44 protein-coding genes (1 of these 44 running past the window's edge) are annotated in these 57,671 nt (G+C 50.8%); 18 read left to right on the top strand and 26 right to left on the bottom strand.

The window, feature by feature from the left end; translation table 11 throughout:
* Positions 1 to 1,677: the 3' portion of a DNA helicase RecQ gene (gene recQ / locus ABGI61_RS09050; protein WP_347600110.1), read on the top strand. It extends 138 nt beyond the left edge of the window; the window shows 1,677 of its 1,815 coding nt (coding positions 139–1,815); the start codon falls outside the window, past its left edge; it ends in the stop codon at positions 1,675 to 1,677.
* On the opposite strand, the gene ABGI61_RS09045 is transcribed toward recQ, so the two are convergent.
* On the bottom strand, positions 1,660 to 1,965 hold the full coding sequence (locus ABGI61_RS09045; protein WP_347600107.1) for a c-type cytochrome: 306 nt from the start codon (positions 1,963 to 1,965) through the stop codon (positions 1,660 to 1,662). The genes recQ and ABGI61_RS09045 overlap by 18 nt on opposite strands.
* A gap of 188 nt (positions 1,966 to 2,153) precedes the next feature.
* Here ABGI61_RS09045 and ABGI61_RS09040 point away from each other — a divergent pair, with 188 nt between their 5' ends.
* Both ABGI61_RS09040 and ABGI61_RS09035 read left to right on the top strand, forming a co-directional pair.
* Positions 2,154 to 5,015: an EAL domain-containing protein gene (locus ABGI61_RS09040; RefSeq protein ID WP_347600104.1), complete on the top strand. Its 2,862-nt coding sequence runs from the start codon at positions 2,154 to 2,156 to the stop codon at positions 5,013 to 5,015.
* Positions 5,016 to 5,135: 120 nt separating this feature from the next.
* On the top strand, positions 5,136 to 5,741 hold the full coding sequence (locus ABGI61_RS09035; protein WP_347600102.1) for a YkgJ family cysteine cluster protein: 606 nt from the start codon (positions 5,136 to 5,138) through the stop codon (positions 5,739 to 5,741).
* A 44-nt stretch (positions 5,742 to 5,785) separates the two neighbouring features.
* Here the strand turns inward: ABGI61_RS09035 and ABGI61_RS09030 are convergent, their stop codons facing one another.
* Genes ABGI61_RS09030 through ABGI61_RS09020 form a run of 3 tightly spaced genes read right to left on the bottom strand, consistent with a single transcriptional unit; the run spans position 5,786 to position 10,038 of the window.
* Positions 5,786 to 6,805 (bottom strand): zinc-binding alcohol dehydrogenase family protein, encoded by a 1,020-nt coding sequence (locus ABGI61_RS09030; protein ID WP_347600099.1) that lies wholly within the window; start codon positions 6,803 to 6,805, stop codon positions 5,786 to 5,788.
* Positions 6,806 to 6,833: 28 nt separating this feature from the next.
* Positions 6,834 to 8,195: a sigma-54-dependent transcriptional regulator gene (locus ABGI61_RS09025; RefSeq protein WP_347600096.1), complete on the bottom strand. Its 1,362-nt coding sequence runs from the start codon at positions 8,193 to 8,195 to the stop codon at positions 6,834 to 6,836.
* Positions 8,188 to 10,038: a sensor histidine kinase gene (locus ABGI61_RS09020; protein ID WP_347600093.1), complete on the bottom strand. Its 1,851-nt coding sequence runs from the start codon at positions 10,036 to 10,038 to the stop codon at positions 8,188 to 8,190. The genes ABGI61_RS09025 and ABGI61_RS09020 overlap by 8 nt, the downstream gene beginning before the upstream one ends.
* Before the next feature lie 275 nt (positions 10,039 to 10,313).
* Between ABGI61_RS09020 and ABGI61_RS09015 the strand changes: the two genes are divergently transcribed.
* Complete coding sequence (locus tag ABGI61_RS09015) at positions 10,314 to 11,720, top strand: cytochrome ubiquinol oxidase subunit I (RefSeq protein ID WP_347600090.1); 1,407 nt, start codon at positions 10,314 to 10,316, stop codon at positions 11,718 to 11,720.
* Positions 11,720 to 12,763 carry a cytochrome d ubiquinol oxidase subunit II gene (cydB, locus tag ABGI61_RS09010; RefSeq protein ID WP_347600087.1) on the top strand — a complete coding sequence of 348 codons (1,044 nt, stop codon included), beginning with the start codon at positions 11,720 to 11,722 and terminating at the stop codon, positions 12,761 to 12,763. The genes ABGI61_RS09015 and cydB overlap by 1 nt, the downstream gene beginning before the upstream one ends.
* 110 nt (positions 12,764 to 12,873) lie before the next feature.
* On the opposite strand, the gene ABGI61_RS09005 is transcribed toward cydB, so the two are convergent.
* Positions 12,874 to 14,985 carry a putative bifunctional diguanylate cyclase/phosphodiesterase gene (locus tag ABGI61_RS09005; RefSeq protein WP_347600084.1) on the bottom strand — a complete coding sequence of 704 codons (2,112 nt, stop codon included), beginning with the start codon at positions 14,983 to 14,985 and terminating at the stop codon, positions 12,874 to 12,876.
* Positions 14,986 to 15,143: 158 nt separating this feature from the next.
* Between ABGI61_RS09005 and ABGI61_RS09000 the strand changes: the two genes are divergently transcribed.
* The 6 genes from ABGI61_RS09000 (at position 15,144) to ABGI61_RS08975 (ending at position 23,759) form a co-directional block, all read left to right on the top strand.
* A complete protein-coding gene (locus ABGI61_RS09000; RefSeq protein ID WP_347600081.1) occupies positions 15,144 to 15,725 on the top strand; it encodes an Hpt domain-containing protein in 582 nt (193 codons plus the stop codon).
* On the top strand, positions 15,726 to 19,529 hold the full coding sequence (locus tag ABGI61_RS08995; protein WP_347600078.1) for a PAS domain-containing hybrid sensor histidine kinase/response regulator: 3,804 nt from the start codon (positions 15,726 to 15,728) through the stop codon (positions 19,527 to 19,529).
* 4 nt (positions 19,530 to 19,533) lie between these two features.
* Complete coding sequence (locus tag ABGI61_RS08990; protein ID WP_347600075.1) at positions 19,534 to 20,496, top strand: diguanylate cyclase; 963 nt, start codon at positions 19,534 to 19,536, stop codon at positions 20,494 to 20,496.
* A gap of 170 nt (positions 20,497 to 20,666) precedes the next feature.
* Positions 20,667 to 20,909, top strand: coding sequence for a hypothetical protein (locus ABGI61_RS08985; RefSeq protein ID WP_347600072.1), 243 nt, complete (start codon positions 20,667 to 20,669; stop codon positions 20,907 to 20,909).
* Positions 20,910 to 20,997: 88 nt separating this feature from the next.
* Positions 20,998 to 21,558, top strand: a complete 561-nt coding sequence (locus ABGI61_RS08980; RefSeq protein WP_347600069.1) for a CBS domain-containing protein — start codon at positions 20,998 to 21,000, stop codon at positions 21,556 to 21,558.
* A 122-nt stretch (positions 21,559 to 21,680) separates the two neighbouring features.
* Positions 21,681 to 23,759 (top strand): S9 family peptidase, encoded by a 2,079-nt coding sequence (locus tag ABGI61_RS08975; protein WP_347600066.1) that lies wholly within the window; start codon positions 21,681 to 21,683, stop codon positions 23,757 to 23,759.
* Here the strand turns inward: ABGI61_RS08975 and ABGI61_RS08970 are convergent.
* Genes ABGI61_RS08970 through ABGI61_RS08960 form a run of 3 tightly spaced genes read right to left on the bottom strand, consistent with a single transcriptional unit; the run spans position 23,746 to position 26,244 of the window.
* Entirely contained in the window at positions 23,746 to 24,717 is a 972-nt protein-coding gene (locus ABGI61_RS08970) for a DUF4862 family protein (RefSeq protein ID WP_347600064.1), read from the bottom strand. The two genes, ABGI61_RS08975 and ABGI61_RS08970, sit on opposite strands and share 14 nt — an antisense overlap.
* Positions 24,718 to 24,744: 27 nt before the next feature.
* Positions 24,745 to 25,053 carry a hypothetical protein gene (locus ABGI61_RS08965; RefSeq protein ID WP_347600062.1) on the bottom strand — a complete coding sequence of 103 codons (309 nt, stop codon included), beginning with the start codon at positions 25,051 to 25,053 and terminating at the stop codon, positions 24,745 to 24,747.
* Between the two features lie 9 nt (positions 25,054 to 25,062).
* Positions 25,063 to 26,244 carry a BaiN/RdsA family NAD(P)/FAD-dependent oxidoreductase gene (locus ABGI61_RS08960; RefSeq protein WP_347600060.1) on the bottom strand — a complete coding sequence of 394 codons (1,182 nt, stop codon included), beginning with the start codon at positions 26,242 to 26,244 and terminating at the stop codon, positions 25,063 to 25,065.
* Between the two features lie 382 nt (positions 26,245 to 26,626).
* Here ABGI61_RS08960 and ABGI61_RS08955 point away from each other — a divergent pair, with 382 nt between their 5' ends.
* Positions 26,627 to 28,720 carry a S8 family peptidase gene (locus ABGI61_RS08955; RefSeq protein WP_347600059.1) on the top strand — a complete coding sequence of 698 codons (2,094 nt, stop codon included), beginning with the start codon at positions 26,627 to 26,629 and terminating at the stop codon, positions 28,718 to 28,720.
* Positions 28,721 to 28,780: 60 nt separating this feature from the next.
* Here ABGI61_RS08955 and ABGI61_RS08950 read toward each other — a convergent pair whose 3' ends face one another.
* Together ABGI61_RS08950 and waaA are read right to left on the bottom strand one after the other, a co-directional pair.
* Entirely contained in the window at positions 28,781 to 30,895 is a 2,115-nt protein-coding gene (locus tag ABGI61_RS08950) for a tetratricopeptide repeat protein (RefSeq protein ID WP_347600057.1), read from the bottom strand.
* Positions 30,896 to 31,045: 150 nt separating this feature from the next.
* Positions 31,046 to 33,052, bottom strand: coding sequence for a lipid IV(A) 3-deoxy-D-manno-octulosonic acid transferase (waaA, locus tag ABGI61_RS08945; protein WP_347600055.1), 2,007 nt, complete (start codon positions 33,050 to 33,052; stop codon positions 31,046 to 31,048).
* Positions 33,053 to 33,216: 164 nt separating this feature from the next.
* On the opposite strand from waaA, the gene ABGI61_RS08940 reads away from it, so the two are divergent.
* Positions 33,217 to 34,128 carry a glycosyltransferase family A protein gene (locus ABGI61_RS08940; RefSeq protein ID WP_347600053.1) on the top strand — a complete coding sequence of 304 codons (912 nt, stop codon included), beginning with the start codon at positions 33,217 to 33,219 and terminating at the stop codon, positions 34,126 to 34,128.
* 26 nt (positions 34,129 to 34,154) lie between these two features.
* Here ABGI61_RS08940 and ABGI61_RS08935 read toward each other — a convergent pair whose 3' ends face one another.
* From ABGI61_RS08935 to prlC, 6 genes are all read right to left on the bottom strand, one after another.
* Positions 34,155 to 35,045, bottom strand: coding sequence for a hypothetical protein (locus ABGI61_RS08935; protein WP_347600051.1), 891 nt, complete (start codon positions 35,043 to 35,045; stop codon positions 34,155 to 34,157).
* Between the two features lie 54 nt (positions 35,046 to 35,099).
* On the bottom strand, positions 35,100 to 35,573 hold the full coding sequence (locus ABGI61_RS08930; RefSeq protein ID WP_347600049.1) for a peroxiredoxin: 474 nt from the start codon (positions 35,571 to 35,573) through the stop codon (positions 35,100 to 35,102).
* Positions 35,574 to 35,631: 58 nt separating this feature from the next.
* Complete coding sequence (locus ABGI61_RS08925; RefSeq protein ID WP_347600047.1) at positions 35,632 to 36,378, bottom strand: class I SAM-dependent methyltransferase; 747 nt, start codon at positions 36,376 to 36,378, stop codon at positions 35,632 to 35,634.
* Positions 36,378 to 37,079, bottom strand: coding sequence for a DNA-3-methyladenine glycosylase I (locus ABGI61_RS08920; RefSeq protein ID WP_347600045.1), 702 nt, complete (start codon positions 37,077 to 37,079; stop codon positions 36,378 to 36,380). The genes ABGI61_RS08925 and ABGI61_RS08920 overlap by 1 nt, the downstream gene beginning before the upstream one ends.
* 94 nt (positions 37,080 to 37,173) lie before the next feature.
* Positions 37,174 to 37,671 (bottom strand): hypothetical protein, encoded by a 498-nt coding sequence (locus tag ABGI61_RS08915; protein ID WP_347600043.1) that lies wholly within the window; start codon positions 37,669 to 37,671, stop codon positions 37,174 to 37,176.
* Between the two features lie 59 nt (positions 37,672 to 37,730).
* On the bottom strand, positions 37,731 to 39,779 hold the full coding sequence (gene prlC, locus ABGI61_RS08910; protein WP_347600041.1) for an oligopeptidase A: 2,049 nt from the start codon (positions 39,777 to 39,779) through the stop codon (positions 37,731 to 37,733).
* A gap of 143 nt (positions 39,780 to 39,922) precedes the next feature.
* Between prlC and ABGI61_RS08905 the strand changes: the two genes are divergently transcribed.
* The 3 genes from ABGI61_RS08905 (at position 39,923) to ABGI61_RS08895 (ending at position 43,940) form a co-directional block, all read left to right on the top strand.
* Positions 39,923 to 40,498 carry a hypothetical protein gene (locus ABGI61_RS08905; RefSeq protein ID WP_347600039.1) on the top strand — a complete coding sequence of 192 codons (576 nt, stop codon included), beginning with the start codon at positions 39,923 to 39,925 and terminating at the stop codon, positions 40,496 to 40,498.
* A gap of 134 nt (positions 40,499 to 40,632) precedes the next feature.
* A complete protein-coding gene (gorA, locus tag ABGI61_RS08900) occupies positions 40,633 to 41,988 on the top strand; it encodes a glutathione-disulfide reductase (RefSeq protein WP_347600037.1) in 1,356 nt (451 codons plus the stop codon).
* Positions 41,988 to 43,940, top strand: coding sequence for an alkaline phosphatase D family protein (locus ABGI61_RS08895; protein WP_347600035.1), 1,953 nt, complete (start codon positions 41,988 to 41,990; stop codon positions 43,938 to 43,940). Before gorA ends, ABGI61_RS08895 begins: the two co-directional genes overlap by 1 nt.
* A 5-nt stretch (positions 43,941 to 43,945) precedes the next feature.
* On the opposite strand, the gene ABGI61_RS08890 is transcribed toward ABGI61_RS08895, so the two are convergent.
* The 3 genes from ABGI61_RS08890 to ABGI61_RS08880 all read right to left on the bottom strand — a co-directional run bounded on the left by ABGI61_RS08890 (position 43,946) and on the right by ABGI61_RS08880 (position 46,000).
* Positions 43,946 to 44,938 carry an SMP-30/gluconolactonase/LRE family protein gene (locus ABGI61_RS08890; protein WP_347600033.1) on the bottom strand — a complete coding sequence of 331 codons (993 nt, stop codon included), beginning with the start codon at positions 44,936 to 44,938 and terminating at the stop codon, positions 43,946 to 43,948.
* 77 nt (positions 44,939 to 45,015) lie between these two features.
* Positions 45,016 to 45,801: a type I methionyl aminopeptidase gene (map, locus tag ABGI61_RS08885; protein ID WP_347600031.1), complete on the bottom strand. Its 786-nt coding sequence runs from the start codon at positions 45,799 to 45,801 to the stop codon at positions 45,016 to 45,018.
* Positions 45,782 to 46,000, bottom strand: a complete 219-nt coding sequence (locus tag ABGI61_RS08880) for a ParD-like family protein (protein ID WP_347600029.1) — start codon at positions 45,998 to 46,000, stop codon at positions 45,782 to 45,784. The genes map and ABGI61_RS08880 overlap by 20 nt, the downstream gene beginning before the upstream one ends.
* Before the next feature lie 179 nt (positions 46,001 to 46,179).
* On the opposite strand from ABGI61_RS08880, the gene ABGI61_RS08875 reads away from it, so the two are divergent.
* Entirely contained in the window at positions 46,180 to 46,773 is a 594-nt protein-coding gene (locus ABGI61_RS08875; RefSeq protein WP_347600027.1) for a hypothetical protein, read from the top strand.
* A 6-nt stretch (positions 46,774 to 46,779) separates the two neighbouring features.
* Here the strand turns inward: ABGI61_RS08875 and ABGI61_RS08870 are convergent, their stop codons facing one another.
* From ABGI61_RS08870 to hutH, 3 genes are all read right to left on the bottom strand, one after another.
* Positions 46,780 to 48,075: an aminotransferase class V-fold PLP-dependent enzyme gene (locus ABGI61_RS08870; RefSeq protein ID WP_347600025.1), complete on the bottom strand. Its 1,296-nt coding sequence runs from the start codon at positions 48,073 to 48,075 to the stop codon at positions 46,780 to 46,782.
* A 166-nt stretch (positions 48,076 to 48,241) separates the two neighbouring features.
* Complete coding sequence (hutU, locus tag ABGI61_RS08865; protein ID WP_347600023.1) at positions 48,242 to 50,245, bottom strand: urocanate hydratase; 2,004 nt, start codon at positions 50,243 to 50,245, stop codon at positions 48,242 to 48,244.
* Positions 50,246 to 50,255: 10 nt separating this feature from the next.
* Complete coding sequence (gene hutH, locus ABGI61_RS08860; protein ID WP_347600021.1) at positions 50,256 to 51,761, bottom strand: histidine ammonia-lyase; 1,506 nt, start codon at positions 51,759 to 51,761, stop codon at positions 50,256 to 50,258.
* 117 nt (positions 51,762 to 51,878) lie between these two features.
* Between hutH and ABGI61_RS08855 the strand changes: the two genes are divergently transcribed.
* Positions 51,879 to 52,778 (top strand): LysR family transcriptional regulator, encoded by a 900-nt coding sequence (locus tag ABGI61_RS08855; RefSeq protein ID WP_347600019.1) that lies wholly within the window; start codon positions 51,879 to 51,881, stop codon positions 52,776 to 52,778.
* A gap of 90 nt (positions 52,779 to 52,868) precedes the next feature.
* Here ABGI61_RS08855 and ABGI61_RS08850 read toward each other — a convergent pair whose 3' ends face one another.
* The 4 genes from ABGI61_RS08850 to ABGI61_RS08835 all read right to left on the bottom strand — a co-directional run bounded on the left by ABGI61_RS08850 (position 52,869) and on the right by ABGI61_RS08835 (position 57,292).
* The gene (locus ABGI61_RS08850; protein ID WP_347600017.1) at positions 52,869 to 53,108 is read right to left on the bottom strand and encodes a hypothetical protein; all 240 of its coding nucleotides are present in this window, start codon (positions 53,106 to 53,108) and stop codon (positions 52,869 to 52,871) included.
* Positions 53,109 to 53,367: 259 nt separating this feature from the next.
* Positions 53,368 to 54,545, bottom strand: a protein-coding gene (locus ABGI61_RS08845; protein ID WP_347600015.1) for an IS3 family transposase whose coding sequence is annotated in 2 segments (ribosomal slippage) — positions 53,368 to 54,278 and positions 54,278 to 54,545 — 1,179 coding nt in all. Because the reading frame shifts where the segments join, the coding sequence is not laid out codon by codon here.
* Positions 54,546 to 54,926: 381 nt separating this feature from the next.
* Positions 54,927 to 56,546, bottom strand: a complete 1,620-nt coding sequence (locus ABGI61_RS08840) for a serine hydrolase (protein ID WP_347600013.1) — start codon at positions 56,544 to 56,546, stop codon at positions 54,927 to 54,929.
* A 386-nt stretch (positions 56,547 to 56,932) separates the two neighbouring features.
* Positions 56,933 to 57,292, bottom strand: a complete 360-nt coding sequence (locus ABGI61_RS08835; protein WP_347600011.1) for a MerR family transcriptional regulator — start codon at positions 57,290 to 57,292, stop codon at positions 56,933 to 56,935.
* Positions 57,293 to 57,671: the final 379 nt, after the last annotated feature.

The following is a 57,671-nucleotide window of genomic DNA, read 5'->3' as shown; positions in this document are numbered from 1 at the left end:
TTATGTTATCAGTTGCCGGCACTGTTGCTGCCGCAGGTAACTATAGTGGTATCGCCCTTGATGTCACTGATGAAAGATCAGGTCGATGCGCTTAAAGCCAATGGTATCGCAGCCGAGTTTGTCAACAGCAGCCTAAGCCGTGAGCAGGTGCTGCAGGTGTTTGCCCGCCTGCGCCAGGGCAGTTTAAAACTGCTCTATGTCGCGCCAGAGCGACTGCTACAACCACAGTTTTTAGACCGGCTGCAGGATGTTGGCGTCAGTTTATTTGCCATAGACGAAGCGCATTGTATTTCACAGTGGGGCCATGATTTTCGCCCGGATTATATGGCGCTGGCGCTGTTAAAGCAGCGTTTTGCCGGTGTGCCGGTAATGGCGCTTACCGCCACCGCCGATGGTGCAACACGCCAGGATATTCTGCAGCAACTTAATTTACAACAACCCTATGTGCACTTAGGCAGCTTTGACCGGCCTAATATCCGCTACACAGTGCAGGAAAAATTTCGCCCCACCGAACAGCTGATAAGCTACCTGCAGCAACAGGACGGTGCCAGTGGCATCGTATATTGCAGCTCGCGGCGCAAAGTAGATGAGCTGACCGAGCAGCTAAAACAGCGCGGCTTTAACGCGGCGGCTTACCATGCCGGCCTTAGCAGCGACGAGCGTAACCAGGTGCAGGACGCCTTTAAACGCGATGACTACCAGCTCATTGTTGCCACCGTGGCCTTTGGCATGGGAGTGAATAAGTCCAATATCCGTTTTGTGGTGCACTTTGAGCTCCCCCGCACCATCGAGGCATATTATCAGGAAACCGGACGCGCCGGTCGTGATGGTGTTGCTGCCGAGGCCGTGCTGCTGTTTGATCCGGCCGATATAGGCCGCATGAAGCGCTGGCTCGACAGTGAAGAAAACCAGCAACGCGCCGAAGTGACCTGGCAACGATTTTTGGCCATGGCGGCGTTTGCCGAAGCACAAACCTGCCGGCGTCAGGTACTGCTGAATTATTTTGGCGAGGCGCGCCAAACCCGCTGCGGCAACTGTGATATTTGCCTGCAGCCGCCACAGCAGTTTAATGCTACCGAACTTGCGCAAAAGGCACTGTCTTGCGTGTACCGCGTCGGCCAGAGCTTTGGCATGCATCATGTTATTGAAGTGCTGCGTGGCGGTCATAGCCAGAAAATCATCGAGCTTGGCCATGATAAGCTGTCGACCTGGGGCCTGGGCAAAGATTTAAGCCACGACTACTGGTTAAGCATTTTGCGCCAGCTGATACATTTTGGCCTGCTACAGCAGGATATTACCGCCCACTCGGTATTAAAGCTGCAGCCAGCGGCGAGACCGGTACTGCGCGGTGAAACAGAGCTGATGCTGGCGGTGCCGCGCTTACAAAGCGTGAAACGCGAGCCTGAGCGACGCGCCGTGCAAAAGTACGATAGGTTGTTATTTGCTCGCTTAAAAGCGCTGCGCAAACGTATTGCCGAGCGCGATGATGTGCCGCCTTTTGTCGTATTTAGTGATGCCAGCCTGATTGATATGTGTCAGCAATTGCCCACTGACAAAACTAGCTTTCTGGCGGTGTCAGGTGTGGGCCAAACCAAGCTGGCGCGCTATGGCGCCGACTTTTTAGATGAGATAGCCGATTATCTGGCGGAAGAAGCCCCCTCAGCCGCCGGCAGGTAGACTGGCAAAATAAGCGGCAATATTGGCAATATCCGCATCGCTCAAACCTGAGGCCATCGGTGACATGATGGGGTTTTTGCGCTCGCCGTCACGATAAGCCTTAATCGACGCTTCCAGGTAGCGTACTTTTTGCCCAGCCAGATTGGGGTAATCAGGGATCACTGAAATACCATTCGCACCATGGCAGGCGGCGCATACCGCAGCTTTAGCTTTGCCGGCATCAATATCGGCAGCGGCTGCACCGGCAGCGCCGAACAACATCACTGTGATCAATAGCATGTGTTTCATCAGGGCACCTTTTTATTGTTTTATTACGTTAAAACTAAAGTACACCATGCGCGGCAGAGAAAAAAGCCCCGCAATGCTTGGCGTAGTGTCGGCCAGCCGGGTTTTTCTGCTGACATGTTTAGCTGCGGTATGTTACTGTTTAGCGCCCAATTTATTAACATGGCTACGCGCAACAAGGAGTGTCTGGAGTGAAGTTTGCCGTTTATCTGCTGTTGTTATGCTGCTGGTTATACAGCCTGACACTACAGGCATTTCATGCACAAACCAATAGTATCAGCCAGCCTCAACCTGCGCGTCAGCAATTACAGCAACTTTACTACCTGGCCACACCTTCCACGCTGACCTTAGACGAACTGTTGGCCGATCCGGCTTACCATCATAGTTTTAGCTTACTCAGCAAACAGCAAAAAGTGCTGTTTCAGGGGGATCAGGCGGTATGGTTATTTGCCCGCCTGAGCAATAGCAGCAACCGCACGCTGCAAAGCATTCTGGAGTATGACTTTCCACTAGCCGATAAAATTGAGATTTATCAGGTAGACCGGCAAAACCAGGATGTTCGGCTACTTAGCCGCAGTGGCAATGCCTATCCGTACAGCGAACGGGCGCTGCCCTATCGCAGCTTCGCTGTAGCGTTAAACCTGAAACCGGCCAGCGAAACCGACATTTTTATTAAGGTGCAGGACGCTGCCGTTGTGCCCTCTGAAGTACTGCTATGGCAACACGAACACTTTATGGCGGCCAAGCAGCAACAAGCGCTGCTCGACGGTGTGTTACAGGGCATTCTCATCTTACTGGCGCTGTATAACCTGATGCTGTTTGCCCGGCAGCAGCAGGCGCATTACCTTTATTATTGTGGCTTTTTCGCCAGCTTTGCCCTGGTAGTGGCCATTTTAAACGGCATGGCGTTTGCGCTGCTGTGGCCAGATTACCCTGAGATTAACCAATCCATTTTGTATATTGCCGTTGGCGCCTGCTTATTGTGCCTAAACTTATTTATGCGTTTTGGCCTGACAAACCTCTCTGGCAGCTGGTGGTACCGCTGCAGCCAGATCAGCAGCTTTAGTGCCTTGTTGCTGCTGTTTAGCCCACTATTTGCCAGCGGCCAGTTCAGGTTGCAGCTATTGTTTATTGCCATCAGCTGGGTGCTGGGCAGTAATCTTTTGCTGGCACTGCGGGTCAGTATGGCTGGCGCAGCGCAGGCGAAAAGTTTTATCTGGGCTTGTGTGCTGACACTGATAAGCGCACTGCTACTGACGTTAAACCAGGCCGGTTATCTGCACGGCGGCATCAACTGGGCTTATATTTTATTTTCGCTGGTGCTGTTAAGCCTGGCATTAACCAGCTTTACGTTATACAAGTTTCAACCGGTACTCGACACTAGCCGTCCGGCAGCAGCAGAGCAGCAGTACAAAGAAATCTTCCACAATGCGGTTGAAGGCATGTTTACCACTACCCTCGACGGCCGTTTGATCAATGCCAACCAGGCGCTGCTGAACATCCTCGGTTATGCCAGCCTGGAACAGCTGAAACAGGCTATCGCCGGTACCGGTATGGCCCGCTTTTATGCCGATCCTGCCGAGCGCCAGTATATGCTCAAGCAGTTGGAGCAAGGCAGTAGCAAAAGCTTTGAAATACGGGGTTTGCGCGGTGATAACAGCCCGTTCTGGGCGCTCATGTCAGTGCGTCTGGCTGCGTCGGACAACCAAAGGCCCGCCTTTGTACACGGCTCTGTGATTGATATCACCGAACAGAAGCTTGCCCATGAGCAGCTGGCTTATCTGGCCAATCATGATGCACTCACGGCGCTGTATAACCGCTACTATTTTGATAAACAACTGCAGGTACTGTGCGAGCAAAGTGGTGAAGACAAAGGCTGCGTGCTCTATATTGATGTTGACCAGTTTAAGCTGGTTAACAACAGCTGCAGTCACAGTGCCGGTAACGCTTTACTGAAGCAACTGGCCGAACTGCTTAAACGCACTGCCCATCATAACGGCCCGCTGGCCAGGCTGGACAGCGACGAGTTTGGTATTCTGCTGGCAGGCAAAAACGCCAATGAGGCGTTTTCACTGGCCTACCGCCTGCTCGATGCGATGCGCGAGTTCCGTTTTATCTGGCAGGACAGTGTGCATACTATTAGTATCAGCATTGGTATTGCCGAAATCCGCCGCGACGACAGCAGCGCTGATAGCGTACTGAAAAAAGCTGATGCCGCCTGCGCCATTGCCAAAGAAAAAGGCCGCAACCGCATTCAGTTGTTTGATGAACATGATGAAGATACCCAGCGCCATCAGGCTGAACTGCACTGGGTAGGTCAGCTACGCCAGGCAGTACAGGACGATAAATTTGTGCTGTTTCAACAGCCGATTAAAGCACTTAACGGTGGCGATGGTGGTGATTGCTATGAGTTACTGCTGCGATTGCAGGCCGACAACAGTCAGCTTGTTACACCGGCCAGTTTTTTAAGCTCTGCCGAGCGCTATGGTCTGATGCCACAAATAGACCGCTGGGTAATTAAGCAGTATTTTCGCTGGCTGCAGCAGTATCCACAGCATTTGCAGCAACTGACATTGTGTAGCATTAACCTGTCTGGTAACTCATTACTTGACCCTACGTTTAAAGACGATGTTCAGCAGCTGTTTGTGCAGTATCAGGTGCCTTTTACACGCATTTGCTTTGAAATTACAGAAAGTGTCGCCATTGTGAATTTACAAAACACCCTGGCCTTTATTGAGCATTTTCGCGCTCAGGGCTGCAAAATAGCCTTAGACGACTTTGGCAGCGGCTTTTCATCTTATGGTTACCTAAAACACTTCCCGGCTGACTTTGTCAAAATTGACGGCCACTTTGTGCGTGATTTGCTGGACGACCCTTACGATAAAGCCATTGTGAAATCGATCCACGAGGTCGCACGGGCAATGAACATGCTAACGATTGCTGAATATGTCGAAACCACAGAGATTGAACAGGCACTCAGGTTGATTGGCATTGACTATGTGCAAGGCTACGCCATTAGCCGGCCGCAGCCACTAAACAGCTTACTGGGCTAAAATATATTTAGCCTGCCCTATTGCTGAGATCTTAAGCAACTTTGTACAATGCCGGGGCGACATTTCGTCGCTCCTTAACAGGCAACCCTAAATTTTTTAGTTATTTCGTTCGGAGTCTTTATGCAACGGCTGCGTGAATTATCGCGTCGTGTTGAGGCTGTGTATGGCGAAATAGCGGAAACATTCTCAGCATATCAGCAACAGCGTGGCCTTGGCTGCCGCACTGGCTGTGGTGAATGCTGCTTGCAACCGACGATAGAAGCGACGGTGCTGGAGATGTTACCGCTGGCATTACACTTGTTCGATCAAGGTAAAGCAGAACAAACACTGACACAACTCGAAGAGTTAACAGAGCCTGCGGGCTGTTTTTTTTACCAGAAGCTGTCGTTTGACGGCAAACAGGGCCAGTGCAGTGTGTATCAGCAGCGGCCAAGCATTTGCCGTTTATTTGGCGCGGCCGGCTATCGCGACAAACAGGGTAAAACCGCTTTATCTTTATGTAAGGTGATTAAAGCCGATAAACCGGCCGCTTATCAGGATAGCCTGATTGCGCTGGAATCTGATCCACCGCCGATGATGCTCAAAGCCAAAGAGCTGGTGAACGAGCTGGATTATGAACTGGGTAAACAGCATTTACCCATTAACGAGGCCTTGCGCCAGGCGCTGGAAAAAGTGCTGTTTAAAGCCTGGTATAGCGGCTTTAATGACGATCAGCAAATTGCCTGAAAAACGCCGGGGTATCAGCCCCGGCTTTTTGCTTAAATTACTGCTTACCAGCCTTCCAGTACCAGCTTGCCAATAGCCTTGCCGCTTTCCAGCAATTGATGCGCCTGGCGTAAATTCGCCGCGTTTATCTTACCCGGTGTTTGTTTTAGCGTGGTTTTCACCTGCCCTTGCTGAATTAACCGGCTTAAGTCGGTTAACAGCTGGTGCTGAGCTATCATATCCGGTGTGTTGAACATGGCGCGGGTAAACATAAACTCCCAGTGCAGCGAAATACTTTTTTGTTTCAGCGGCATAATGTCTATGCCACCGGCCGGATCATCAATCAGTGCCAGTTTGCCCTGTGGGGCCAGCAACTGCACCAACTCGGCATAATGCTGCTCGGTGTGGGTTAAGCTGGCAACATGGCTGACACAGCTGAGATCCAAGGCTTTTAACTGGGGTAACAACGGCTGACTGTGATCCAGCACATAGTGTGCGCCCAACTCAGTTACCCATTGCTTGGATTCTGGCCGTGATGCAGTGCCGATAATGGTTGCCGTCGTTAACTGCCGGGCCAACTGCACCAGTATTGAGCCTACCCCACCAGCGGCACCGGTAATCAACAGTACCGGGTGTGGATGCTTTAAGCTGGCTTGCTGTATTTCCAGCCGGTCGAACAGCAGCTCCCAGGCGGTAATCGCCGTTAATGGCAACGCCGCCGCCTGCGCAAAACTGAGGTTTGTCGGCATCAGTGCGGCCAGGCGCTCATCCACCAACTGATATTCGCTGTTACTGCCGGGGCGTGTTAATGAACCGGCGTAATACACCTTATCACCCGGTTTAAATAGGCTGACTTCATCACCCACCGCCACCACTTCGCCGGCGGCATCCCAGCCCAGCACCTTGTACTGGCCGGGCTCAGCACTCATACGCTTACGTATCTTTGTATCTACCGGGTTTACCGACACAGCGGCTACATTCACCAAAATATCGCGTCCCGTTGCCTGCGGCACCGGCAGTTCAATGTCTATTAAGGCGTTCGCATCGGTAGCGGGTAACGATTGCTGATAACCTACTGCTTTCATCTGTACTCTCCGTTTATTTGTCCCTACCTTAGACGCTTAGCCGGTAGCGGTCAATTTTCTTCAGCAAGCCTTGCCGCGACAGGCCTAGTAGCCGTGCTGCCTGGCTTTTATTGCCCTCAGTTTGTGCCAGCGCCTGTTTAATCAGGCGTATTTCCAGCCGCTGTACGGCTTCATCCAGTAGCAGGCTATCGCTGACTGACGTTGCGTCCAGCGGCTGTTCATCGGTGTGTGCATGCAACAGGCTGATATCTGCCATACTGATCACGCCATCCTGCGCCACGGCCGCCACGCTTTCCAGCGTATTTTTTAGCTCACGGATATTACCCGGCCAGTCTCGCTGTAAAAACCAGCTCAGTGCCGTGCTGTCCAGTTGCAGGCGCTGGCCCTGCTGTTTACTGTGTAATTCAAGAAAATGTTGCAGCAGCAACGGAATATCCTGGCGTCGCTCACTTAGTGCGACGGTCTCCAGCGTAATGCCTTTGATACGGTAGTATAAGTCTTCACGGAACTGACCTTGCTTTACCAATTGCGGCAAATTGGCATTGGTAGCCGAAATAAGCCGCACATCAATTTTTTGCTGCTCGCGCCCGCCAACGGCAAAGAAGGTGCCTTCCTGTAACACCCGCAGCAGCTTTACCTGCATCGGCAGCGGCATTTCGCCTATTTCATCCAGAAACAAGGTGCCACCATCAGCCAGTTTTAACAGCCCCGGCCGGTCTTTATCGGCACCGGTAAAGGCGCCTTTGACATAACCAAACAGCTCGCTCTCCAGCAAGTCGGCCGGTATGGCACCGCAATGTACCGAGATAAACGGCTTGTCTGCCCGGCGGCTAAGCTGATGCAGCGCTTTGGACACCACTTCTTTACCGGTACCGGACGGCCCGGTGACCAATACCCGTACATCAGTCGGCGCAATACGCTGAATTAGCGTTCGCATTGCTTCCATCGGCGCTGAAGCACCAATCAGTCGGGTTAAGCCATCACGGCTGGACGCTTTTAACTGCTTAAGCTCAGTGTCCAGTTGATGCTTATTTAACGCCCGTTTGATCACCACCGCCAGCAAATCCGGATCAACCGGCTTGGCAATAAAATCCCAAGCCCCCTGCGCAATGGCATCCAGCGCCAGTTGCCGCTCGGCATGGCCGGTTAAAATAATCACCGGCCGGCTGGTAAAGTCTGCCAGCGCAGCCAGCGTATGCTGGGGGTCAAATTGTGGTGGAAGCGATAAATCCAACAAAATTAAATCGGCATCAAAGCTGCTTAACTGCGTCAGGGCGGCCGTTAAATCGGCTGCGGTCTGCACCTGATAGCCACTGTTTTGTAACCAGCTTTGCGCTAACTGGCGAAAGGCGGGTTCATCATCGACCAACAAAATACGGCCATTAGTCATGTTTGGCTTCCTGTGGTGAGTTAAATTCCAATTCAAAGCTAACCGGCCAGCCCAGATCTGTGCGGTGCCTTACCTCACCGCCATGCGCCTGCATAATACGGCGCACTATGGCCAGTCCCAGGCCGCTGCCGCCGGCACGCTTACTGACAAAGGGCTGAAACAGGCTGGCTTGCTGCGCTTTGTCAATCGCCGGACCATTGTTGTGCACGCACAACCATACCTTGTTATGCTGGCGACGGCTTTGCAGGCAAATTTCAGCGCCCACCTGATTACGGCAAAATGCCAGGGCGTTATCCAGCAAATTAATCAGCACCTGCTGCAGACGATAACTGTCGGCATAAATGCTGAGATCATCAGGCAGCGCAACACGGCAGGCCACGCCATGCCAGTCTTGTTGGCTTATTACACTGTCAACCAGCGGCTTAACGGCCACAGCAGTGCAATGTAGCTGTAACTGCCCGGAGTAACTCAGTAGATCAGCAATCAACCGGTCGGCGCGCTTTAGCTGCTGCTGAATATAGCCGCGCACCTCAACTGAGGTTGAAGCTGCTGCCATAGCGATGATATTCAATGGGTTACGCAGTTCATGCGCCATAGCCGCCGATAACGCCCCCAGCTCAACCAGATGCTGCTGATCCAGCCGTTTACGCTCGGCGTCGGCCAGCTGCAAAGATTGCTCTAAGCTGTTACAGCTGGCCAGCACTAATTGCGCGAAGATTTCACCCTGCAGGCGGTAACCGGGCGTCACATCATCCCAGCCCTGCAGCTCGTAGTGCCAGCCGTTATTATCCCGCTGACAGCAGATATTTAGTGCAGTGCTGCTGCGCCCGGCATGTGGCAGCGTTACGGTTACCTGCTGCCTTAACTGCTCGGACAGCAGCTGACTGGCCAGGCGGCTAAGTTGCTGCCAGTCAGTACATTGTTGCAGGCGTGAGCGCCACTGCGCCAGTAAGCTTTCGTTCAGCGTAAGCCCCGGATAAATGAGCCGGCGTGCCAGGGCAGCCAACGGCCGGTAGCCGGCCGCTGACAACAGCAATACCAATGCTGAATACAGCCATAATTGACTGGCCGGCACTGCTGCCAAGGCCTGCATACCCAGTTGCCCCAGTAAGGCGCTGATCAATGCCATCAGCGCCAACACCAGTAGCAACATTGCCAACCACAGCAGCGCTTTGTTGGCAAAGGCGTTAATCTCTAACACCTGATAGCGCACCACGCCGTAGACCAGCAACAGTAAGTAACTGGGCAGCAGTAACATAGGATAGGGGTACCAGTTAAGGCCCAGAGATGGAAACACAAAGCTGGTCGCCAGTAACAAGCCCCAGCCACCGGCCAGAAACATCGCCACGATAGAGCGGCGCTTATTACCACTATGCTGTCGCCAGCCCTGCCACAGCACTGCGTGCGCGGCGATACCCAGCAGCACCGTGTACAGCAGGTTAAACCAGCCAACGCCGTTAAAAATAAAGAAGCCGTCAAAGCCAGCGGTTTGCTTAACCGCTCCGCCGGGGGCCAGCCAGCTGATCAATATCACCAGTAACGTCAGGCTGTATAACAGCGGCAACAGCCAGCGCGGTTGGCGCCGGGCAGTAAATTGCAGCGCAAAATGCAGAAAAAACATCGGCATTAACGGGTTGGCCAACACCAATGCTACACCCAGTTTTGGCAGCTGGTGCAAAATAGCAATATGGCCGCTACACCATAGCGCCATCATAGCCGCAAAGCTCGCCAGCGCTGGCATGGCCGCCTGACGCTGACCTTGCCAAAGCAACCAGCCGCCGAGCAATACGGCGCAGGCACTGGTCAGCCACATGCTGATTTCAAACGCTAAACTGAGCGACACTGTAAACCTCGTTTACAACACTAGTGGCCAAAGATCGTAAACCTGGTTTACATTTTAAGCAAGCCAAAATTAAAAAACCATATAAATCAAACACTAAAACAAAAATAAAAAGTGGTAAGCATTTTGCTGTGTTATGCCAGGCAAGCTGCCTGACAATCGGGGTGATCAGATGAATAGCAGTATTTTAATCAGCGATATCATAGGCTTAAGCTTAATGGTCGCAGTGGCACTAGCCCCTGCAGCCTGGCGTTATTTGCAGCAGCGCAGGGGGTAATATGGAACTGGATGCTGCGCTACTGTCACGGTTACAGTTTGCTTTTACGGTAAGCTTTCACATTATTTTTCCGTCAATCACCATAGGTCTGGCTACGCTGATTGCCATTTGGGAAGGGCTCTGGCTAAAAACCGCTAACCCAGTGTACCTGCAGCTGGCAAAATTCTGGATCAAACCCTTTGCTATTACCTTTGGTATGGGTGTGGTGTCGGGTATCGTATTGTCGTACGAATTCGGTACTAACTTTTCAGAGTTCTCCCGTATTACCGGCGCAGTGTTGGGGCCTCTGATGGCCTACGAAGTGCTGACAGCGTTTTTTCTTGAAGCCGGTTTTTTGGGCATTATGCTGTTTGGCTGGCAACGGGTTGGGCCCAAGCTGCATTTCTTTGCTACCCTGGTCGTCGCTATCGGCACCTGGATTTCCGCATTTTGGATTATCGCTGCTAACTCCTGGATGCATACGCCAGCCGGACATATTATTGTCGACGGCGTGTTTCAGGTAGACAGCTGGTGGCAGGTGATTTTTAACCCCTCTATGCCCTATCGTTTTAGCCATATGTTACTGGCTGCTTTTATTACCGCTACCTTTGTTGTAATGGCAACCAGCGCCTGGCAGCTTAAACACAGTGAACATAAAGCCATGGCCCGCAAAGGGCTATCCATGACCTTGTGGCTGGCGTTAATCCTCACCCCCTTACAGGCCTTTGTTGGCGATTTACACGGGCTGAATGTAAAAGAGCATCAGCCGGTGAAACTGGCTGCGATGGAAGGGATCTGGCCAGAGCGCGAGGCTGGTGCGCCGCTGCTGTTATTTGCTATTCCTGACCGAAAAGCAGAAAAAAATCACTTTGAAATTGGTATCCCTAAACTGGCCAGCCTGATCTTAACCCATGACCCCAATGGCGAGCTGATAGGCCTTAAAGCCGTGCCCGCCGAAGATCGCCCCAACGTGGCAGTGGTGTTCTACTCGTTTCGCATCATGGTGGGTATTGGCCTGATGATGATCCTGGTTGCTGTAGTAGGCACTTACTTGCGTTGGCGCGGCCGGCTGTACCAAAGCAACGGGTTCTTAACGGTCTGCAGTTATCTGGCACCCAGCGGCATTATTGCGGTATTGGCCGGTTGGTACGTGGTAGAAGTAGGCCGCCAGCCCTGGCTGGTGCAGGGCTTGGTACGCACTATGGATGTGGTCTCGCCACTGCCGGCCGAGCGGGTGCTGTTCTCGCTAACGCTGTTTGTGCTGACCTACAGCGTGCTATTTGGCGTTTACCTGTACTTTATGCGCAAGCTTATTCACAAAGGCCCGCCGTCTGTAGCACAACTACAGCAACAGTTAATTGGCGTTAAAGCGGCCGGTTATGCCGTGGCACTGGCTAAACAGCTTAAACCCACACAGGAGCAACACTGATGGAACTGCAATTAAGCTTACCGCTGTTTTACTTTCTTCTGCTGGGCTTTGCCATTTTAATGTATGTATTGCTCGATGGCTTTGATCTGGGCATTGGCATTTTATACCCCTGGTTTGACAGTGATGCCGAGCACGACCACTTAATGCGCTCTATCTCGCATGTATGGGATGGCAACGAAACCTGGCTGGTGTTCGGCGGCGTCATTTTGTTTGGCGCCTTTCCGCTGGCCTATGCCAGTTTGGCGTCACTGTTGTATCTGCCGATTATGCTGATGCTTATCGGGCTGATTTTTCGTGGTGTGGCCTTTGAGTACCGGTTTAAATCACAGCGCTCAAAGATCTGGTGGAACCGCGCGTTTGCCATCGGCTCCAGCGTTGCCGCCTTTTGCCAGGGCCTGATGTTGGGCGCCGTGGTGCAAGGCATAGAATATAGCAGCCAGAATCTGGCCGGCTTGCCCTGGCTTAGCCCCTTTAGTGTGTTTACTGGCCTGGCAGTGATGGCAGGGTACGCCCTGCTGGGCTGTACTTACCTGACGATGAAAAGCCGTGGCGATATTCAGCAGAAGGCGGCCCGTTTTGGCCAGCGCCTGCTGCTGTTTGTCATGCTGGCAATGCTGCTGGTGAGCCTGTGGACCTTATACAGCCAGCCGGCAGTACGCGACCGCTGGTTTGGTGGCGGGCCTAGCCTGCTGTTAATGTTACTACCTTTGGTCACTGTACTGGCTGCCCGACTGCAATTTCGAGACCTTGGCCGGGTACAGCGGCAGTTTGTAACCTCGACCGACATTAACCCTCGCCACGAAAGCCGGCCATTCTGGTTGGCCGCTGCGCTGTTTTTACTGGCTTTTGCCGGTTTGGTGGTAGGCTTATTTCCGTATTTACTGCCGCCCCACCTTAGTTTTAGCCAGGCAGCAGCACCGGACAGCAGCCTGCGGTTTATGTTGCCGGGGATTGTCATCTTTTTACCGCTGATCCTGGCCTATACGCTGTGGGGTTACCATATTTTTCGCGGTAAGGTAGAAGACTTTGAGGAGGGCTATTAATGAAACATATTACAGCCGAGCTACCACGAACTGTCTGGTTTGTATTATATTACCTGGTCGGTATTGCCGCTGTATCCTTCATTGCGTTGTTGCTGAAAAGTGGTATGGCATTACTTTAACGTGGCATGATGTTGGCGTACATACTCAATAAACGCGTCTTTGGGCAGCGGTTTGCTGTAATAGTATCCCTGCCCGAGCGGACAACCAAGCGCCAATAATTGCCTTACATGCTCTGCGGTTTCAACGCCTTCAGCAACAAGCTGATAGTTCATCGAACGTCCCAACGACACAATGGTTTTAACAATTTCATAATCGCTTTTATCCGTCAGCATTTCTTTGACAAACGACATATCGATTTTTAAGGTATCAACTTTAAAGCGTTTCAGATAAGCCAAGCTGGAATAGCCCGTGCCAAAATCATCGATGGCAACTGTTAAGCCTAGCTGGCGGCAACTGTCCAACACACTCGCTGTTCGCTGCGGGTCCTGTATCAATGCCGTTTCTGTAACCTCAAGCTCAAGCAAGTGTGGCGGAAGTTGGTGCTCTGCCACTAACTGCTCAATCAAACCGAGCAAACTGGCATCGGTAAATTGTGAAGCCGCAATATTAACGGAGACGGGTAAACAATACCCCGCATTTTGCAGCGTGCGAGCATGATGACAAGACTGTATCAGCACCTGCTTACCCAGGGGGATGACAAGGCCGGTTTCCTCTGCCAGGGTAATAAAGTCGCCTGGCATTAGCAGGCTGCCATCCTCCAGCCTAATCCGCACCAATGCTTCGGCACCGACGACAACACCATCGAGCAGTCTGACTTTTGGTTGATAATGCACCTCAACCCTATTCTCCGTTAGCGCAGCGCGCAGCTTTTGCTCGTACTGATGTCGCTGTACCATGCGCCGCCCTAGCTCATCAGAGAAAAAACAAAAGCCATTTCGGCCTTCCTGTTTAGCTTTAAACAGCGCAACATCAGCATGGCGCATCAACTCCTCTTCGTTTGCCGCATCTGTGGGGTATACACTGATGCCCATACTGACCGTCAGCGTGTATTTATCATCATCAATCCGAAACGGCTTGCGAGCGAGTCGCAAAATGCTCTGGGTCAGATTGCTAATTTGCTCAACATGACTAACATCCGGCAGTACCAGCACAAATTCATCACCACCTATACGTGCCAACGTATCCTCAGGCTGCAATACATCTTGCAAACGTTTAGACAACTGCAACAACAATTGATCACCAATCTGATGGCCAAGCGAGTCATTCAAGTATTTAAACTGGTCGATATCGATTAAAACAATACCCACTTGTCGACCTACAACCGTAGCCAACCGGCAGGCCTGATGAATACGGTCATACAATAATATCCGGTTTGGCAAACCGGTAAGCTGATCATGGTTTGCCAGAAAGCTCATCTTTAATGCCAATGCTCTGGCCTGGCTAACATCATGAAATACGATAATGGCACCTAAGAGATTGCCAGTGTGATCGAAGATGGGGGCGGCAGAGTCTTCCACTGCCATGCCCTCTGGGCTTCCCGCAGGAATAAGTTGGCAGTTTAACGCCATCGCGACGATGCGCTTTTCTGTCAACGCTATAAATATCGGGTTTGTTACCGATTGCTGTGAGTCGGCATCAACCAAATTCATCACGTCAGTAATCGGTTTGCCAAGCGCCTCTTTTTCACGCCAGCCCGTCATTCTCTCGGCAATCGGATTCATTAGGGTAATAAGCCCTGCTGTATCTGTGGCAATAACAGCATCACCAATGGCGTTTAGTGTGATTTGTAAGCGCTGCTTTTCATCGTGTAACTGGTACGACTTGCGTTGCAGCGCTTTTGCTTGTTGCTGCAACGTTAAATGGTTTTGTACCCGCAAACGGCAAATTGCCCGGTTAAATGGTCGACCAATAAAATCAATTGCCCCCTGCGCCAGCGAATTAAACTCAAACTCGGCTTCAGTGTGGGCTGAGATAAAAATGACGGACATTTCGCTTGTCAGGGGGTGATTTTTCAGCTGTTGGCAAACGGCAAAGCCCGTAATATCAGGCATTTCAATATCAAGCAAGACTAAATCAGGCTGTAACTCCAGCGCGCGTTCAAAAGCTTCTTTTGCGACAGTCACAAAAAAGATTTCGGCTAAATCCTCTAGTATTTCTGTGAGCAATCTAATGTTACTTATCTGGTCATCGACAATCAGGATCCTTGGCGTAGTGAGTGACATAATGCTCCCTTGCGTTGTATCCAAAAAAAGTACCGAGATTGGTTATAGCGCAAAAATTATTAAAAATCCGCACAAAAAATAATATTTGTCTGTTTGAATTATGATAAAAACGTAAAACGCACCTTCACTCTCAGACCAACACAACGGTGACACTCACCATGCAAGTGCTGAACAAAAATACCTTTAACACCGTGCTCAATTTATCCGTCAAGCATCAGCCGGCAATGTTAAAGATGCTTCGTAATTTACTAAGTGCTGCACAAACAACGAGCGAGCAACTGCGCTTTTGTGCCCGGCAACACCAACAAGAACTGCTGGTACAAGCTCTGCATAAACTGCGCGGCGCTTATGCCACTATAGGGGCGGAACAGCTTGCCCACCAGTGTCGACAGCTGGAGCAGGCGCTGGAAAATGGTGCAGGAATCGATATCACAGGTGTTGATGCCATTATTGTGTTACTTCACCAGACCTGCGACGAGATCCAGGCGGCACTACCGCAAGTTGAAAACACGCTGTCTGGTCCGGGTGAAGATATTGATCTTAAACAACTTTACACTATGCTAAAACAGCACAATATGCGGGCCTGTACTGTGATAACCGAAGCGCAGCATACCTTGCAACATCAATTGCCAGCTCAGGTCGCTCAAGCACTGACCCAGCATATTGCCGACCTAAATTTTGATGTGGCCGCAACTCTGCTAGAGCCCTATCTTCTGACCACTGACAAATCGGATTGCTAGATGACTATACGACTCACCGCCCCCGAATTAACGCTACGTCGCTGGTTGATGTCGTTGTGGTTGCCACTGATGTTGCTGCTGCTTGGCTATGGCATCGCCACTGTTTATGTCTCATCACAAGAACAAGCACACCAGCAACGCATTCAGCAAGCGTTGGCAGATCGATTGAATCAGATAGCCGAAGGGGTGCGGGAAAAAGTCACGCTATACCAATATGGCTTGCGCGGTACGCGGGGCGCGGTGATGTCGCTGTCGCCACAGCAGTTTGACTACGATGACATGCAAACGTATACCAGCGTGCGCGACTACAAACTCGAATTTCCCGGCGCACGTGGTTTTGGTCTAATTATCCGAGTTGAGCCTGACCAAAAGGCAGACTTTTTAAACCGTATGGCGCGAGAGCGGCCTGATTATGCGTTTCAGATAAAGCAGCTTTCCCCCCACGAAGACACCCTGTTTGTGATTACGTATATTGAGCCAGAGCAGGATAACCGCCAGGCGGTCGGATTAGACATAGGCTCAGAGCAGATGAGACGAAAAGCCGCACTAGATGCCGCCCTTAATAACGATGTCAGACTCACTGCCCCGATTACCCTGGTTCAGGCCGATAAACAAACCCAACAAGGTTTTCTCATCCTGATGCCGGTGTACAGCACGCCAGGCGTGCCGAAAACCGCAGAACAGCGACTGCAGGCACTGTATGGCTGGAGCTATGCACCTTTGTTAATAAATGAGGTATTAAGCACAGTCTCAGGATTGCAAAACGATGTGTTATTGAGTATTGCCGATGTAACCGACGAGTCAACGCTTGAGTTTTTCCGCCGTGGTGAGACCGAACGTTTCGAAGCGGAGCAGCAACAGCAGCAGAATCTCAGCCTGTTTGGACGTAACTGGCAGCTTACCCTGGTGCCCACGCCGCAATTTATTGCAGCGCTGAATTTATCCAGCACCAGAACGTCGTTTTTACAGGTGATGGGCTTAACGGCATTACTGGCGTTAGCGGTTTATCTGCTGCAAGTGCTTATCATGCGTCGCACTCTGCTCGCGCAGCACAAACAAGAGTTGGCTCATATTGCCGAGCAAACCCTACTAAAAGCGAATGCCGATCTGGAGCAACAAATCGCCGAGCGCACTGCGGAAATCTCACAAGTGAGTGCGTTGCAACGTAGTATTCTCAGTAGCGCAGGTTATGCAATTATTGCGACTGACGAAAACGGCATTATTACGGCGTTTAACCCCGCCGCAGAGCAGTTGTTGGGATACCGCGCCAAAGACGTACTGTTTAGCAAAACCCCCGAAGCCTTTCATCTAAAGGAAGAAGTAGAGCGCTACGCCAGAAAACTTAGCTCTGACCTTGGCTACCCGGTTAAGGTCGGCTTTGATGCCTTTGTTGCTAAAGCAAAGCTTGGCGTACAAGATAATAACCGCTGGACCTATGTAACAAAAACAGGAAAGCATGTTCAGGTGAAGCTGAATGTCAGCGCGCTGACCAATGAGCAAGGCGTATTGGTGGGCTTCCTTGGTATTGCCTTTGATTTAACCGAACAACTCAAATACGAAGCGGAATTGGCACAAGCTAGGGAGCAGGCAGAATCTGCCAACAAAGCAAAATCGAATTTCCTGGCGAACATGAGCCACGAAATACGCACACCAATGAACGGCATACTGGGCTTATTGCAATTAGTCGCTAACACGCCACTGGATAAACGTCAGGCTGATTACATCGACAAAACGCGCCGAGCCGCCAGCTCGCTGTTAACCTTGCTTAATGACATTCTGGATTTTTCCAAAGTCGAGGCAGGTAAACTTGAACTTGACCCTCACCCCTTTAACCTGCCGTTGTTGTTACAGGATATTAGCCTTATTTTGTCGACAGGGTCAGAGCACAAAGAACTTGAAGTGTTATACGACGTGGCGGCAGATGTGCCAGTTAACCTGATTGGCGATGGCTTTCGGATAAAGCAAGTGTTACTTAACCTGGCCGGCAACGCCATTAAGTTTACTGAGAAAGGTGAAGTGGTTATTAGTATTCGGGTAACGCAACTGTCTGAGGAACAGGTACGCTTGCATTGCAGTATTAAGGACACGGGCATTGGCATGACAACAGAGCAGCAAAAAGCAATTTTTGCCGGTTTTCATCAGGCTGAGTCTTCAATAAGCCGCCGATTTGGCGGGACAGGTCTGGGGCTGGCCATCAGCAAGCGCTTGGTCAATCTGATGGGCGGGGACATTAGTGTGCAAAGCGAACTCGGCCGAGGCAGCACATTTAGTTTTGAGCTGTTACTTCAGCTGCCTGACGCTGACAACAGTAATGCTGCCGAGAATCATGCTGTTGATATCACGGCACTGAAAGTATTAATTGTGGATGATAATGACAGTGCACGCATCATCTTGCGCGATATCGCTGACAGCCTGGGATGGCAAGCGCAGACAGCCGCCAATGCCGAGCAGGCGTCATTGTTGCTGCAGCAAGTTGAGCATAGTGACAGGGGCTATGATGTGGTATTTGTCGACTGGCGGATGCCTGGTATGGATGGTTTGGAACTGGCCCGCCATATCAGAGAGACTAAACTCAGCAAGGCCCCTATGATTGTGATGATTAGCGCTTTTGGCAAAGAAGTGCTCAGTAAGCATGTGGAAGACTACGAGCATTATCTGGACGGCTTTTTAGCCAAACCAGTCACCCAGAACATGATGCTAAACGCCGTCAAGGCGATTCTTATCAGCGAAAACGCATCTCAACCTCAGCATACACACTGTACCAATGATAAGCCGCTGGCAGGTTTGTCCTTGTTACTGGTTGAAGACAACCTGACAAATCAGCTGGTTGCCAGCGAGTTGCTGCAACAGCAGGGGGCTAAGGTGTACATTGCTGGAAGTGGTAACGAAGCATTGGCAAGCCTTGAACACCAGACCGCCGAGTTTGATCTGGTTTTAATGGATTTACAGATGCCGGACATGGATGGTTTTGAGACCACGCGACTTATCAGGCAACAGCCACAATTTCAGCACCTGCCTATCGTAGCGATGACGGCCAACGCGCTGCCCTCCGATAAGGCTGCCTGCTTGGATGTAGGTATGCAAGACCATATTGCTAAACCCTTTTCGTTAAACGAGGTGGTGGAAAAAATACGGCGCTATTGTCATGTCAGCCGAACAGCCAGCGAAATACCGCAAGTTGATGCGTCTAACGGGTTTGATATTACCGTACTGAATTATTGCCGGCAGCACCAAATAGCATTGCAAGACGCATGCAATCGGCTTGGAGGCTCTAACGCGCTGTATTTTAGAGTGTTAAGCCAGTTCAGCAAAGACCTGGCACACAGTCAGCAACAATTAGCCGGCCAAAGATTAAGTTGTTATGACGCCAGATTGATATTTCACAGTCTCAAGAGCGCGGCAGGTACAGTTGGCTTTAACCGTTTAGCCGGCTTGGCCGCACAGATGGAAAGCCAGCTGAGCTTGCAAAATAGCGATAATTACGAAGTTGATGCGAATATCCTCCAGGCGATGCAACGTGCCGAGGACGAAGCCCGCAGTTTGATTACGCTGTTACAGCCTGAGCTCACATCGTCTGAGCAGACAACCCGTATCGCCAGCGCCAACAATGCCGCACAAATAACAACGCTTAGACAGTATTTAAGTAACGGCAACATGGCGGCGCTGGCTTGTTACCAACAGCTTGCCGGTGCCTTAAAAGCGAAGTCGCCAGAACTAAATGCTAAATTAGACATTGCAATTAAAATGTTGGCATTTGATGAAGCTACGGCAATACTAGATGAGTTATTAGTTAAGAATGAGTAGTGTAATGTCAGATAGTGCTGTAACCGATATAGGTCAATTTCCCAAACAAGCGACTATCCTGGTCGTAGATGATCAACCGATTAATATCCAGGTGGCTTATCAAGTGCTGGGAGATGATTATCAGGTGTTAATGGCAACATCAGGCCAGCAGGCAATAAAAATATGCCAGAATAATAAGCCAGATCTGATCCTGATGGATGTGGTGATGCCAGAACAAGATGGCTTAAACACCTGCCGTCAGCTGAAAGCAGACCGCACATTGGCTGACATTCCGGTTCTTTTTGTGACCGGACTGCAACATCAAACTGATGAAGATGCGTGCTGGAATGCCGGAGCAGTAGACTTTATTCAAAAACCGTTTAATGCCAACACCTTGCGAAACCGGGTAAAAGTGCATTTGACGCTTAAGCACCAAGCCGACTTACTGCGTAACATGGCTTATGTTGATGGCCTAACCGGCATTTACAATCGACGCTACTTTGATAACCTGCTACAAAACCAACTGGCACAACATAAACGTAAGCAAAGCCCGTTAGCAGTACTTTTAATCGATATTGATCATTTCAAACAATTTAACGACACCTTCGGCCACTTAGCCGGCGATGATACGTTACGCAAAGTTGCATTGGCCATACAGGAAAGCTGTGTCCGCCCTGGTGATTCAGTTGCACGCTATGGTGGCGAAGAATTTGTTGTACTGTTATCAGATACCGATAGCCAAGGTGCCATAGTCGTTGCAGAAAAACTGTTGAAAAACATCGCTAAACTGGCAATAACACACCCGGCAAGCTTAACAGGCTTCGTCAGTGTAAGTGTTGGTATCGCGGTTGCTGAGCCTAACGATGCTTACTCTGGTAATCTGCTCGATTTGGCTGATCAGCAACTTTATGCCGCTAAACAGTATGGGCGCAACCAATATCGCATTGCGCCGTTAAACAGTAACTCTGCCATCGACAGTGCAACATAAACAAACCGGCATTCGTCGCATTTAAGACAACATACCGCTTGCACAATTGCTCAGAGAGCACCATAGTATTGTCATGAATCGTTAGCATCGTGTCTGTTGTCATGCGTTGGCTAAGTAGTTTCGCCCTACTACTGTTTTTAAACCTGTGGTGCACGCCACAGGCTTTTGCTGTGCACGACAGTCGCCTATCGCCATTAGCCGACACGCAGTTTTATGCTGTTACCTCAGTTGCCTCCTGCCATCAGTTTAATATTGAAACCGAAAGTAACGACGAGCCACAGGATAGCCTAAAACCCGGCGCCACCCACGTTACGCCTTCGTTAGCCGGCCACATTCTGGCTACGACCCATTGCAGCCTGGCTGCAACACCCTACCGTTATAGCCAGCCACGCGCGCCCCCTGCTACTGCTTAACCCTTTTTATCGATTTAAAGCGACTTTGTTTCTTTTATTGACATTAAACCGGTAAGGCCTCTGCATACCGGTGGTTAAGGATTAGCATATGAAAACGTTAGCATTATATTCTGTAGAAAATATTGACCATTTAGTTCAGCCGGCCGATTTTACCGGCACAACCTTACAGTCTCCGGCGCTTAGCGTAGTAACCGACTTTAAGCACAGCGAACCGAACATGATAGACGCCACTACCAGTGCAAAGGTGGCATTACAAATGATGCAGCAGGAGCACAGCAAACTAAAACTGGTGATAGACCGCGCAGGCGAGCTGGTTGGGTTATTACCCATTGAGCAACTGTCAGAGCAGGCCATGATGCGCCATATCGCCTTTGGCGCCAGCCGTGATGATATCCGCGTTGCCGATTTGATGCGTCCGCGCGAGCGTGTTAAAGCGCTGGCTTATCAGCAATTACAGCACTGCAGTATTTCAGATGTGGTGAACACCCTACAATCGAGTGGGGAGCAGCACTGTGTGGTAATTGACCGGGAAAACCATCAAATCCGCGGCGTGATCAGTGCACAGGATATTGCCCGCCGCTTAAAAATGTCGTTACCCATCCCGCAAGCGCCGACCTTTTTACATATTTTCGACAGTTTAGCCGGCTGATAGCTGCTACTGTTGGGTGTCATAACGCTCAAAACCGTCAGTTTGCCGCTGATAGCTTTGAGCCCGCCGCAGCTTCGGGGTAGTTTAGCCTTATTACAACGCAAAACTACCCTGAGGCGACTATGTTGAAGTTATCCCATGTTTCACTGGCTACTGCCTTGCTGCTAGGTTTTAGCAGCAATGTGCTTGCCAGCACTGAGCCGGCAAATTTTGCCAGCAGCCGTTATTTTGAGGCAGAAGATATTTTTGCACTGGAATACGCCAGTGACGTGCAAATATCGCCTGATGGCAGCAAAATCGTCTATGTGCGTGCCAGCAACGATATTATGACCGACAGTACCCGCCAGACCTTATGGCTGTTGGATGTTAAAACAGGCAGTCAGACGCCACTCTTTGCCGACCAGTTTAACTACAGCTCGCCGCGCTGGTCGCCCGATGGTACACAGCTGGCGTTTATCTCTGATAGCTCAGGATCGCGTCAAATTCACCTACACTGGCTAGCCGAGAACCGCACCGCCAAATTGTCCGATTTACGCCACAGCCCGGCAAACCTGACCTGGTCACCCGATGCGACGCAACTGGCCTTTACCATGAATATGCCAGCCGAACCGGCCGAGGTACAGCAAAAGGTAAAACGGGTGACAAAACCCGCCGGCGCTAAATGGTCTGAAAGTGCTACTGTGTATGACAGAGTGCGTTATCAGGCTGATGGCCAGGGCTTTTTAAAACCGCAATTCCGGCAAATTTTTATTCTGCCCACCGCCGGCGGCACTGCCCGTCAACTGACACAAGGCGACTTTAACTATGGCAACGACCTCACCTTTACGCCGGATAGCAAAGCGCTGATTTTTGCTGCCAACCTGGATGCTGAGTGGGAGTATCAGCCCCGCGATGCCAACCTGTACCAACTGGATTTACGTACTGAACAACTGACTGCGTTAACCACTATGGCTGGCGAAGAGAGCGAACCGGTATTTTCACCCGATGGCAAAAAGCTGGCTTTTCTGTGGCAAACCAACGCCCTGGTGCCCTACAGCAACAGCAAGCTGAAGGTGCTGAATCTGGCCAGCAATAGCATCAGTGATATCGCCGCTGACTTTGACCGCAGCATAGCCGCGCCCAACTGGCTAACCAACAGCAGCTTTGTCGTGCAGTTTGATGACAGAGGTCAGCGTAAACTGGCCAGCTTAACCGACAAAGGCAAGCTGACAGAGCTGACGGCCAGCCTGGGTGGCGTGAGCCAACCACAACCTTATTTAAGCGGTAGCTATTCGGTATCTGACAATGGCGTGATTGCCTATACCCATGGCACCAGCAACCGCCCAAGCGACGTTGCTGTGCTGCACAAAGGTAAAAGCCGGGTACTAACTGCGCTAAATGAGGATTTGCTTGGCCACAAAGCACTGGCCAAGGTGCATGACATTACCTACAAGTCGTCTTTTGATGGTGAAGAAATTCAGGGTTGGTATATGACACCACCGGATTTCGACCCGACGAAAAAATACCCCTTGCTGCTGGAAATTCATGGCGGCCCGCATTTAGCTTATGGCCCGCAGTGGAGCGCCGAGATGCAGCGCTATGCCAAAGAAGGTTATGTAGTGTTTTACAATAACCACCGGGGCAGCTCCTCTTACGGCGAGCGTTTTGCCATGCTGCTGCACAATAAATACAGCTCACCGGAAGATTTTGCCGACCATAACAGCGGCGTCGATGCCATGTTAAAGCTGGGCTTTATTGATGAAAACAACCTGTTTATTGGCGGCGGCTCGGCCGGCGGTATCGCCAGCGCTTATGCCATTGGCTTAACCGACCGCTTTAAAGCTGCTGCTGTGGTAAAGCCGATTATTAACTGGCTCAGTAAGGTGATGACCGGCGATAGCTACACCTACCAGACTTTCCATCAGTTTCCCGGTGTGCCGTGGGAGCATGTTGAACATTACTGGCAGCGCTCGCCACTGAGCTTGGTGGGTAATGTCACCACCCCAACCATTTTAATTACCGGTGAGGATGACAGACGTACGCCTATTTCAGAGTCAGAGCAGTTTTATCAGGCACTGAAACTGCGCCGTATCGACACGGCGCTGGTAAGGATCCCGAATACGCCGCACGGTATCTCAAACAAACCCAGCCGCATGATTGAAAAGGTCGAATACATGCTGGCCTGGTTTGAGAAATACCGCACGCCGTCTAACCAGGAGTAAAAAATCTATCCAGCATCGCCAGCGTCTGGCTAATCGTTGCCAGGCGCTGGTCAATACCGGCGCTGTGCGGCCGGATACCAATTTTTGCCCCCAACACGGCTAAGCTTGCTGCATCAGCGGCAGCCAGGCACGCATGCATCGCCTGCTCACTCAGCCAGCTGCCCGGCTCGCCCAGCGGCATTAAGGCACTTTGCTGCGGCGGCTGATGGCTGTCGCGCCAGGCGCCAAATTCAGAGTCCCTATCTGACACGCCAGAGAACATCAGGCCAGCTAGCAAGCCTGCGGCTTTTGCCTGCTGTGTATGCTCAAGCGCACCATCAACATGGCGGGTTTCAAACACCGAGCGACCCCAGTTAATTACCACTCCAAGCTGCTGTGCCGTCAACTGACCATTTAAGTCTGTTAACACTTCAAGCTCATCACTCAGCGCTAAAAAGCCTTTTGATGGCATATGGCCGGGCACATAGGCATCGCAATGTTCAATCACGATCCGGGCACCCTGCCAGTCCCACTGCAGCATGGTGTGCAATGACTTTTTGAACGCTGCAGCTGATGAAGCGGCATTATGCCGTGCCGGGGCGGTTTGAATGTGAATGGCGCTTACCGCCTGACGACCTACATGCGCGTTAAGTTTGCCAATAGCGGCACAGGCTTGCTGCATAAACGCCAGCGCTGCCTGACGGCCGCTCTCATCTTCTGAGGCCAAGCCAAACTGCGGGTTGTGCGACAGCGCAGTCATAATGCCGGGAATACAGGTAAACACATAATCCCACTGCTGGTCGATATTGGCCAAAAACCAGTTATCGTCGTGCGGATGTAAGCGGCCTAAAAACGGGTGTTCCAGCCCTTTCAGATTGGGTAGCGTTTTCAGCGCGGCATAAAAGGCGGTTTCAAGCGCCGCATCCCAGTGGCTTTGGTTTGGTGAGGCAGCATAAGCGCCAACAGTGTATTTCATCATGGTTTAAGCAACCTATCGTTATCAGCGCTAATCATCAGGGCTATTTAGGGTAAACACCAAATGTTTACGCATATCTTTTAACACTATGCCCTTTTTTAGCAGTAAAGCACTTAAACGTTTTTGCCAGGCCAGCAGCTGCGGCTGGGCGTCATCCAGCATAGCTTGCTCCGCAAACTGCAGCCGCACCAGTAACGAGCCGGGAAAGGCTTCATATTCCAGGCTAAACCAGGCCTGCACCACGCCGGGCACTTCAGCCAACGCCTGTTGCTCCAGCATCGTCACCGCATCTAACACCGCGGCCTGTTGTTTCAGTTGAACTTTGGAGAGTTTTTTCATGGTATACCTTTAGCAATACTGCCCGGCGACCCAGCCGCTGGCCCAGGCCCACTGGAAGTTATAGCCCCCCAGCCAACCGGTCACGTCGACCACTTCGCCGATAAAATACAAGCCGGGCTGGTGTTTCGCTTCCATGGTTTTTGACGATAAGTAATCGGTATCGACACCACCGATAGTTACCTCAGCAGTACGGTAGCCTTCAGTGCCATTCGGCTTAAAAATATAGCTGTGCAACGTAGCAGCAATCTGGCTGATGCTTTTGCTCTGCAGTGCTTTTAATGGTTGATTATGTATCGCGTTTATCTCAATCAGCTTTTCTACCAGACGTTTTGGCAGTAGCTTCGCCAATGCAGTTTTAAGCTCCTGCTCCGGATGCGCCTGCTGCTGAGTTTGCAGAAACTCAGTAATCTCTGTTTGCGGCGACATATTCACTGTCACCTCATCACCCGGTTGCCAATAGCTGGAGATTTGTAATATCGCCGGCCCGCTTAAACCGCGGTGGGTAAACAGCATATCTTCCGGGAAGACGGTGCCATTAGCCTCAGCCGTTACCGGCAGGGATACACCGCTTATTTCTTCAAATACGGCTTTGTCGGCCGGTTGCCAGGTTAATGGCACCAGCGCAGCACGCAGCGGCAGCACCTTTAAGCCAAACTGCTCGGCTAACTGAAAACCAAAGGCTGTCGCGCCTAAATTCGGCAAACTTAAACCGCCGCTGGCGACCACTAAGCTGTGGCACTGCCGGCTTAGCTCTGGCGTAGTAACCGTATACTGGCCATCGGCAAAGCTAACCGCACTGATATTTTGCTGCAGCGCAATCTGCACATTCGCAGCTTTGGCTTCTGCCAGCAGCATATCAACAATGTCTTTGGCGCTATCGTCACAAAACAACTGGCCCAGGGTTTTCTCGTGGTAAGGGATGCCGTGCTTTTGCACCAGGGCGATAAAGTCCCACTGGGTGTAGCGGCTAAGCGCTGATTTACAAAAGTGCTTGTTTTGCGACAGGAAGTTTTCCGGCCCGGCATACATATTGGTAAAGTTACAACGGCCACCGCCCGACATTAAGATTTTGCGGCCCACCCGCTTGCCGTTATCCAACACCAGCACCTTGCGGCCACGTTTACCGGATTCGATAGCGCACATTAACCCGGCTGCACCAGCGCCTATTACGATTACATCCCACTGCTGCATTGTCTGCCGCCCGCCTGTTGCTTCTAAAGCCGCTATTGTCCTGTACACACCCGCGGCATGCAATGCTGTTATGCTTTGAGTTTAAGACAAACCTTATATATTTCTTTTTGGAATATAATATAGCCAATTACAATAAATTACATTTGTAGCTAAATGTAACACATACCAGCCATTATCACGGTTATATGACAGTGATATGAAATGCTTTTCCTGCAAATAGTCCTTTTTTCGGAACGACGGTTTACATTAGTTCCTGCTAACGAAAAACGACACTTTTACGCCGGGTTTACAAGGTCAGCGCAACAGGTTAAAAATCGGACAGCAGCCATCCAGACAGGCTGCATACAACAATAAATAATCATAACCCCAGGTACTAATTACTATGAAACACTTCTCTTTTCGCCTAACGGCATTGGCGGCGCTTTGCCTGCCTGCTGCTGTTTTTACGACCCAGGTACATGCAAACGATAATGCCGAGCAAGCTGACGGCCCGGCGACGCGTTTTATTATCAAATATAAAGAAACTGCCGGTGCCAATATCAGTAGTGCACTGCCACAAAGCGTGGGCCAGCAAATAAAAGCGCAGCGTATGGCAGAAAAAGCACAGCGCTTTAGCAGCCGTGCCGGTGAGAATATGCGTTTTGTCCGCGGTTTAGCCCTGGATAAACATGCGGTGTTCCGTGCAGAGCGCAAACTGTCGAAAAAAGAAACTCAGCGTATGCTGGAGCTATTAGCACAGGATGACGAAGTGGAACGCGTAGAGGAAGACGTAATGCTGCGCGCTACCGCCACGCCAAACGACACCCAGTACAGCAGCCAGTGGCATTACTATGAAGCCACCGGTGGTTTACGTGCCCCTGCCGCCTGGGATAATGCCACCGGCCAGGGTGTGGTGGTTGCCGTGCTGGACACCGGTTACCGGCCACATGCTGACTTAAATGCCAACATCCTGCCTGGTTATGACATGATCTCCGACAGCTTTGTCGGTAACGATGGCAACGGCCGCGACAGTGATGCCCGTGACCCGGGTGACTGGACTGATGCAGGTGAATGTGGCAACGGTTACCCACCATCGTTCCAGGGTTCTAGCTGGCATGGCACCCATGTCGCCGGCACTATTGCCGCAGTGACTAACAACAACAATGGTGTTGCTGGCGTGGCATACAACGCCAAAATTGTACCGGTGCGGGTGCTGGGTAAATGTGGTGGCTATACCTCTGATATCGCCGACGGCATTATCTGGGCTGCCGGAGGTACAGTTGCTGGCGTGCCGGCAAACGCTAACCCGGCTGATGTAATTAACATGAGCCTCGGCGGCGGCGGTGCTTGTTCATCTACTACGCAAAATGCCATCAATATTGCCCGCAATAACGGCGCTGTGGTGGTGATTGCTGCCGGTAACGACAATGACAATGCTAATAACTACAACCCGGGTAACTGTGCTGGCGTAGTAAACGTAGCCTCTACCGGCCGTAATGGTGGCCGTGCTTACTATTCAAACTACGGCACTTCAATTGACGTTGCCGCACCAGGCGGTGCGATGAACTCGGCCAATGATCCAAACGGCGTATTATCGACCTACAACACCGGCACGACTACGCCGGGCAGCGACAGCTATGGTTACAGTCAGGGCACCTCTATGGCTGCACCCCATGTGGCCGGCGTGGCTGCGCTGATTAAACAAGTGAAACCTAGCGCAACACCGGATCAGATCGAGCAAATTTTAAAATCGACTGCCCGCAGCTTTCCTGCTACCTGTAGCGGCTGTGGTACCGGTATTGTTGATGCCAACGCAGCGGTACTTAATGCGATGGGCTCAGGCGGTGGCGGCACACCAGGCACCAATGTGCTGGAAAAAGGCGTTGCCAAAACCAATCTGTCGGGTAGCACCGGCAGCAATACCTTCTACACCATTACTGTACCTGCCGGCGCCACTAATCTGACCTTTAACATGGCAGGTGGTAGCGGTGATGCTGATATGTATGTGAGATTTGGCAGTGCACCGACCAGCTCAAGCTACGACTGCCGGCCATACCGCACCGGTAATACCGAAAGCTGTAGTTTTGCTTCGCCTCAGGCCGGTACCTACCATGTGATGTTAAATGCTTACAGTGCCTATTCGGGCGTGTCACTGACAGCGGACTACACGGCACCGGCTGGCGGCGGTAGCACCGGCGGTGGCGGCACGATGAACAACCTGACAGCAACAACGGGTAACTGGTTACATTACACGCTTACAGTACCTGCAGGTATGGGTTCTTTGAACGTTACTATGTCAGGCGGTACAGGTGATGGCGATTTATATGTGCGCCGCGGCGCTCAGCCTACTACCAGCAGCTACGACTGCCGGCCATACCGTACAGGTAATAACGAGAGCTGTGCCTTTACCAATCCGCAGGCAGCGACTTACCATATCAGTATCCGTGCCTACAGTACCTTTAGTGGTGTGACACTGGTGGCGGAATACAAGCCTTAACGATTCAACAAATAACAAAAGGCCAGCTAAACGCTGGCCTTTTTATTTGCGAAAACCTTATTAAGGATTAAGTAACCGGCTAAGCTGTGCCTGCGCCAAGGGCTCACTTTGTTCGGCCGCCAGTTGATACAGATCGCGCGCCTTTACCAAATCTTTCGCCACACCGCGGCCATATTCATACATCCAGCCTAAGTTGTACTGGGCATTGGCATAGCCCTGCTCTGCCGCTTGTGCAAACAGTTCTACCGCACGTTTATCATCAGCTTTAACCAGCCGGCCGTTTTTATAAAACAGCCCCAATGCGGTAAGTGCACGTGGTACCTTGGCTGATAATGACTGCTGATACAAATCCAAAGCCCGTTTTTCATCCAGGCTTACGCCATAACCCTTCTCGTACATATAGCCCAGATGCGCGATGGCACGCAGATGATTTTGCTCAGCGGCTTTTTGATACCAGGCTACCGCTTGGCGATCATCTTGCCTTACGCCACGGCCAGTCTCGTAACGTAACCCCAGATTAAACTGCGCGTCAGCATCGCCCTGTTCAGCCACCTTGGTATACCAGTACAGCGCTTTTTCATCATCTTGTGCCACACCACGGCCTGCACCGTACATAAAGCCCAGGTTATATTGTGCATACAACACACCTTGCTCAGCAGCGGCCCGATACCACTTTACCGCTTCAACATCATCTTGTGCCGTGCCGGTACCGTTGGCCAAACGCAGCGCAGTCAGATATTGCGCTTCTGCATGGCCCTGCTGCGCTGCTTTGAGTAACCAGCCAAAAGCCGCACTTTCATCCACAGCAACACCCTGTCCCTGGCTTAACATAACGCCTAAACGGAATTGCGCCTCGCTGTTACCCTCTGTTGCGGCACGCTGTAACAACTGCGCGCCTCTAACCGCATCAGCTTTAATGCCGCGCCCTTCCAGTATATGCAGCGCCAAATGATAACAAGCCGAAAGATCTTGCTTGTCACAAGCAAGCTGTAAAAACTCGACGGCTTTGCTGTCATTCGCACGCACACCACGCCCCAGCGAATAACTGATTCCCAGCTCGCGTTGCGCTTCTGTCACACCTTGCGCAGCGGCACGGTTGTATAAATCAAAGGCCCTGCTTTCATTTTTACTGACGCCCTGTCCGGTCAAATAAAACTGTGCCAGCTGGTAGCCTGCACGGTTATGACCCTGATCCAACGCCCGCTGATACCAGCCAATGGCTTTGTTGATGTCTACCGCAGCGCCGCGGCCTGTTTGATATCGACCAGCGACAATATATTGCGCATCAACATCCCCCTGCTCTGCTGCCCGCTCGTACCATAGTAAAGCACTAGCTTCATCCTGGGTGACACCACGACCGTTAGCATACATAAAACCCAGGTTGTACTGGGCCAGCACATGTTGTTGCGCGGCGGCTTTTTGGTACCAGTAAACCGCCAGCGCATCGTCCTGCGCCACACCTTTACCATTAGCATGCGCCAGCGCCAGCTGATACTGTGCTTGCGCCATACCCTGTTCGGCAGCTGCATTAAACCAGGCGGTAGCGGCACTGTCGTCTAATGCGACACCATGACCATTGGCATAAAGCGCCGCCAAATTAAACTGCGCATCCACCACACCGGCCTGCGCCAGCGGATACCAATGGCTGTAGGCCTCAGCATAATTCTGCCGGCTAAACGCACGTAGTCCGGTATCGAATTTAGCCTCTGCAGAAGTCAATACCGGCAGCTCTGGCGCTTTTACCGCCAATACGGCAGTCTGGCCGACAGGCTTAACAGCTGTGGTTGCTGCTGTGCTGGCTTCAGCGGCTGCCGCTATCACGGTTTCAGGGCGCTGCGCAGCATTGGCTTCACCTTGCTCGGCCTCACGTTGCTCTGCTTCACGTAGCTCGGCGACGCCCTGCACGATATCTTGCCTGGCCCGGGCCGATTCAGCAAAATCTGCACTGTTTGAGGCAGCCTGTTCAAGCCAGTAAGCCGCTTGCAGCGCATCCTGCTCCACGCCGTGCCCCAGCGAATACAATTTAGCCAATTCAAACTGCGCGGTGGTATTGCCGTCTAATGCCAGTGCCTGCCACAGCTCAGCCGCTTTAACGTAATCGCCCTGCTGATAAGCTGCCTTGGCGGCTTCCATTTGCTGTTGTGGCTGTGCTGCCAACACAAAGCTGGTTAGCATTAAGCTTGTTATTATTCTATTTAGCCGCATAGATGCCCCTCCGTTAGATGATGTTATATCAAAGAACGGCGGCTACACCAAGGGCGAAAACGCGATATAAAGTGAACAGAGCGTGAATAAAAGCGCAGAAACTGCGATAAGTTGCCGTTTTTAGCCGGCAAACTGCTGCTGATACCCTGCCAACAGCCAAGGCCAGTGCTCAGGCTGCCAGCCAAAGCCCGGTTGCCAGCCTCGCTCTTTGTGTAAAGACCTTAGCAAGCGTGCCAGATTGTCTTGCTGCCAACTGCCGGGATAGCGCAGTGCACATTTATCAAAATCAATCAGCCAAAAACAACCTTCGCTATCGAGCAGAATATTATGGCAATTCAGATCGGAGTGATAAACTCCATGCCGATGAAACCGGGCTATCAGACTGCCAAGCTGCTGCCATTGTACTTCGCTAAGCGTTTCACCGGCAGCCAGCAAAGTGGCCAGATCGCGTGCCCCCGGGATCAGCTCAACCATAATGTCGCTTTGATAGCACAGCCCGCTGTGGCGGTAATGCGCAGCCAGTGGCCGCGGCACCGGTAGCTGATAGCGTCTTAGCTGGCGCAGCAGGGCAAATTCCTGCATCGCCCGGCTGTACAGTACGTTTTGATAACTGAACTTGTCCGTGACGAGCTTGCCAATCAGACCGCCGCGGTAATAATGCCGCAGCACAAATTTGTACTCTTGATGCTGCACAAACCAGGCCGTGTTACGGCCCTGCGACTGACCAATCACCGCCTGTTGCTGTTGCCAGTGCTGTGGGGCGAAATGTAACTGCGCAAGCGTTGTGAAGGCGCGACGCTGATACCAACTGATACCATTACCTGTGGTCACAACCGCAAAATCGTCAACCCCCTCGCCCAGATAGGCCGCAATCGCCTGGCACATCCGCTTACTGGCGCCACTGTGGCGCTGATACAATGCCTGAGCTTTATTACCCTGCTGCTGTGCCAATGAGGTGTTGTTCAGCAGTTGTGCGGTGCTGTGCACCAGTGAAGGCACATCCGCTACCCAGCTTAGCGCTTGCGCTCTATCCAACCACTGGTAAGCCGAAGCAAAATTAAATACATGGCGGCCGCTTTGAATGGGCTTGGCAAAGTACATTGCCTCCAGCGGGTTATGCCCGCCGCGTGCTATTAAACTGCCGCCGATAAATACCACATCAGCTAGTTGATACCAGGCCAATAGCTCGCCCATAGTGTCGGCTAACATCACATCATACTGTGGGGTAACCTGCTGGCCACTACTGCGGCGTAGGTAACTCAAACCAGCCTGACTTATCAGCTGCGCCACAGTGTCAAAACGCTCCGGGTGGCGCGGTACGATAATGAGTAACAACTGAGGGAAGTGCGGTTTAAGCTGCTGAAACGCCTGTAACAGCAGTTCATCCTCACCGGCGTGCGTGCTGCCGGCTACCCACACCTTACGGCCGCTAAACTGCGGCTGAAACTGGCTTACCAACGCAGAGTGCTGCGCTGGCAGCTGCATGTCGTATTTTAAATTACCGCACACCTGAATATCGGCCTTACAGCCTAATGCCTTAAAGCGCCGCGCGGTGGCGTTGTCCTGCGCCAAAAGCAGGCTGATATTATCCAGCGCCAACCGGCTAAAACTGTACCAGCGGCGGTAGCCTTTGGCCGAGCGGGCCGATAAGCGGGCATTCACTACCACCGTCGGAATAAGCGCCTGGCGACACTGCTGCAACACATTGGGCCACAGCTCGGTTTCCAGCAAAATAACCGCTTGCGGCTGCAATTTTCTGAGAAAACGACTTACGGCGCCGGGGGTGTCCAGTGGCAAATAGCAGTGATGCACACTGTCGCCAAAGCTGTTTATGATACGGCTGGAGCCGGTTGGCGTGGTGCAGGTAACGGTTAACCTAAGCTCTGGGTATTGCTGCTGCAAGGCTTTAATCAGCGGCGTTGCGGCCACCACTTCACCGACAGAAACAGCATGCACCACTATGCCACCTTTAGCCTGCGTTGGCACCGGCTGCAACGCTAGCCGCTCACTGAAACGCTTACGGTAGGCCGGATCTTTACGCGAACGCAGCAGGAAATAACCCAGCACCGGCAATACCGCGAGCATGATCAGCAGGTTGTAGCAAAAACGGGCAAGTAACAGCGGCATTAACAGGCTTCCGGCGGTTTGACGGCGGTTATAATGCCAAAAACGCGGCACTGTTACCAAAAGAATCTGTCTCAACAAGGCAATAAATGCTAATCTTATTGCCGTTTTTGTTGTTAACCACTGCATATTTTCGCAGCTGCAATTACCCTGTTTGGAGCTCTCTTATGGCGTTACCGCAACACCAGCAACCGGCTTTGTTTGATGGCGTAAAAGAATTTTTGTTGCGCTTTGCCGCCTCTGGTTATTTTCCTGCTACGGCCTTTATTAAAAACCAGCCAAATAAAGCCAGCCTGCGGGTATTTAACGACAATATCAACCTGGAAATTGTCAGCCACTGCTGGAACTATGCACGCTTTTTCGTTTATCAGTTAAGTTCGCTGGTGAAATACCCGCCGACCAATATGCAGCTGCGCTTTACCGTGTTTTATTCTGAAGACGATGTGGAAACAACTAAGTTACTACAACATTTCCAGACTATTGTGGTGCCCAATGTCGAGTGGAACTTCCAAAAGCTGCCAACGCCGTTACTGCTACGCCGCGCGATTGGCCGCAACCATGCGTCGAAACACACTGAGGCGGACTGGATCTGGTTTGCTGACTGCGACATGGTGTTTCATGAAGGCTGTTTAGATACGCTGGAACAATTGCTAAAAGGCCGGCAGGATATTTTACTGTTCCCGGATACCTTATTGGTTACGCCACTACTGACCGAAGCTGACCCGATGATTTCAGCCGGTAAAGATAAAACCGAGCTGTTAGAAGTGGATAAAAGCAAATTTAAACCGCGTAAGTTTGACCGCGCCACCGGCGCCATTCAGATCATTCATGGCGACGTGGCGCGCGCTTGCGGCTATTGTGATGATTTAGCGGTGTACCAAAAGCCGAAATATCACTGGACTAAAACCTATGAAGACCGCGCAGTACGCTGGTTGCTGGGCACCCAGGGTACGCCGATAGCCCTGCCCAACTTGCTGCTTATTCGCCACGCCGAGAAAGGCCGCTATAAAGAAGACAGCAAAATTTCGGTGATTCGCAAAACCATCCGCCGGGTAAAGTCGGCATTGATAAATAAATAACCTCTGAAGCTAAGGGATAACTGTACTTATCCCTTAGCATTCATGGCTGGCTGACCATACTCCTTCAGCATGTTATTGATTTGAAAATCATTACCACTTTCAGGTTGTTTATTAAGTTGCCACAAAGTCACAGATTTACTGCTCTTCCACACTATTAACTTCTTATTACTGCCAGTGCGATGGATAGCGCAGCCATTAAGTGTAGCCATCCAATACAGCCAGATATCATCTCCATGTGGCGATAGCCTGCAAAACTTTTCTTCATCAGTAACATCGCTGTGCAACGCACCGGGTGGAAACAATGCGCCAGCACCGCTGGTGAAAAAGAGTCGGTTATCTGGCCCACGCTGCTCAGTTTTGGCCTGCCAGTAGCGATAAGGCAACAATGCATTCATCTCGTCCAGCATGATGTAATGTGCCCGTAAGCACACTACTTCTTGCTGACCGCCGCGGTAACCGGCCAACAACTCGTGCAGCCAATCTGGCCGGTAGTAAATATCATCGTCTGCGGTAACATGATAAGCGTTGGGGTATTGCCGCAACGCCGGAATCAACTTCTTATACGATTTAATATCACGCTCTACCAAAGCAATAGTAAGACCATGCTGCTGCAGTGCTAAGACTTCAGCAGGTAACTGAGCGTAGTCAGCCTGGTACAGCCATAAGATAAGTTTATCTGCTTTCACATTTTGCAACAGCAATGATTTCAGCGTCAGATGCAGTGTGGGAAAGCGCGGTGGATAAGATGTCAGATTAACAATAAGGTCACCCGCTAAAGTATGGGGTTGCTGCTGCATCTGCTGACGCCTGGCCCAATGCTTTAGTACCACCGACTGTGCAGTATACTGCAGTGGTATCCCCTGAATAGATTTCAACTTTCGTTGAATATGACGCTTTAGTGTCGCAAGCACTGACATGGTAATTCTCGTAAAATGGCGTAACCTGCAAAGTACAGGCTACGCCCGGTACTATTACAGCGCAGCTAAAATCACTTCCGCTTTGCTGACTTCAAAGGTTTTTGGCGCTTCAACGTTTAACAGTGTTACCACACCGTTTTCAACAATCATCGCATAACGCTGTGAACGGGTACCGCCAAAATCGCCGGTTTCCATGGTAAGGCCAATGGCTTTATGAAAGGCCGCGCCGCCGTCGGCTAAAAACATAATTTCTTCAGCGTTCTGGCTTTTGGCCCAGGCACTCATCACAAACGCATCGTTTACTGCCGTACAGATAATGGCATCAACACCCTTGGCTTTAATTTGGTCAGCCAGGGTAATGTAGCCAGGCAAATGTGCAGCAGAGCAGGTGGGTGTAAAAGCGCCCGGCACGGCAAACAGCACTACCTTTTTATTGGCAAACACCTGGCTGGTGGTTGGGTTCATTACGCCTTCTTTGGTCAGCTGCGAAAAGCTCACTTCAGGCAGTTTATCGCCGACTTTAATCATCTTGGTCTCCCCACGAGTTTCGTTATTTATTAAAGGTGTCGTTATTTATTAAATATCATTAGATGGCTGCTATCACATAAACGTCAAAGCGGTTGTTTTTCCCTGTTACCGACAAGGTCGGTGTTTGTTGTGCCAAAAAGTCAGCATAGCCCGGCCGTTTTACCACTACCCGTTTTTGAGCCAGCTGCAGCGCTGGCGCCAGCAGAGCATCGGCATCAGTATCGCTGCCTACGACATCATGAAAGGCGCGCATTTCTTTTTTCACCAGCGCACTTTTATCGCGTGGCGGGAACATCGGGTCTAAATACACCACATCAACCGGCGCTTGCGCACTCAGCGCGTCTGTCGCAGTTGCATAACATAATTGCATACCTTCATTGAGCCAGTTTAGCTCTTTATGCTCCGCGGCGCGGCGCAAACCATCGTGCAGCAGTGCGGCGACCACAGGGTTACGCTCTACCAGCGTTACCTTAGCACCTAAACTGGCTAACACAAACGCATCACGTCCTAAACCGGCGGTGGCATCCAGCACGCTAAGGTCGCGCTTTTTATTCAGGCCACAGGCTTTGGCAATAGCTTCGTTTTTACCACCACCGTGTAAACGGCGGTAACTGGCAGCGCCACTGGCAAAATCCACCAGAATATCGCCCTGCTTGGGTAAATCGCTGTTGCGCAGCACCAGGGCATCATCAGCAAAGGTTAAATGCCAGCCAGAGGCGCGCTCAATTAGTGTTAAGCCAAACTGCTGACACAACTCTTGAGCATAATCCTGCATAGCGGCGTTAGTCAGCAGCGAAATAACCATTAACGCTGCATCCCAACGATATTTTCGCCCACACTTAGCGCAATAATCTGGCTGATATGCGTCAAGCTGCGACCAGCTTGCTGCTGCCACAGGTTAAACTGCTGCTGAATTTGGCCAAGGCTGCGCTTACTGTTTAAGCCGCCGTCAAACACCTTAGTGGCACGTAAGTAAGCTTCCACGTCAGTACTTAAAATAAAAGTGTCTTTGCCGATGGCGCGCAGTGCATAAGGCCCGGTATTGCCGCCTAAGCGGGCGCCATGCTGCTTTAAATAGGCCCACAGGCCAATAATATCGCTGGCGGGCCAGTTGGCAATAAAGCGGGCAAAGCTGCCATGTTTGCTCGCTATGTCGTCTATCATCATGGCATTGTGGCGAATGGTAAACACCTTAGCGGCGTTACGGATAATACGCTCATCGCGCGCTTTGGCCTCGAGCATCTCGTCGCTCATCAGTAGCATTTTTTCGATGTCAAAATCGAAAAACACCTCACAGAAACCCGGCCATTTTTGCCGCACCACACGCCAGACAAAGCCGGACTGAAACACTTTTTTAGTCAGCTCGCCCAGCAGCAGATTATCCGGCAAGGCGGCAATTTTCTCGTCGCTGACAGTCGGCGTTAACAGCGCTTCTAACGCGCGTGCACCGCCTTTGCGATCGCAGGCGCGCTGATAAATCCGCTCAAAAGGTTCTGCTGTACTCACGAAAACACCCAGAAAAAAGAACAGGGCAACAGTGTACCTGTTGCCCTGTGGTTTAAGCTAGTTAGTCGACGCTTTATTACAACCCGGCGGCTTATTAATAAACTTCGCGTTCACCGCCAGCTTGCAAGGTGCAGACACCGTCTTTTAACACCACAGCCGGTTTAGGTACCACCGCACAGTTAGACATCAGCCCCAGCCGCTCGTTTTCAGCTTTTACTGCAGCATTGTATTTGCCAATCAGCCCCATGATCTGTTGTTCATCCAGATCTTTTACCGACACGGCAATATAGCTCGATGGCCCGCCACACGGCTTGCTACCAAAGCCCACTACCCGACATTGGGCGACGTTATCGGCTTTGGCTTCGCCAACCAGCGCCATAATCTCAGCACGCATCGCATTGATATTGTCCTCACCGGCCATCAGTTGTTTCCTCGCTTTAACTGCCGCCACCGGATCGTTAACCGGGTCAATCGGCTCTACCACGGGCTCTGGCGCCACCCGCTGTGTGGTTTCCCCAGAATTGGCCTGGCCTTGCTGGCAAGCTGCCAGCAGCAAACTGGCGGCTAACACTAACACTGTCTTACCGTGCATAACACCTCCTGTCATTCAGTGTCAGCTTGGCAGAGCCTGGCTGAATTGGCAATGAATTGTTAACCAGCAATGCCCATATGGCGTAATAAGGCTTCGTTGCTTGGCTCACGGCCACGGAAGGCTTTAAACAACTCCATCGGCTCGGCACTGCCGCCGCGCTCTAAAATACAGCGCAGAAAATCTCGTCCGGTGTCGGTGTTAAAAATGCCTTCTTCTTCAAAGCGGCCAAAGGCATCAGCAGACAATACTTCTGCCCACAGGTAGCTGTAATAACCTGCCGCATAACCACCGGCAAAAATATGGCTAAAGCCGTGTTGAAAGCGGTTAAAGCGCGGTGGAATAATGACAGACACTTCAGAACGTACTTCATCCAACATTTGCTGTACGCGGCCGCCCAGCAAAGGATCATATTCAGCATGCAGACGAAAATCAAACAGCGCAAATTCAAGCTGACGCACTAAAAACATCGCCGATTGGAAGTTTTTCGCCGCCAGCATTTTGTCCAGTAAATCTTGCGGCAGTGGCTCGCCCGTTTCATAGTGGCCGGAAATGATTGCCAGCGCCTCGCTCTGCCAGCACCAGTTTTCTAAAAACTGGCTGGGCAGCTCTACGGCATCCCAGGGCACACCGTTAATACCCGCTACCGCCGCCGCATCTACCTGCGTCAGCATATGGTGAATACCATGGCCAAATTCGTGGAATAAAGTCACCACTTCATCATGGGTAAACAGCGCAGGCTTGCCACCTATCGGCTTATTAAAATTACAGGTCAAATAAGCGACCGGCGTTTGCACGCTGCCATCAGGCAGTATGCGCCGGCCCTGACAATCGTCCATCCAGGCGCCACCACGTTTTTTCGCCCGGGCGTATAAATCCAGGTAAAAACTGCCGCGCAATGTGCCGTCAGCGGCAAAAATATCGTAGAACTTTACGTCTTGGTGCCACACATCTACACCGTCACGCAGTTTTACCGTTACGCCAAACAGTTTGTTCAGCACAGTAAACAGGCCCGCGACCACTTTATGCTCAGGGAAATAGGGCCGCAGCTGCTCGTCAGAGATCGAATATTTGGCCTGTTTTAATTTTTCGGCGTAATAAGTGACATCCCAGGCGGTGAGCTCTGCCGCACCATACTCGTTTTTAGCAAAGGCTGAGAGCTCAACTAAATCCTGCTGTGCCTGAGGCTTAGCGCGCTTGGCTAAGTCATGCAAGAAGTCCAGCACTTGCGCCGGTGACTCCGCCATTTTTGTTGCCAGTGACTCTTCAGCGGCATTGTTAAAATCCAGCAGCTGCGCCAGCTCGTGCTTAAGCGCCAGGGTTTCTTCAATAATGGCGCTGTTGTCAAACTGTCCGGCAGTCGGGCCCTGATCTGAGGCCCGGGTACAGTAAGCGCTGTAAAGCTCCTCGCGCAATTCACGCTTATCGGCATAAGTCATTACGGCGATGTAGCTGGGGAATTCCAGTGTAAACACCCAACCTTCAAGCTCGCGGCTTTTTGCCTCTTCAGCAGCGGCCAGTTTGGCATCTTGTGGCAAGCCCGCTAAGTCTGCTTCATTGGTGATGTGTTTAAACCAGGCTTGCGTTGCATCTAAGGTATTGTTAGCAAACTGAGAGCTTAAATCAGACAACCGGCTTTGAATGTCGCCATAGCGCTGTTTTTTCTCGGCAGATAAACCAATACCCGACAATTTAAAATCACGCAGCGCATTTTGCACCACCTTTTGCTGTGCTGCGGTTAAACTGGCGTATTCTGCACTTTGCGCCAGTTGCTGGTACTTCTGATGTAAGCCCTCGTGCTGCCCCAGCCAGGTGCTGTATTCCGACAATAACGGCAGGCAGCTTTCGTACGCTTCGCGCAGCTCTGGCGAGTTCACCACCGAGTTCATATGCGACACCGGCGACCAAAGCTTACTTAAGCGTTCACCATCCTGCTCCAGCTGCTCCACCAGACTATGCCAACTCACATCAGGGTTAGCCACCACCCGCTCTACGGCCGCTCTGGCCTTGGCAATAGCCTGCTCTACCGCAGGTTTTACCTGCTGTGGTGTAATTTGTGAGAATGGCGGTAAGCCGGTAAAAGACAACAGGACATTTTCTGTAGCAGACATAACATACCTTATGGGTTAACAACCTAATACTGGCTAATGTTGGGGCTACGCCGGTTTTTGTCAACCGCTGCTCTGCGCTATTGGCAGCCTGTTTAGGCTTGGCTATACTGCTGACAGTTTGTTAATCAAAGGAATGACTCGAAATGAAAATGTTAGCAAAATACCTACTTACCGGCTGCATTATTAGCAGCCTGCCACTGTGTGCCAGCGAAGATGAGATCAATGAGGCCATCAGCGCCGCCAGTAAACACTATAAAGCCGGCGAGTTATCGCAAGCCATTGCCCAGCTGGATTATGCCAGCACCCTGATCCGGCAAGAAAAAGGTGAACTGGTCAAGCAGGCATTCCCGCCCGCCCCAGCCGGCTGGCAAGCGGAAGAAGCGCAAAGCGAAGTAGCCGCTGCCGCCATGTTCGGCGGTGGCATTACCGCCAGCCGCAACTACTACAACGATAACCAGAGTATTGAAATGCAGCTGATGATGGACTCCCCCATGCTACAGGCGTTTTCAATGATGCTGAGTAATCCGTCGATGATTGCCATGTCTGGCGGTAAGCTGGTTAAAATTCAGGGCTTACAGGCGGTGCAAAAGCTGGAAGGTGACCGCTTGGAGCTGCAGTTTGTTACCCCGGCCGGCGCTATGGTAACGGTATCAGGCGATAACGCCGCACAAAACACTATGCTGGCGCTGGCCAATGCGATTGATTTGAAAAAGCTGTAGCCCTGTCAGCCCGACGCTACAGCCGCTCTTGTTGCCTTGTGGCGCATCGGGCTTGTAAAAGCCGCAGTCACCCCTTATAACCAGCCTAAGGCTAATTCTGGCCAAGCAGTTTGGCTGTTGTTATGGAAGGGTTTATGTCTCGTCATTTTAATTATCTTGCCATCGGCGCCGGTAGCGGCGGTATTGCCAGTGCTAACCGTGCTGCCCAACGTGGTGCGAAAGCCGCCGTTATTGAAGCCAAAGCCGTTGGTGGTACCTGTGTTAATGTCGGCTGTGTGCCCAAAAAAGTGATGTGGTACGGCGCCCATATTGCTGAAGCGTTAAAATACAGCCCGGCATACGGCTTTGACATTACACAACACCGGTTTGATTGGGCTACCCTGGTAAAAAACCGCGAATCCTACATCGAACGTATTCACGGCAGCTATCAGCGCGGCTTTGCCGCTAATGGTGTCACGCTTATTGAAGGCTTTGCCCGCTTTGTAGACGCCAATACAGTAGAGGTTAATGGCGAGCGCATCACGGCAGATCACATCACCGTCGCCGTAGGCGGTCGCCCGACCAGGCCAGACATCCCGGGTAGCGAATACGGCATCGACTCAGATGGTTTTTTCGCCTTAACCACTCAACCGAAAAAAACGCTGGTGGTTGGCGCTGGTTATATCGCCGTAGAAATTGCCGGCGTATTGCATGCGCTGGGCACAGACACCCACTTGCTGGTGCGCAAAGACCGGCCACTGCGTAACTTCGACAGCGACATTACCGATATGCTGCTAGAACGCATGGCGCAGGATAAACTGCAGTTACACACCCACACTGAAGTGAGCCGGGTAGAAAAAAATACCGACGATACTCTCACGGTTTACTGCAGCAACGGCAGCGTATTTAGTAACGTAGACTGCCTGATTTGGGCCATTGGCCGCGAACCGGCCACCGACGCCATTAACCTGGCCGCCGCCGGGGTGCAAACCGATAAGCAAGGTTTTATCCGCACTGATAAGTACCAAAATACCAATGTTAAGGGCATTTACGCCGTGGGTGATATCACTGGCGAAGCCCAGCTAACACCGGTAGCAATAAAAGCCGGCCGCATGCTGGCCGAACGGCTATTTAACACAAGCCTGCCTGATGCGCATATGGACTACTCGCTAATTCCTACTGTGGTATTTAGCCACCCGCCTATTGGCACTATTGGATTAACCGAAGCAGAAGCGATTGCGCAGTATGGCGACGGCAAGGTCAAAGTGTACCGCAGCAATTTTGCTGCTATGTATAACGCCATTACGCCGCACCGGGCGCTAAGCCGCTTTAAGCTGGTGTGTGCAGGCGACGATGAAAAAGTGGTTGGCCTGCACGGCATCGGCGAAGGCATGGACGAAGTGCTGCAGGGTTTTGCCGTGGCAATGAAAATGGGCGCGACCAAAGCAGATTTTGACGCCACCGTTGCGCTGCACCCAACCAGCGCCGAAGAATTTGTCACGCTGCGCTAATGACTGAGCCGGCAGAGCAGCCAAAGCAGCCCCTGCCATTAGTGCTGGCAGGGCCTATGCTGCGCGCCATCACGCCGCGCAGCCTGACCTTTTGGCTGGCCACCTCTGAGTCAGTCAATATCAAGCTAAAGCTGATGCCAGAGGGCAACACCGCTATTGAGCTCGATGTCGCGACACTTGCACAGCATACGCAAAGTCTGCGCTGTGCTGATAAGCTGTATCTGCAGCTGATCCATATCCCGCTTGAAGCCGCGCTGCCACAAGGGTGCTGGATTGGCTACGATTTGCAACTGGCACCGGATAGCACTGCTGACTGGCAAGGCTGGCAGCAATGGGCACCCGATCTGGTCTACCCTGGTCACAACAGTCCTGGCTTTGTGATACAACCCAGCTTAGAAAAATTACTGCACGGCTCCTGCCGTAAACCGCACTTTAATGCTGATGATGGCCTGTTAGCCGCTGATAGCTATCTTGAGCAGCATGCGCCTGAGCAATGGCCGGCGTTGCTGCTATTAAGTGGCGATCAGATCTACGCTGACGATGTGGCGGCGCCGATGCTCAGGGCTATTCATCAGCTTATTAGCCAGTTGGGGTTTAGCGATGAAAGCCTGCCCTGCTCGGCAGTAGGTAGTTCACACGCACTACATAGCAGCAGCCCTTACTACTATAAGCGCGATACCTTGCTGCCAAAAACCGATGCCAGCCAGGCCGTACTGACACAAGTCTTTAAAGGCGTGAAAAAGCCGGTGTTTACCTCAGACAATGCCCGTAACCATCTCATCAGCCTGGCGGAGATGCTGGGCATGTATTTGCTGGTGTGGTCGCCCGCAGCCTGGCCGGCTGATGCTACGACGTTAACCCAGCAGCAAGCCGCTGAGCTGACGCCAGAGCAGCGCCAAAGCTACAACAAACACCAGCCTATTATCAAACAGTTTGCCGAGGGCCTCAGCAAGGTACAGCGCTTGCTGGCACATCTGCCCAGCGCAATGATCTTTGATGATCATGATGTGACCGACGACTGGAACCTGACGGCTGAGTGGGAGCAAACCGCCTATAACCATGATTTCTCCCGCCGTATTATCGGTAATGCGCTGATTGGCTATTTACTGTGTCAGGGCTGGGGTAATACGCCAGAGCGTTTTACGCCTGAGCTGCTAAAGCAAGTAGAGCACGCCTTTGCCGATAGTGGCAGCGACAAGCATCAACAGCTGATTACCGAACTGCTGCGCTTTAATCAGTGGCATTATCAATGGCCTACCGAGCCGCCACTATTGGTGCTGGATACCCGCACCCGGCGTTGGCGCTCTGAGGTCGATATTGGCAAGCCTTCAGGCCTGCTGGACTGGGAAGCCATTACTGAACTGCAGCAGGATTTAATCGGCCACGATGCTGTGGTGCTGGTGGCGCCAGCGCCGGTGTTTGGCGTAAAACTGATTGAAGGTATTCAAAAGTTTTTTACCTTTATCGGCCGGCCGCTACTGGTAGATGCAGAAAACTGGATGGCGCACCGCGGCACGGCCTACGCGCTGATGAACCTGTTTCGCCACCCAAAAACACCGAAACACTTCGTCATATTGTCCGGTGATGTGCACTATTCTTTTGTGTATGAGGTCAATTTGCGCGGCCAGCAAGGCGGGCCCGATATCTGGCAAATTACCAGTAGCGGCCTGAAAAATCAGTTCCCTGGTAAGCTACTCGATGTGTTAGACCGGCTCAACCGCTGGCTATACTCGCCACGCTCGCCGTTAAACTGGTTTACCAAGCGCCGCAGTATGAAAATTGTGCCGCACAAGCCGGACAATGCCAAAGCGGGTGAGCGCTTGTTAAACCAGTCCGGTATTGGCCTGGTAGAGCTAAACAAAGACGGCTCGCCACATAAAGTGGTGCAGCTGACGGTTAACGACGAGCAAATCGCTTTTAATATCAGCGAACAGGACGCACGTTGGGAATAGTCACGTTACTGCTGCAACGCTATACGCAGCAGATAATTCGTCGCGGTGATATACAGCCAGCGGTTATCACTGCTTAGTGCCACATTGGCTGCCGATACACCCGTTTGGATAGTGCCCAGATGTTCGCCTTCTGGCGATAGCACCCAGACGCCACCGGGCCCGGTAGCTAAAATGATGCCTGATGGCAGCACTTTTAAACCATCCGGTAAACCGTTTTGTTGCTGCGCCTGAGATGTCGCATCGAAAAACAGCTCTGCTTTGCCCAAACTGCCATCAGCCTTCACCGCATAGCGCCACCACTGGGCGGCGTTTTTATCGGAATTTGCTACATACAACCATTTTTCATACGGCGAAAACGCCAGGCCGTTAGGCCGGGTTAAGTTATCAATCAGCAAAGTGAGTTTGCCTGCGCCATCCAGCCGGTACACACCATTTACGCTAAGCTGCTTTTCAGCAGAGCTGTCGCCGCCGGCTAAGCCATAAGGCGGGTCGGTAAAATAATAGGCACCGCTACTGTGCTGCACCAAGTCATTCGGGCTATGGAGCAATTTGCCATTAAAGGCAGTCACTAAGGTTTGATACTGCGGCACGCCATCTTTGACACCGGCTAGCAATGCCAGCCGGCGGTCACCATGCTGCGCCAACACCAACTGGTTGTTATTATTAAAAATCAGCCCATTAGCGCCCTGCCCGCGGTTATTTTTCGGGTGCAGGCCGGTATAGCCAGACGGCTGCAGATAGTCGGTTAACCCCTGGGCTTCATTCCAGCGATAGACTTTATTCTCCGGCACATCAGAAAACAAAATATCGCCGGTATCCGGCTCAGCGATAGGCCCTTCAGACCAGCTAAAGCCCTCTGCCAGCACTTCTAACCTGGCATCGCTGGCGACCACCTGCTGCATTGCAGGGTTAAGGCTAAGTACCGGTTGCTCGGGCAATGAATAGGCGCATAACGTCAGGCTGGTCAGTAAAATTGGTAGTAACACAATGATACGCATAACAACTTACACCGCAGGTAAAGGATGCTCTAAAGGCTAGCATGAGTAAGCGCCGGGCGAAATGCGTAATTCTGTAGCTAGTGATTGAGTAGTGCTTGCTCTTCCGGCCGCAGCGTCAGTACCTCGACGCCGGTTTCGGTTACCGCCACTGTATGCTCCCACTGTGCCGACAACTTTTTATCGCGGGTCACCACAGTCCAGCCATCTTTTTTGGTTTTCACTTTAGCACTGCCCTGGTTAAGCATCGGCTCTATAGTAAATACCATGCCGGGTTTTAGCAGCATACCGCTGCCGGCGGCGCCATAATGCAGCACCTGCGGCGCTTCGTGCATTTCCCGGCCAATACCATGGCCGCAATATTCACGCACCACACTGTAACCTTTACTGCGGGCAAACTGCTCAATGGCAAAGCCAATATCACCCAACCTGGCGCCGGGTTTTACCGCTTTTATACCCAGCCACAGTGCGCTGTAGCAGTCATCTACCAATTGCCGTGCCGCTAAGCTGAGTTCGCCTATGCCATACATCTTGCTGGAATCGGCAATAAAGCCGTATTTTTCCAATGTGATATCGACATTAACAATATCGCCCTCTTTTAGCAGCTGCGTAGCGGATGGCACGCCGTGACATACCACGTCGTTGACCGAGGTATTGAGCACATAGGCAAAACCATACTGACCTTTACTGGCTGGCCGCGCCTGCAATTCATCAACAATATAACGCTCGGCCAGCTCATTAATCTGCAAGGTCGACATACCGGCCACTATTTTATCGTCCAGCATAGCAAAAACCTGTGCCAGTAAACGGCCGGCTTCGCGTTGCAGCGCCAGCTCTTCAGCAGTTTTAAGCTGAACGCCGCTCATCGCCACCTCCGGCTAATTTTACCTCAGCGTGTTGCAGTAACATCAGCACCAACTGCTGGTAATTATGTGTTGGGTATAGCTCGGCCAGCATACCCATTTTTAGCCAGAATTCAGCCTGGGCATTAATAGAGCGCGACATAGCGCCGCTGGCTTTACGAATTTCTTCATGCAGCTCATCTGCAATTTTAACAATGCCCAAGGTTTACTCCGCTACCGGGCCGATGAATATATGAAGTATATATAAAACATATATTAAGTAAAGCGGCGTTTGCATTGGCAGCAACAACCGAAGGAAACAAAAAATTAACAAAGCATATTGCCAATTTACATGTTATCGATAACACTGAAGCACGTTAATCTTGAAGAAGGATGATAACTATGTCCCGCTTTACTCTGCGTAATCTCTATTTACTGCCTTTACTGTGCTGCCCATCAGTGGTATTTGCTCAATTTGATCAATGCAGTATTGAGGTACCCAGTGCAGTGCATGGCAGTCAGATCTGGCTGCAACTGGGTCATCCGCTGAATATGACCATAGAGCGCCTCGGCCGCTTACAAGACAGTGCCGGGGCTAAGCTGGTTACCTTGGCTTATCAGGGTTGGCAGCAAGGCAAAACCGAGCTGCAAATTAGTAATGACGTTGCAGCACTGTGTAAAACCTTTAGCACTGCGGAGCTGGAGGCAGATATCGTTGATGATCCCTGGCCGGTGCCTCGCACTGTGTGCGGCGATGTCAGTGAAAGTGTACTTAATGCCATGAAAGATTCGGGCAGTACCGCTGCAGCGAACGTACTGTTTCAGTTAAAAGGTGAAGAAGCCGCTCCCAATATGTTGCCGTTGGTCGAACAAGCAGTGGCGCTAAAGCGGCAAAATGCCAGTGATACACAGATTCTTGAGCAACTCTATGCCAGCTGCGCTACAAAAAGCGCCGCGGAAAAGGCGGCGCTTGGCAAAGAGTTTTATGTCGAGTAAAGCCGGTTATACCGATGCCAAGGCTGCCAGTGAGCGCTCAATTTCCTGCTCGCTATTGATTAAACTGGGCGCAAAGCGGGCGTAAGATTTGCGATAGGGTGTACTGCTCATAATAATACCCTTAGCATGCATGGATTTGACCACGTCATCTGGTGGCATTTGCTTATAGTCGAAACATACCATGCCCGAAGACAGTTCTGGCGACATTGGCGTATAGAGTTTTACCCCCGCTATTTTTGCCAAACCTTGTTTGGTTTGGCTGTTAAGTTGGTGAATACGCGCTTGCACCTCTGCTTTGCCCAGTTGCAGGTGTAATTTAAAGGCTTCAGGCAACGCCCACCGATGTTCAAACGAATGAAAACCACCGGGTGTCATATGCTCGCCAATCGGCACCTGGTCCTGCGTACTGCCACCCAGCCAGACATCATACGACTGACTAAAACTGGGGATAACCGCATTGCAGTGCTGCCAGCCGCGTTTGCTACCCCAGATCACACCGGTTCCGCGCGGGCCGAAGATCCATTTATGCGTACCGGCAATAAAAAAATCACAGCCCAGAGTAGAAACATCAACGTTTTCAATACCAAAGCCATGCACACCGTCAACACAAAATATAATCTGCTCAGCTTCATCCCGCTGTTTATTCTGCTCCTGCAGCATATCGGCAATAGCCCTAACCGGAAGCTTAACGCCTGTAGAAGAATGCACCCAGGTCACGGCAACGAATTTGGTTTTGGCATTAATGGCGGCTTTAAGTTTCGTGACCACTTCATCGACTGACACCTGGGCAGGATCATCATACAGTGTAACCTGGCGTACTTTAGCGCCGGTTCTGTCTGCCCTGAGCTGCAAGGACAAATCGGTGGAATAGTGATCATGTACCGTTTGCAATATTTCATCGCCCGGGCGCAGTTTTAACCCGCTGTACACCATCGCCAGCCCCATCGTTGTGCTGTCGGTCAGCGCAATTTGCCAGGCCTCGCCGCCCATGTACTCTGCCGCTGCGGCGGCGATCTGGTGATCAATGGTCATAAAATGCTCATGCCAGTAATCGGCCGGGTTTTCATCAAAAGCTTTGCGATGCCGTTCAATCGCTGCGGCCACTGGTTTGGGGTGCGAGGCCAATAAAAAGGTAGCCAGGTGAATGTATTTCGGTGTTAAAGCAAACTGTTGCCTTAGGCCTTGCCAATCGGCAGTGTTAAGACTGGGTATGGCTGTGCTGGCTTGCAGCAGGCTGGAGACCGGCAGCAAACTGCAACCAAGCAGTAATGAGGTGTGGCTAAGAAAATCGCGGCGTTTCATGGCTAATCATCCTGATTAAATTTCAATCAGTTTAGTGCATGGAGGCCAGACTGCCGTAAAGCTTTAACAGTTTGGCACTAGCCGCTTGTATCGCAAGGTGTTTTAGATGCAATAAAAAAGCCCCGACGGCAACTCCTGCGGGGCTTTCAATCATTCACAGAGGGTATCAGAACGCCAGTTTATCCAGGATATCGTCATCTACCCGATTGGCCAGGGTAACTTTTAACTTTGGTGTTCTGGCCATTTCACGCTTGATAGCAAAGTCAGCCTCAGCGTTACGCGCCCAGCTGCGCCGTGCGATACCGTTGTTAACATCAAACAGCAGCATCGATTTTAACCGGCGGTCGGCTTCACTTGTGCCATCAAGCAGCATACCAAAGCCACCGTTAATCACTTCGCCCCAGCCTACCCCGCCGCCGTTATGGATCGATACCCAGGTCGCGCCGCGGAAGCTGTCACCTATGACGTTGTGGATAGCCATATCGGCGGTAAATCGGCTGCCATCGTAAATGTTAGAAGTTTCACGAAACGGTGAGTCGGTGCCACTGACATCATGGTGATCGCGCCCCAGCACTACCGGGCCAATTTCACCGCGGGCAATGGCCGCGTTAAAGGCTGCGGCAATTTCCATCCGGCCCTCGGCATCGGCATATAAAATCCGCGCCTGCGAGCCAACTACCAGCTTGTTCTGCTTGGCGTCTTTAATCCAGGTGATGTTATCCTGCATTTGCTGCTGAATTTCTTCTGGCGCCTCTGCCATAAGGCGCTGCAGTACCTCTGCCGCAATCGCATCGGTTTTATCCAAATCTTCCGGCTTGCCAGAGGTACAAACCCAGCGGAACGGGCCGAAGCCGTAGTCAAAACACATCGGGCCGAGAATATCCTGCACGTAAGAGGGATATTTAAAATCGATACCGTTTTGGGCCATCACATCGCCACCGGCGCGTGAGGCTTCGAGTAAAAACGCATTACCGTAATCAAAAAAGTAAGTGCCTCTCGCCGTGTGCTTGTTCACCGCGTCAGCATGACGTTTTAAAGTCGCCTGCACCTTCGCTTTAAACAGCTCAGGTTCTTCCCGGATCAAACGGTTCGCTTCGTCATAACTGATACCAACCGGGTAGTAACCGCCCGACCACGGGTTATGCAGTGAGGTTTGATCTGAGCCTAAGTGCACGAAAATATCGCTTTGGTAGAAGCTTTCCCACACATCCACCACGTTACCAATGTAGGCAATCGACACCACTTCGGCATTGGCCTGCGCCTGTTTTACCCGGGCAATCAGCGCGTCCATGTTATCGATTAGCTCGTCAACCCAGCCCTGCTGATGGCGCTTAGTGGCGGCTTTCGGGTTCACTTCGGCACAGACCGTAATACAACCGGCGATGTTACCGGCTTTGGGCTGGGCACCGCTCATACCGCCTAAACCGGCGGTTAAGAAGATTTTGCCTTGGCTGCTTTCGCCCTTTTGCAATACCTTACGAAACGCATTCATCACCGTGATGGTGGTACCGTGCACTATGCCCTGTGGCCCGATATACATGTAAGAACCGGCGGTCATCTGGCCATATTGGGTCACGCCTAAGGCATTAAAACGCTCCCAGTCATCCGGCTTGGAGTAGTTTGGGATCATCATACCGTTGGTGACTATCACCCGTGGCGCTTCTTCCGACGATGGGAACAAGCCCATAGGGTGGCCCGAGTACATGTGTAATGTCTGATCGCTTTCCATCTCGCTTAAGTACTGCATGGTTAAACGATACTGCGCCCAATTTTGGAACACCGCGCCATTGCCACCATAGGTAATAAGCTCTTCCGGGTGCTGCGCCACGGCCGGATCCAGGTTGTTATCAATCATCAGCATAATGGCAGCGGCCTGCTGACATTTGGCCGGATACTCACTGATAGGCCGCGCTTTTAGCTCATAGTCCGGTTTAAAACGGTACATATAAATACGGCCGAAATCATTCAGCTCTTTAGCAAACTCTGCGGCCAGTTCGCTGTGCCAGGCTTTGGGGAAATAACGCAGCGCGTTACGCACCGCCAGCTGTTTTTCCGCTTTCGTCAGAATGTCTTTGCGCTTCGGCGCCCGGTTCGCATCCAACGGGTATGGCTTGGCTGGCGGTAACTCGGCTGGAATACCTTGCTTAATCTGCTCCTGAAAAGTCATCATCCGTATCCTCTTAATTAAGCGCAAAGTTAACAGTGAAGGCCTGGGTTTTCACCAGTTCGATCATGGCGTCGATATCCGGTTTTAACAGACGGTCTTCTTCCAACTTGGCCACTTTGCTACGGATCAGCGCAAAGTTTTGTTCAACGATATCGGAGCAGGTGTTCGGCCGGCGGAATTCAATGGCCTGCGCGGCGTACATCAGCTCAATGGCTAAAATCTTTTCCAGGTTACCTAAGATCTGATTCAGTTTACGGCCAGAGATGCTGCCCATCGACACATGATCTTCCTGCCCCATTGAGGTCGGTACGCTGTCGGCTGAGGGCGGGAAGCACAAGGATTTGTTCTCGGTAACCAGCGCCGCCGTCACATATTGCGGGATCATCATGCCGGAATTTAAGCCCCCGGCTTTGGTCAGCAAACGCGGCAAGCCATGCAGACCTTCCAGCAGTAAATAACACCGGCGGTCAGAAATGTTACCCAGCTCAGCGGCGGCAATAGAGGTGTAATCCAGCACCATCGCCAGTGGCTGGCCGTGGAAACCACCGCCAGAAATGGCTTCTTCGCTGCTGATCACAATAGGGTTATCGGTAACCGAATTCATTTCAATTTCGGCCAGCTCTTTTAAATGGTTATAGGCATTACGCGAGGCACCATGTACCTGCGGAATACAGCGCAGCGAGTATGGGTCCTGTACCCGGGCACAACCGGTATGCGAGGCCATATTTTCTGAGTCTTTAAACAGGCGGCGCATCCGGGCAGCCACTTCAATATTACCGGCAAAAGCACGGATTTGATGCAGCTCGGGCCGAAACGGCGAGCCGCTGCCCTGCATACCCTCAATACTCATGGCACCAGCGACATCGGCTAAATCCAGCAGGTAGCGCATCTTGGTCAGCGCCGTAATGGCATGCGATAAAATAAACTGGGTGCCGTTAATTAAACCCAGGCCCTCTTTAGCCTGCAATTCCAGCGGTGTCAGGCCATGCTGTGCTAAGGCTTCAGCCGCACTGATGCTGCCTTTACCCTGCCAGAACTCGCCTTCACCAATCAGCGGTAAAAACAGGTGCGACAGCGGCGCCAAATCGCCGGACGCACCCACTGAGCCCTGCTCTGGCACGACCGGAATTAAGTCCAGCTCAAGAAACGTCAGCATGCGCTCAACCACTTCTAAGCGCACTCCCGAATAGCCCTGGCTTAATGCATGCACTTTAGTAATAAGCATCAACTTGGAAATGGCTTTAGCGATAGGCTCGCCCACGCCAACGGCATGAGTGATCAGCAGATTTTTTTGCAGCAGCGCCGTCTCGGCAGGGGAGATTTGCGTATCGCACAGCGGACCAAAACCGGTGTTAATACCGTAAATAGCTTTATCAGACGCGGCCATAACCTCAACGTTGTTGCGGCTTTGATTAATTCTGGCAATAGCTTCAGTACACAACTCAGCCTTAATGCTGCCATCAGCGATACCATTAACGATATCTAAATCCATCCGGTCTAAACCATAACGAAACGTCATTTCATGCTCCTGAATTCTGCGGATCTTTATTGCCACCATGCTAGCTTGCGCCGGTTGTTTTATAAATACATAATAATCGTAACTTATTCCGAGTTTATCGAACTAAAAGAGTGTGACATGCAGGTACATGACGTCGACTTACGTTTGCTGAGAATTTTCGTCACTATCGTCGAATGTGGCGGGCTGTCGGCGGCCGAGTCACGGCTGAATATTGGCCGCTCTACCATTAGCGCCCATTTATCTGACTTAGAAATCCGTTTAGGCGTAAAACTGTGCAAGCGTGGCCGCAGTGGCTTTGAACTCACCGAGCCTGGCCGTATTACCTATCAGGCATCTTTAGAACTACTGCAGCAATGCGAAGCCTTTGCCAATACCATTGCCGGCTCTAAACAGCAGCTGTCCGGCCGGGTCACTATTGCTATTATCGACACGCTAGTCAGCGATCCGCACTGCAAAGTGGCGCAGGCCATTGCCGCGCTCAAAGACAAAAGCGATAACATTCAGTTTGATTTATACGTATGTGAAGCGCGCGAGGTGGAAACGGCGGTAGCCACCGGCCGCTCGCTTTTGGGTATCGGCGTAAGCCGGCATCATATCCGCGGCCTGGAATATACGCCGCTATTTAATGAAACCAACTATCTGTACTGTGCCAGCGGCCATCCGTTGTTTGATTGTAAAGCCGAAGATACCCAGAAGCTGTTACAGCGGGCAGAAGTGATCACCAGTAACTATATGCGCGACAAAGAGCGGCGCAACGATGGCTTAAACTACCAGAACAGCGCTATCGCCTATCATGATGAGGGCATCGCCCATTTAATCTTATCGGGTAAGTTTATCGGCTACCTGCCCGAGCACTACGCCAGCTATTGGGTTGATAAGGGTCTGTTTAAAGCCATAATGCCGCAGCAATACTGCTATCACATTCCGGTGGTGCTTATTACCGCAAAAAAACATGCGACAACCCCCCTGGCGCAAGCGATGATCGAGCACATAAAGCGTTGCCATCTGGCAAAATAATTGCTGTACATTTAACTAACTGTCAGCGATAAGAGACCGCTTGATACCCCATAAAACCAAATTAACGGTTTACCGACTCAATCAAGCAGTTTATTCGGCATCTTGTGCTGTTGCGGCTCTGGGTCTTCCGGGGCAGGCGATCACCAATCCTTCTGTCAATGCATCAATTGCCAGCACGGTTTCGCCAACAGCGGCTCTGGACTTACTGATATCTTGCGGTACGAGCGCCATCGGCCAATAGGGGCAGATCTGCTTTTTGTTATCTGGTGCAGACGAAGACAATTCATCTGGGCGAGTCTTTCCTGCTTTTGTCGATGATATCTGCTGCATACAATTTTCGTCATTTATGATGCCAGATCAGAAAAGTTACCAAAGCATATTCTTCCGGTCTGTGCGCTAACGAACATACTGTCCACCTGATCGACTGATAATTGGATAATTGGGGTCACCCATTTATTCCTACGCCCTTCACTGGGTGGATAAAGGCCTGTTTAAAGCCATTTTACCGGCAAAGTATTCGTATCAAATTCCGCTAATGCTAATTACGTCAAACCAGCACACAAATACGCCACTGGCACAAGTGTAGTGGTCAACTAATTTTGGCCACATCTTTATAGCCAAGCCAATATCTGCGCTCGGTTTCGTTTGGAGCCAAACCACCGTTATAGTGATGTGGCCTGAGCTGGCTGTAATAGCCCAGCATATATTCCAGTATTTCACGCTCTGCCTGCGCAAAGGAGCCATAACCCACCGTTGGCACCCATTCAGTCTTTAAACTTCTGAAGAAGCGCTCCATTGGGCTGTTATCCCAACAGTTACCACGTCGGCTCATACTTTGCGTTATTTGGCAGCGCCAGAGTAATTGCCTGAACTTACGGCTGGTGTAATGGCTACCCTGGCCTGAATGGAACATCACACCCTCAGGCCGACCACGTGATTCAAACGCATGGCTTAGCGCTTTACACATCAGCTCACTATCCGGTGAGAATGACATTGCCCAGCCCACCGGCTTTCGGGCAAATAAGTCCATCACAACGGCCAGATACGCCCAGCGGCTACCTGTCCAAATGTATGTCACATCGCCGCACCACACCTGATTAGGCTCCACCACAGCAAACTGGCGGTCAAGCAGGTTTGGAATGTCGACATGCTCCGCACCGCCTTTTTTATAAGAATGCCGTGGCTGCTGGCAGCTTTCCACATCCAGTAAGCGCATGTATTTAGCCGCCAGATAGCGGCTGAGCTTCCCCCCTTGAGCCGTTGCCATCTCGGCAATGCTACGTGCTCCGGCTGAGCCTCGGCTGGCGTTAAACAGCTCTTTTACTTTACTAAGCTTTTGCACATGCTCAGGCTTAATATCTGTTGGCCTTTGCTTCCAGTACTTAAAACTGCTGCGATGGACTCCAAAGACCTGACACAGCCGTGCCACGGTATAGCTCTGCTTGAGTTTCCCAATTATCTCGAATTGTTCAGGGAGTCCGACATCAAGAGAGCTGTAGCCTTTTTTAATATGTCCTTTTCTATTTCCAAATCCCTGATTTTCTTCTCTAACTCACGGATATTTAATTGGTCTGGCGTCATCGGCGTGGCTTTGGGCCGAACACCGGCGCGCTCTTCACGCAGCTGGCGAACCCATTTATCCATTGTTGATTTACCCACACTCATTGCCTGGGCGGCCTTAGCAACGGAATAGCCCTGGTCAACGACTAACTGAGCACATTCGAGACGAAATTCTGGGCTGAATGTAGGTCTTGTTTTTTTGTTCATCATGTCACCTAATGTCATACGAGGTGGATCATAACACCTCTAATCAGGTGGCCAAATTCAGTGTGCCACTACACTCAATATCGTGATACACAACTTGAATTGGAGACTCGCCATTTAGAATCTGTTTTGTTGTAAAAGCTTCTGAATTCTTGGGTGCAGAAAATGGCCATTCACTGCTTTTTCTAAAAAAAGAAAACACCGGTAAATCCTCTTCATTCAAGGCAAAATAATATCATTTCCCAGTTAGCCATTCGAAAAAACAACCGTCAACCACACCTGCTCCAAAACTAACATGTTTTGCATTAATGTTTCATTAAAATACAAATGATGACAGTCTTTAACAAACCACTGTGAGTTTTAAGCTGAATATACAGAATCTCACTACTCAGGGGAGGTACTTCTTAACACAGACACTGGCTTGCCAAAAAAGCTTTCCTTTTGGGTAGTCGTACTATCTATGATCCAATCATTGTCTACACGAAAAATGTATCTAGATTTCTCCACCTCTGGCGTAATATATCTAACCCAGCCTCCTTGGATTCGTTTCATTGGAAGTGAAAAGCGATGCCATCCATTGAAGTCACCACTTAAAAATACAGCATATGCATTGTCGTGGCCTTGCAGAAACACCTTTATGCCCTGCTTGCTGTCTAATGTATCTAATCCATCAAATATTTTCGCAGCGTTCTCAGCCTCAGGGTTTACAGACAGCACGTAAGATAGCTTTTCTCTAGCTGTGATTAAATCTCCCATTCGTAAGCTGGCGATTCCTTCACCATAAGCTATTTCGACTGCATCATAATTTAGCTTTTTAAGTTTGGAGTAAATATTTGAGGCTCGCTTGTAATCACCATACTCTGCCAACTCATAGGCAACATCTGCCATCAGATCTATGTCTTGAGGTAGATCTTCCGAAACAACGCCGTCATTTAATACAGAACGGATAAGTCTTGATTTATAAATACACCCTGAGCACTCGAGCCATTGATATAAATTACTATTTATTGGTAAGGAAGTAATACTCTCTACCAACCACTGATCCAACACACTCCCTCGTTCTGAATTCGACAAGTAGACCAAGCCTGACCTAACGTCAGTATCTATAAGTGCGAGAGCTCTGAAGCCAGGGTTAGAGCCGGTATGGAGAATAAATTGCGAACTCTTTACTCTCTCTACGATGATACCGAGGCCCCAATCAGCACTAATTTCATTGGAATACTCTTTACTCTGAACCTGCAACATAGTCTCTACTTGAGGCATCGGTAATATCTCTCCTGCCATCAAACCACGTAAGAAATTTAGGTAATCAGAGGATGTAGTAACCAAAGAATATGCAGCTGAACCAAGCCGGTGGTTAGACAATGGAAGTCGTTGCCCCGTTATACTAGTACCAGCTATCGGCTCAATAGAGCCAGAAATATAACTCGTATGCCTCATGTTTAAGGGTTTAAAAATGTAATCCGATGCAAGTTGCTGAAGTGACTTGTTACTTGTTATCTCCACTACTGACTGAAGCAATTCGTAAGCTTCACCAGAATAAGTAAAGCTTTGTCCTGGAGGTGACGAAAAGTGTAACCCTCTTTTATCACGCCAATTCGGCAAACCTGACTTGTGTACCAAAATATGTCTGACTGTTAATTTTTCAAAACCAGTTTGATGGTATATATTTTGAAATCGCACAGGAAGCTGCTGTACATCTATTAAATCAATTAGTTTCGAATCGAGGGATAATCTGCCCTCATTGATTAGCTTATTAACAATGACTGAAAAAACGGGCTTGCTCAAAGAGGCTGCTTCAAAAGCTGTCGTAGGCGAAACACCTTCAGAATTGCAAGATAAGTTACTGCCGTCACTGCTAATCCATGATAAAGAATAACCTGCCAAAGCATACTTGTTTGACTCTGATTTAAGACTACTGCAGAAATCCGTTTTAGTCACCGAGCTGCAACCATTCAAGAGTAGCGATATGATCAATACCAACCTGACTAGAATTGCTTTCATAACACTCCCTACTAAAGCATTTATAGCAATATGACTGGACACGTGGCCCTGCTGTATAAATACCTAGCGTTGAATTTATTAATGAATCTCAATACTACATACTCATATTGTTTAAATTGCTTAAAAATGCCTGAAGATTTCTGAAGGTCAGCCTTTTGACCCAGATTCTCATTTAACCAATCACCAAACTGCTTTTAGGTTTCTGCATCTTGTTGCTAAACATGCCTCTACTTGGAACAAAACAAGTTGTTACCACTGCGTTGTAATCGACGGGAGCTGTTGAAAGTTGTTTCATGTTTTTGTGTTAAACGCAGGAGCTGCCTGACCGTTATAAATAAACACAGGTGCTGCGTTGAATATTGCCAGCTCCTTTGAACTTAGAAAATTCACCTGAAACAGACTGACTCTGCTAACTCTGCTTCAAGCTTTGCGAGACTTCGCTCAATTTCCTTCAACGCTTTTATTTGTCGTTCTATAGAGATTCTCTTTTCACTCAGCGCGAAAATTATTGCTTCAGGAGGAAAGCCCCGCTCTATATTCGCGTTTTTAGCGATGGCTTTAAGTTCGTTAAGTGTAAAACCAAGCTTTTGAGCCTGCTTAATTTGGATAACAGTAGGAATGTAAGTTTCATCATATACACGGTAACTTCCATTTCTTTTAGCTGGGGGAAGCAAACCGATGGATTCGTAGAGTCTTATCGTTTTTGGTGTTGTGCCTGTTAACTTTGCGAATTTGCCGATATACATAACATCTCATCTCACTGCTAATTTAGGTGAAGTACACAGCCATTTTTTAACAGGTTTGTATAACTGAACGATGCCCCAGACCAATTCTGGTATGAAAAACGCGACTACGAGATACGTGACATTACCCACGATAACTGCGTACAACATTGCGAATGAGAATAATAAACGTGCAATTCCATCAGCAACACCGAACATTCTTAGTGGTTTTAATACACGCATAACAGCCCATACAACTACTATGCTACCCAATAGATTAACAAATAATAAATGGATTGGTTCAAACACTGGAAACTGACCAGTTAAACTGTTCTTACCCATAAAAAGTAGACACTCGGTTATGCGCATTTGCGCTCAAACTCAGCCGGGCTGACATAGCCAA

Origin of the sequence: Rheinheimera fenheensis (assembly GCF_039871805.1) — a bacterium.
In the GTDB taxonomy this organism is placed as follows: domain Bacteria; phylum Pseudomonadota; class Gammaproteobacteria; order Enterobacterales; family Alteromonadaceae; genus Alishewanella; species Alishewanella fenheensis.
This window is presented reverse-complemented; position numbering and strand designations above follow the sequence as displayed.

What these genes read in the sequence shown, in the direction of transcription:
- ABGI61_RS08960 (WP_347600060.1), bottom strand. Translation starts at nt 26,244, where the DNA reads ATGCAGCAGTGGGATGTAATCGTAATAGGCGCTGGTGCAGCCGGGTTA.
- ABGI61_RS09045 (WP_347600107.1), bottom strand. Translation starts at nt 1,965, where the DNA reads ATGAAACACATGCTATTGATCACAGTGATGTTGTTCGGCGCTGCCGGT.
- ABGI61_RS08980 (WP_347600069.1), top strand. Translation starts at nt 20,998, where the DNA reads ATGAAAACGTTAGCATTATATTCTGTAGAAAATATTGACCATTTAGTT.
- ABGI61_RS09025 (WP_347600096.1), bottom strand. Translation starts at nt 8,195, where the DNA reads ATGACTAATGGCCGTATTTTGTTGGTCGATGATGAACCCGCCTTTCGC.
- map (WP_347600031.1), bottom strand. Translation starts at nt 45,801, where the DNA reads ATGAGCGGCGTTCAGCTTAAAACTGCTGAAGAGCTGGCGCTGCAACGC.
- ABGI61_RS08840 (WP_347600013.1), bottom strand. Translation starts at nt 56,546, where the DNA reads ATGAAAGCAATTCTAGTCAGGTTGGTATTGATCATATCGCTACTCTTG.
- ABGI61_RS08850 (WP_347600017.1), bottom strand. Translation starts at nt 53,108, where the DNA reads ATGCAGCAGATATCATCGACAAAAGCAGGAAAGACTCGCCCAGATGAA.
- ABGI61_RS09035 (WP_347600102.1), top strand. Translation starts at nt 5,136, where the DNA reads ATGCAACGGCTGCGTGAATTATCGCGTCGTGTTGAGGCTGTGTATGGC.
- ABGI61_RS08915 (WP_347600043.1), bottom strand. Translation starts at nt 37,671, where the DNA reads ATGCACGGTAAGACAGTGTTAGTGTTAGCCGCCAGTTTGCTGCTGGCA.
- ABGI61_RS08835 (WP_347600011.1), bottom strand. Translation starts at nt 57,292, where the DNA reads ATGTATATCGGCAAATTCGCAAAGTTAACAGGCACAACACCAAAAACG.
- ABGI61_RS08995 (WP_347600078.1), top strand. Translation starts at nt 15,726, where the DNA reads ATGACTATACGACTCACCGCCCCCGAATTAACGCTACGTCGCTGGTTG.
- waaA (WP_347600055.1), bottom strand. Translation starts at nt 33,052, where the DNA reads ATGCCGCTGTTACTTGCCCGTTTTTGCTACAACCTGCTGATCATGCTC.
- ABGI61_RS09000 (WP_347600081.1), top strand. Translation starts at nt 15,144, where the DNA reads ATGCAAGTGCTGAACAAAAATACCTTTAACACCGTGCTCAATTTATCC.
- prlC (WP_347600041.1), bottom strand. Translation starts at nt 39,779, where the DNA reads ATGTCTGCTACAGAAAATGTCCTGTTGTCTTTTACCGGCTTACCGCCA.
- ABGI61_RS08950 (WP_347600057.1), bottom strand. Translation starts at nt 30,895, where the DNA reads ATGCTAACCAGCTTTGTGTTGGCAGCACAGCCACAACAGCAAATGGAA.
- ABGI61_RS08930 (WP_347600049.1), bottom strand. Translation starts at nt 35,573, where the DNA reads ATGATTAAAGTCGGCGATAAACTGCCTGAAGTGAGCTTTTCGCAGCTG.
- cydB (WP_347600087.1), top strand. Translation starts at nt 11,720, where the DNA reads ATGGAACTGCAATTAAGCTTACCGCTGTTTTACTTTCTTCTGCTGGGC.
- ABGI61_RS09030 (WP_347600099.1), bottom strand. Translation starts at nt 6,805, where the DNA reads ATGAAAGCAGTAGGTTATCAGCAATCGTTACCCGCTACCGATGCGAAC.
- ABGI61_RS08990 (WP_347600075.1), top strand. Translation starts at nt 19,534, where the DNA reads ATGTCAGATAGTGCTGTAACCGATATAGGTCAATTTCCCAAACAAGCG.
- ABGI61_RS08905 (WP_347600039.1), top strand. Translation starts at nt 39,923, where the DNA reads ATGAAAATGTTAGCAAAATACCTACTTACCGGCTGCATTATTAGCAGC.
- ABGI61_RS08965 (WP_347600062.1), bottom strand. Translation starts at nt 25,053, where the DNA reads ATGAAAAAACTCTCCAAAGTTCAACTGAAACAACAGGCCGCGGTGTTA.
- ABGI61_RS08895 (WP_347600035.1), top strand. Translation starts at nt 41,988, where the DNA reads ATGACTGAGCCGGCAGAGCAGCCAAAGCAGCCCCTGCCATTAGTGCTG.
- ABGI61_RS08970 (WP_347600064.1), bottom strand. Translation starts at nt 24,717, where the DNA reads ATGATGAAATACACTGTTGGCGCTTATGCTGCCTCACCAAACCAAAGC.
- ABGI61_RS08855 (WP_347600019.1), top strand. Translation starts at nt 51,879, where the DNA reads ATGCAGGTACATGACGTCGACTTACGTTTGCTGAGAATTTTCGTCACT.
- ABGI61_RS08875 (WP_347600027.1), top strand. Translation starts at nt 46,180, where the DNA reads ATGTCCCGCTTTACTCTGCGTAATCTCTATTTACTGCCTTTACTGTGC.
- hutU (WP_347600023.1), bottom strand. Translation starts at nt 50,245, where the DNA reads ATGATGACTTTTCAGGAGCAGATTAAGCAAGGTATTCCAGCCGAGTTA.
- ABGI61_RS08940 (WP_347600053.1), top strand. Translation starts at nt 33,217, where the DNA reads ATGGCGTTACCGCAACACCAGCAACCGGCTTTGTTTGATGGCGTAAAA.
- ABGI61_RS08955 (WP_347600059.1), top strand. Translation starts at nt 26,627, where the DNA reads ATGAAACACTTCTCTTTTCGCCTAACGGCATTGGCGGCGCTTTGCCTG.
- ABGI61_RS09005 (WP_347600084.1), bottom strand. Translation starts at nt 14,985, where the DNA reads ATGTCACTCACTACGCCAAGGATCCTGATTGTCGATGACCAGATAAGT.
- ABGI61_RS08870 (WP_347600025.1), bottom strand. Translation starts at nt 48,075, where the DNA reads ATGAAACGCCGCGATTTTCTTAGCCACACCTCATTACTGCTTGGTTGC.
- ABGI61_RS08935 (WP_347600051.1), bottom strand. Translation starts at nt 35,045, where the DNA reads ATGTCAGTGCTTGCGACACTAAAGCGTCATATTCAACGAAAGTTGAAA.
- ABGI61_RS08975 (WP_347600066.1), top strand. Translation starts at nt 21,681, where the DNA reads ATGTTGAAGTTATCCCATGTTTCACTGGCTACTGCCTTGCTGCTAGGT.
- hutH (WP_347600021.1), bottom strand. Translation starts at nt 51,761, where the DNA reads ATGACGTTTCGTTATGGTTTAGACCGGATGGATTTAGATATCGTTAAT.
- ABGI61_RS08890 (WP_347600033.1), bottom strand. Translation starts at nt 44,938, where the DNA reads ATGCGTATCATTGTGTTACTACCAATTTTACTGACCAGCCTGACGTTA.
- ABGI61_RS09015 (WP_347600090.1), top strand. Translation starts at nt 10,314, where the DNA reads ATGGAACTGGATGCTGCGCTACTGTCACGGTTACAGTTTGCTTTTACG.
- gorA (WP_347600037.1), top strand. Translation starts at nt 40,633, where the DNA reads ATGTCTCGTCATTTTAATTATCTTGCCATCGGCGCCGGTAGCGGCGGT.
- ABGI61_RS08925 (WP_347600047.1), bottom strand. Translation starts at nt 36,378, where the DNA reads ATGGTTATTTCGCTGCTGACTAACGCCGCTATGCAGGATTATGCTCAA.